This is a genomic window from Anabaena sp. CCY 9613 (genome assembly GCF_963920895.1).
Lineage (GTDB): Bacteria > Cyanobacteriota > Cyanobacteriia > Cyanobacteriales > Nostocaceae > Cyanocohniella.
Genome location: NZ_CAWUDE010000005.1, coordinates 172,114 through 228,357, shown reverse-complemented (window position 1 = coordinate 228,357; position 56,244 = coordinate 172,114). Strand labels below are relative to the sequence as shown.

Annotated in this window: 66 protein-coding genes, 1 tRNA gene and 1 pseudogene (1 of these 68 only partly in view); 50 read left to right on the top strand and 18 right to left on the bottom strand. The window is 41.0% G+C overall.

Annotation, left to right across the window (positions count from 1 at the left end):
• The first annotated feature begins 932 nt into the window (after positions 1-932).
• The 6 genes and pseudogenes from ACM0OT_RS08275 (at position 933) to ACM0OT_RS08250 (ending at position 7,028) form a co-directional block, all read left to right on the top strand.
• Positions 933-1,956: pseudogene (locus tag ACM0OT_RS08275) on the top strand (IS4 family transposase).
• 628 nt (positions 1,957-2,584) lie between these two features.
• Positions 2,585-3,349, top strand: coding sequence for a PEP-CTERM sorting domain-containing protein (locus ACM0OT_RS08270; RefSeq protein ID WP_414563893.1), 765 nt, complete (start codon positions 2,585-2,587; stop codon positions 3,347-3,349).
• An 812-nt stretch (positions 3,350-4,161) separates the two neighbouring features.
• Positions 4,162-4,431 carry a hypothetical protein gene (locus ACM0OT_RS08265; RefSeq protein ID WP_414563892.1) on the top strand — a complete coding sequence of 90 codons (270 nt, stop codon included), beginning with the start codon at positions 4,162-4,164 and terminating at the stop codon, positions 4,429-4,431.
• Positions 4,432-4,711: 280 nt separating this feature from the next.
• A complete protein-coding gene (locus ACM0OT_RS08260; protein WP_414563891.1) occupies positions 4,712-4,927 on the top strand; it encodes a hypothetical protein in 216 nt (71 codons plus the stop codon).
• A 125-nt stretch (positions 4,928-5,052) separates the two neighbouring features.
• A complete protein-coding gene (locus ACM0OT_RS08255) occupies positions 5,053-5,310 on the top strand; it encodes a hypothetical protein (protein ID WP_414563890.1) in 258 nt (85 codons plus the stop codon).
• 569 nt (positions 5,311-5,879) lie between these two features.
• On the top strand, positions 5,880-7,028 hold the full coding sequence (locus ACM0OT_RS08250; protein WP_414563889.1) for a DUF711 family protein: 1,149 nt from the start codon (positions 5,880-5,882) through the stop codon (positions 7,026-7,028).
• Between the two features lies 1 nt (position 7,029).
• Here ACM0OT_RS08250 and ACM0OT_RS08245 read toward each other — a convergent pair whose 3' ends face one another.
• Positions 7,030-7,701, bottom strand: a complete 672-nt coding sequence (locus tag ACM0OT_RS08245; protein ID WP_414563888.1) for a 2OG-Fe dioxygenase family protein — start codon at positions 7,699-7,701, stop codon at positions 7,030-7,032.
• A 220-nt stretch (positions 7,702-7,921) separates the two neighbouring features.
• Here ACM0OT_RS08245 and sfsA point away from each other — a divergent pair, with 220 nt between their 5' ends.
• Together sfsA and ACM0OT_RS08235 are read left to right on the top strand one after the other, a co-directional pair.
• The gene (gene sfsA / locus ACM0OT_RS08240) at positions 7,922-8,647 is read left to right on the top strand and encodes a DNA/RNA nuclease SfsA (protein WP_414563887.1); all 726 of its coding nucleotides are present in this window, start codon (positions 7,922-7,924) and stop codon (positions 8,645-8,647) included.
• Between the two features lie 34 nt (positions 8,648-8,681).
• The gene (locus tag ACM0OT_RS08235; protein ID WP_414563886.1) at positions 8,682-9,167 is read left to right on the top strand and encodes a gluconokinase; all 486 of its coding nucleotides are present in this window, start codon (positions 8,682-8,684) and stop codon (positions 9,165-9,167) included.
• 64 nt (positions 9,168-9,231) lie between these two features.
• Here the strand turns inward: ACM0OT_RS08235 and ACM0OT_RS08230 are convergent, their stop codons facing one another.
• Positions 9,232-10,203, bottom strand: a complete 972-nt coding sequence (locus ACM0OT_RS08230; RefSeq protein ID WP_414563885.1) for a carbohydrate kinase family protein — start codon at positions 10,201-10,203, stop codon at positions 9,232-9,234.
• Positions 10,204-10,547: 344 nt separating this feature from the next.
• Between ACM0OT_RS08230 and ACM0OT_RS08225 the strand changes: the two genes are divergently transcribed.
• On the top strand, positions 10,548-10,811 hold the full coding sequence (locus tag ACM0OT_RS08225; protein ID WP_414544967.1) for a helix-turn-helix domain-containing protein: 264 nt from the start codon (positions 10,548-10,550) through the stop codon (positions 10,809-10,811).
• 856 nt (positions 10,812-11,667) lie between these two features.
• On the opposite strand, the gene ACM0OT_RS08220 is transcribed toward ACM0OT_RS08225, so the two are convergent.
• Entirely contained in the window at positions 11,668-12,498 is an 831-nt protein-coding gene (locus tag ACM0OT_RS08220; protein WP_414563884.1) for a metallophosphoesterase, read from the bottom strand.
• Between the two features lie 87 nt (positions 12,499-12,585).
• Positions 12,586-13,416, bottom strand: a complete 831-nt coding sequence (locus ACM0OT_RS08215; RefSeq protein WP_414563883.1) for a metallophosphoesterase — start codon at positions 13,414-13,416, stop codon at positions 12,586-12,588.
• Positions 13,417-13,673: 257 nt separating this feature from the next.
• Between ACM0OT_RS08215 and ACM0OT_RS08210 the strand changes: the two genes are divergently transcribed.
• Entirely contained in the window at positions 13,674-14,855 is a 1,182-nt protein-coding gene (locus tag ACM0OT_RS08210; protein ID WP_414563882.1) for an AAA family ATPase, read from the top strand.
• Between the two features lie 18 nt (positions 14,856-14,873).
• On the opposite strand, the gene ACM0OT_RS08205 is transcribed toward ACM0OT_RS08210, so the two are convergent.
• Positions 14,874-16,067: an MFS transporter gene (locus ACM0OT_RS08205; RefSeq protein WP_414563881.1), complete on the bottom strand. Its 1,194-nt coding sequence runs from the start codon at positions 16,065-16,067 to the stop codon at positions 14,874-14,876.
• Positions 16,068-17,213: 1,146 nt separating this feature from the next.
• On the opposite strand from ACM0OT_RS08205, the gene ACM0OT_RS08200 reads away from it, so the two are divergent.
• Together ACM0OT_RS08200 and ACM0OT_RS08195 are read left to right on the top strand one after the other, a co-directional pair.
• Positions 17,214-17,579 carry a Mo-dependent nitrogenase C-terminal domain-containing protein gene (locus tag ACM0OT_RS08200; protein ID WP_414563880.1) on the top strand — a complete coding sequence of 122 codons (366 nt, stop codon included), beginning with the start codon at positions 17,214-17,216 and terminating at the stop codon, positions 17,577-17,579.
• 22 nt (positions 17,580-17,601) lie between these two features.
• Entirely contained in the window at positions 17,602-17,874 is a 273-nt protein-coding gene (locus ACM0OT_RS08195; protein ID WP_414563879.1) for a cupin domain-containing protein, read from the top strand.
• Between the two features lie 394 nt (positions 17,875-18,268).
• On the opposite strand, the gene ACM0OT_RS08190 is transcribed toward ACM0OT_RS08195, so the two are convergent.
• The 4 genes from ACM0OT_RS08190 to ntrB all read right to left on the bottom strand — a co-directional run bounded on the left by ACM0OT_RS08190 (position 18,269) and on the right by ntrB (position 21,632).
• Positions 18,269-18,339: transfer RNA gene (locus ACM0OT_RS08190), tRNA-Gly, on the bottom strand.
• Between the two features lie 318 nt (positions 18,340-18,657).
• The gene (locus ACM0OT_RS08185) at positions 18,658-19,956 is read right to left on the bottom strand and encodes a CmpA/NrtA family ABC transporter substrate-binding protein (RefSeq protein WP_414563878.1); all 1,299 of its coding nucleotides are present in this window, start codon (positions 19,954-19,956) and stop codon (positions 18,658-18,660) included.
• A 1-nt stretch (position 19,957) separates the two neighbouring features.
• The gene (locus tag ACM0OT_RS08180) at positions 19,958-20,752 is read right to left on the bottom strand and encodes an ABC transporter ATP-binding protein (protein ID WP_414563877.1); all 795 of its coding nucleotides are present in this window, start codon (positions 20,750-20,752) and stop codon (positions 19,958-19,960) included.
• A 58-nt stretch (positions 20,753-20,810) separates the two neighbouring features.
• Positions 20,811-21,632, bottom strand: coding sequence for a nitrate ABC transporter permease (gene ntrB, locus ACM0OT_RS08175; protein ID WP_414563876.1), 822 nt, complete (start codon positions 21,630-21,632; stop codon positions 20,811-20,813).
• 383 nt (positions 21,633-22,015) lie between these two features.
• On the opposite strand from ntrB, the gene ACM0OT_RS08170 reads away from it, so the two are divergent.
• Entirely contained in the window at positions 22,016-22,801 is a 786-nt protein-coding gene (locus tag ACM0OT_RS08170) for an AMIN domain-containing protein (RefSeq protein ID WP_414563875.1), read from the top strand.
• A 155-nt stretch (positions 22,802-22,956) separates the two neighbouring features.
• Here the strand turns inward: ACM0OT_RS08170 and ACM0OT_RS08165 are convergent, their stop codons facing one another.
• Positions 22,957-23,496, bottom strand: a complete 540-nt coding sequence (locus tag ACM0OT_RS08165; protein WP_414563874.1) for a DUF3172 domain-containing protein — start codon at positions 23,494-23,496, stop codon at positions 22,957-22,959.
• 155 nt (positions 23,497-23,651) lie between these two features.
• On the bottom strand, positions 23,652-24,140 hold the full coding sequence (locus tag ACM0OT_RS08160) for an NAD(P)H-quinone oxidoreductase subunit N (RefSeq protein WP_414563873.1): 489 nt from the start codon (positions 24,138-24,140) through the stop codon (positions 23,652-23,654).
• An 873-nt stretch (positions 24,141-25,013) separates the two neighbouring features.
• Between ACM0OT_RS08160 and rplC the strand changes: the two genes are divergently transcribed.
• The 31 genes from rplC to prfA all read left to right on the top strand — a co-directional run bounded on the left by rplC (position 25,014) and on the right by prfA (position 42,693).
• The gene (gene rplC / locus ACM0OT_RS08155; protein ID WP_414542462.1) at positions 25,014-25,649 is read left to right on the top strand and encodes a 50S ribosomal protein L3; all 636 of its coding nucleotides are present in this window, start codon (positions 25,014-25,016) and stop codon (positions 25,647-25,649) included.
• A 108-nt stretch (positions 25,650-25,757) separates the two neighbouring features.
• Positions 25,758-26,396, top strand: coding sequence for a 50S ribosomal protein L4 (gene rplD / locus ACM0OT_RS08150; protein ID WP_414563872.1), 639 nt, complete (start codon positions 25,758-25,760; stop codon positions 26,394-26,396).
• Complete coding sequence (locus ACM0OT_RS08145; protein WP_414563871.1) at positions 26,389-26,703, top strand: 50S ribosomal protein L23; 315 nt, start codon at positions 26,389-26,391, stop codon at positions 26,701-26,703. The genes rplD and ACM0OT_RS08145 overlap by 8 nt, the downstream gene beginning before the upstream one ends.
• 4 nt (positions 26,704-26,707) lie before the next feature.
• Positions 26,708-27,571, top strand: a complete 864-nt coding sequence (gene rplB / locus ACM0OT_RS08140; RefSeq protein ID WP_414563870.1) for a 50S ribosomal protein L2 — start codon at positions 26,708-26,710, stop codon at positions 27,569-27,571.
• A 113-nt stretch (positions 27,572-27,684) separates the two neighbouring features.
• Positions 27,685-27,963, top strand: a complete 279-nt coding sequence (gene rpsS, locus ACM0OT_RS08135) for a 30S ribosomal protein S19 (protein ID WP_200989454.1) — start codon at positions 27,685-27,687, stop codon at positions 27,961-27,963.
• A 50-nt stretch (positions 27,964-28,013) separates the two neighbouring features.
• Positions 28,014-28,373: a 50S ribosomal protein L22 gene (gene rplV, locus ACM0OT_RS08130; protein WP_414542466.1), complete on the top strand. Its 360-nt coding sequence runs from the start codon at positions 28,014-28,016 to the stop codon at positions 28,371-28,373.
• A gap of 51 nt (positions 28,374-28,424) precedes the next feature.
• Entirely contained in the window at positions 28,425-29,180 is a 756-nt protein-coding gene (rpsC, locus tag ACM0OT_RS08125; RefSeq protein WP_414563869.1) for a 30S ribosomal protein S3, read from the top strand.
• A 98-nt stretch (positions 29,181-29,278) separates the two neighbouring features.
• A complete protein-coding gene (gene rplP, locus ACM0OT_RS08120) occupies positions 29,279-29,704 on the top strand; it encodes a 50S ribosomal protein L16 (protein WP_414542468.1) in 426 nt (141 codons plus the stop codon).
• A gap of 3 nt (positions 29,705-29,707) precedes the next feature.
• A complete protein-coding gene (gene rpmC / locus ACM0OT_RS08115; RefSeq protein ID WP_414563868.1) occupies positions 29,708-29,935 on the top strand; it encodes a 50S ribosomal protein L29 in 228 nt (75 codons plus the stop codon).
• Positions 29,936-29,941: 6 nt separating this feature from the next.
• Positions 29,942-30,193, top strand: coding sequence for a 30S ribosomal protein S17 (gene rpsQ, locus ACM0OT_RS08110; RefSeq protein ID WP_414563867.1), 252 nt, complete (start codon positions 29,942-29,944; stop codon positions 30,191-30,193).
• Positions 30,194-30,234: 41 nt separating this feature from the next.
• On the top strand, positions 30,235-30,603 hold the full coding sequence (gene rplN / locus ACM0OT_RS08105) for a 50S ribosomal protein L14 (protein ID WP_414542471.1): 369 nt from the start codon (positions 30,235-30,237) through the stop codon (positions 30,601-30,603).
• Positions 30,603-30,956 carry a 50S ribosomal protein L24 gene (rplX, locus tag ACM0OT_RS08100; RefSeq protein WP_414563866.1) on the top strand — a complete coding sequence of 118 codons (354 nt, stop codon included), beginning with the start codon at positions 30,603-30,605 and terminating at the stop codon, positions 30,954-30,956. The genes rplN and rplX overlap by 1 nt, the downstream gene beginning before the upstream one ends.
• 97 nt (positions 30,957-31,053) lie before the next feature.
• On the top strand, positions 31,054-31,602 hold the full coding sequence (gene rplE, locus ACM0OT_RS08095) for a 50S ribosomal protein L5 (RefSeq protein WP_414563865.1): 549 nt from the start codon (positions 31,054-31,056) through the stop codon (positions 31,600-31,602).
• Positions 31,603-31,622: 20 nt separating this feature from the next.
• Positions 31,623-32,024, top strand: coding sequence for a 30S ribosomal protein S8 (gene rpsH, locus ACM0OT_RS08090; protein WP_414563864.1), 402 nt, complete (start codon positions 31,623-31,625; stop codon positions 32,022-32,024).
• Positions 32,025-32,090: 66 nt separating this feature from the next.
• Positions 32,091-32,639, top strand: coding sequence for a 50S ribosomal protein L6 (gene rplF / locus ACM0OT_RS08085; RefSeq protein WP_414542475.1), 549 nt, complete (start codon positions 32,091-32,093; stop codon positions 32,637-32,639).
• A 2-nt stretch (positions 32,640-32,641) separates the two neighbouring features.
• Entirely contained in the window at positions 32,642-33,004 is a 363-nt protein-coding gene (gene rplR / locus ACM0OT_RS08080) for a 50S ribosomal protein L18 (protein WP_414542476.1), read from the top strand.
• A 99-nt stretch (positions 33,005-33,103) separates the two neighbouring features.
• Positions 33,104-33,628: a 30S ribosomal protein S5 gene (gene rpsE / locus ACM0OT_RS08075; RefSeq protein ID WP_414542538.1), complete on the top strand. Its 525-nt coding sequence runs from the start codon at positions 33,104-33,106 to the stop codon at positions 33,626-33,628.
• A gap of 48 nt (positions 33,629-33,676) precedes the next feature.
• Positions 33,677-34,120, top strand: a complete 444-nt coding sequence (gene rplO / locus ACM0OT_RS08070; RefSeq protein WP_414542477.1) for a 50S ribosomal protein L15 — start codon at positions 33,677-33,679, stop codon at positions 34,118-34,120.
• 65 nt (positions 34,121-34,185) lie between these two features.
• A complete protein-coding gene (secY, locus tag ACM0OT_RS08065; protein WP_414542478.1) occupies positions 34,186-35,499 on the top strand; it encodes a preprotein translocase subunit SecY in 1,314 nt (437 codons plus the stop codon).
• Positions 35,500-35,504: 5 nt separating this feature from the next.
• Entirely contained in the window at positions 35,505-36,059 is a 555-nt protein-coding gene (locus ACM0OT_RS08060; RefSeq protein ID WP_414563963.1) for an adenylate kinase, read from the top strand.
• 231 nt (positions 36,060-36,290) lie between these two features.
• Positions 36,291-36,515, top strand: coding sequence for a translation initiation factor IF-1 (gene infA, locus ACM0OT_RS08055; protein ID WP_006276978.1), 225 nt, complete (start codon positions 36,291-36,293; stop codon positions 36,513-36,515).
• A 116-nt stretch (positions 36,516-36,631) separates the two neighbouring features.
• Positions 36,632-36,745 (top strand): 50S ribosomal protein L36, encoded by a 114-nt coding sequence (gene rpmJ / locus ACM0OT_RS08050; protein ID WP_010998333.1) that lies wholly within the window; start codon positions 36,632-36,634, stop codon positions 36,743-36,745.
• 117 nt (positions 36,746-36,862) lie between these two features.
• Positions 36,863-37,243: a 30S ribosomal protein S13 gene (rpsM, locus tag ACM0OT_RS08045; RefSeq protein WP_414542479.1), complete on the top strand. Its 381-nt coding sequence runs from the start codon at positions 36,863-36,865 to the stop codon at positions 37,241-37,243.
• A gap of 57 nt (positions 37,244-37,300) precedes the next feature.
• Positions 37,301-37,696 carry a 30S ribosomal protein S11 gene (gene rpsK, locus ACM0OT_RS08040; protein ID WP_414542480.1) on the top strand — a complete coding sequence of 132 codons (396 nt, stop codon included), beginning with the start codon at positions 37,301-37,303 and terminating at the stop codon, positions 37,694-37,696.
• Between the two features lie 268 nt (positions 37,697-37,964).
• A complete protein-coding gene (locus tag ACM0OT_RS08035; protein ID WP_414542481.1) occupies positions 37,965-38,912 on the top strand; it encodes a DNA-directed RNA polymerase subunit alpha in 948 nt (315 codons plus the stop codon).
• A gap of 32 nt (positions 38,913-38,944) precedes the next feature.
• Positions 38,945-39,295 carry a 50S ribosomal protein L17 gene (rplQ, locus tag ACM0OT_RS08030; RefSeq protein WP_414542482.1) on the top strand — a complete coding sequence of 117 codons (351 nt, stop codon included), beginning with the start codon at positions 38,945-38,947 and terminating at the stop codon, positions 39,293-39,295.
• A gap of 69 nt (positions 39,296-39,364) precedes the next feature.
• Complete coding sequence (gene truA / locus ACM0OT_RS08025; protein ID WP_414563863.1) at positions 39,365-40,267, top strand: tRNA pseudouridine(38-40) synthase TruA; 903 nt, start codon at positions 39,365-39,367, stop codon at positions 40,265-40,267.
• The gene (gene rplM / locus ACM0OT_RS08020; RefSeq protein WP_414563862.1) at positions 40,264-40,719 is read left to right on the top strand and encodes a 50S ribosomal protein L13; all 456 of its coding nucleotides are present in this window, start codon (positions 40,264-40,266) and stop codon (positions 40,717-40,719) included. Before truA ends, rplM begins: the two co-directional genes overlap by 4 nt.
• Positions 40,719-41,135: a 30S ribosomal protein S9 gene (rpsI, locus tag ACM0OT_RS08015; RefSeq protein ID WP_414542485.1), complete on the top strand. Its 417-nt coding sequence runs from the start codon at positions 40,719-40,721 to the stop codon at positions 41,133-41,135. The genes rplM and rpsI overlap by 1 nt, the downstream gene beginning before the upstream one ends.
• A gap of 118 nt (positions 41,136-41,253) precedes the next feature.
• Positions 41,254-41,496, top strand: coding sequence for a 50S ribosomal protein L31 (rpmE, locus tag ACM0OT_RS08010; protein ID WP_414563861.1), 243 nt, complete (start codon positions 41,254-41,256; stop codon positions 41,494-41,496).
• 99 nt (positions 41,497-41,595) lie between these two features.
• The gene (prfA, locus tag ACM0OT_RS08005; RefSeq protein ID WP_414563860.1) at positions 41,596-42,693 is read left to right on the top strand and encodes a peptide chain release factor 1; all 1,098 of its coding nucleotides are present in this window, start codon (positions 41,596-41,598) and stop codon (positions 42,691-42,693) included.
• A gap of 10 nt (positions 42,694-42,703) precedes the next feature.
• On the opposite strand, the gene ACM0OT_RS08000 is transcribed toward prfA, so the two are convergent.
• The gene (locus tag ACM0OT_RS08000) at positions 42,704-43,150 is read right to left on the bottom strand and encodes a hypothetical protein (protein WP_414563859.1); all 447 of its coding nucleotides are present in this window, start codon (positions 43,148-43,150) and stop codon (positions 42,704-42,706) included.
• A gap of 193 nt (positions 43,151-43,343) precedes the next feature.
• On the opposite strand from ACM0OT_RS08000, the gene ACM0OT_RS07995 reads away from it, so the two are divergent.
• The 6 genes from ACM0OT_RS07995 (at position 43,344) to ACM0OT_RS07970 (ending at position 48,912) form a co-directional block, all read left to right on the top strand.
• Positions 43,344-43,706, top strand: a complete 363-nt coding sequence (locus ACM0OT_RS07995; protein ID WP_414563858.1) for a helix-turn-helix domain-containing protein — start codon at positions 43,344-43,346, stop codon at positions 43,704-43,706.
• Positions 43,707-43,723: 17 nt separating this feature from the next.
• On the top strand, positions 43,724-44,182 hold the full coding sequence (locus tag ACM0OT_RS07990) for a DUF29 domain-containing protein (RefSeq protein WP_414563857.1): 459 nt from the start codon (positions 43,724-43,726) through the stop codon (positions 44,180-44,182).
• 155 nt (positions 44,183-44,337) lie between these two features.
• Complete coding sequence (locus ACM0OT_RS07985) at positions 44,338-46,032, top strand: ABC-F family ATP-binding cassette domain-containing protein (protein ID WP_414563962.1); 1,695 nt, start codon at positions 44,338-44,340, stop codon at positions 46,030-46,032.
• Positions 46,033-46,214: 182 nt separating this feature from the next.
• On the top strand, positions 46,215-47,813 hold the full coding sequence (gene gpmI, locus ACM0OT_RS07980; protein WP_414563856.1) for a 2,3-bisphosphoglycerate-independent phosphoglycerate mutase: 1,599 nt from the start codon (positions 46,215-46,217) through the stop codon (positions 47,811-47,813).
• An 88-nt stretch (positions 47,814-47,901) separates the two neighbouring features.
• Positions 47,902-48,132 carry a preprotein translocase subunit SecG gene (gene secG / locus ACM0OT_RS07975; protein ID WP_414563855.1) on the top strand — a complete coding sequence of 77 codons (231 nt, stop codon included), beginning with the start codon at positions 47,902-47,904 and terminating at the stop codon, positions 48,130-48,132.
• A 21-nt stretch (positions 48,133-48,153) separates the two neighbouring features.
• On the top strand, positions 48,154-48,912 hold the full coding sequence (locus ACM0OT_RS07970) for a peptidase (RefSeq protein ID WP_414563854.1): 759 nt from the start codon (positions 48,154-48,156) through the stop codon (positions 48,910-48,912).
• Between the two features lie 408 nt (positions 48,913-49,320).
• Here the strand turns inward: ACM0OT_RS07970 and ACM0OT_RS07965 are convergent, their stop codons facing one another.
• The 6 genes from ACM0OT_RS07965 to ACM0OT_RS07940 all read right to left on the bottom strand — a co-directional run.
• Positions 49,321-50,289 (bottom strand): orange carotenoid protein N-terminal domain-containing protein, encoded by a 969-nt coding sequence (locus ACM0OT_RS07965; protein WP_414563853.1) that lies wholly within the window; start codon positions 50,287-50,289, stop codon positions 49,321-49,323.
• Positions 50,290-50,692: 403 nt separating this feature from the next.
• Complete coding sequence (locus ACM0OT_RS07960; protein WP_414563852.1) at positions 50,693-51,841, bottom strand: glycosyltransferase family 4 protein; 1,149 nt, start codon at positions 51,839-51,841, stop codon at positions 50,693-50,695.
• Positions 51,842-52,313: 472 nt separating this feature from the next.
• Entirely contained in the window at positions 52,314-53,924 is a 1,611-nt protein-coding gene (locus tag ACM0OT_RS07955) for an MFS transporter (protein WP_414563961.1), read from the bottom strand.
• Positions 53,911-54,798 carry a DNA repair protein RecO gene (gene recO / locus ACM0OT_RS07950; RefSeq protein ID WP_414563851.1) on the bottom strand — a complete coding sequence of 296 codons (888 nt, stop codon included), beginning with the start codon at positions 54,796-54,798 and terminating at the stop codon, positions 53,911-53,913. Before recO ends, ACM0OT_RS07955 begins: the two co-directional genes overlap by 14 nt.
• A gap of 80 nt (positions 54,799-54,878) precedes the next feature.
• Positions 54,879-55,559, bottom strand: a complete 681-nt coding sequence (deoC, locus tag ACM0OT_RS07945; RefSeq protein ID WP_414563850.1) for a deoxyribose-phosphate aldolase — start codon at positions 55,557-55,559, stop codon at positions 54,879-54,881.
• Positions 55,560-55,759: 200 nt separating this feature from the next.
• Positions 55,760-56,244, bottom strand: the 3' portion of a protein-coding gene (locus tag ACM0OT_RS07940) for a DNA cytosine methyltransferase (RefSeq protein ID WP_414563849.1). It continues 634 nt past the right edge of the window; 485 of the gene's 1,119 nt are visible here — the last part of the coding sequence; the start codon falls outside the window, past its right edge; its stop codon occupies positions 55,760-55,762.

Genomic DNA, 56,244 nt, shown 5'->3' with positions numbered 1-56,244 from the left:
TTAAAAGAAATCTCCACAATCTAACTCCAGAGCAAGCTGAAACTATATTGGGAGGTATTTATCCCCCTGGAGTTGGCATAATGAATGTTACTGATAGTACTTATCTTTATTATTCTCCTCGACAAGATCAAAGATATTGGGCTATAGGTCTAAGTGCACATACAAGTAGTGAGAATAAATACAATACATTAGACTATTCAAGATCAACATACAATGGATTTATCTAAATAGCAAAAATTGCTATTTATTATAATAAAGTCTTTTACAATAGCTGCAAGTTAATTAAGAGTTTATATCCTATGAATATCAGTTGGTAATTAATACCTGTTTTCAAGTAAAGAATCAGAAGAATCCGTCAATTAAACCAATTTAAAGCTAAAATTATTGGCATTGGAGTAACTAATATCATGACTAAAATTGTAATTTACGCTTTACATTCTAATTCCATAAAAAGAGTTATCCACAATCTAACTACAGAGCAAGCTGAAACGGTAATGGGAGGTATTTATCCTCCTGGAATTGACATGATGAACATTACTGATAGTACTTATCTCTATTATTCTCCTCGACAAGATAGAAGATATTGGGCTATAGGCGCGTATTCAACTGCAACCAACGAAAATAAATACAATTCAATCGATTATTCAAGATCGATTTACAATAGATTTATCTAGTAGTTCTTGATAATTCAAGATGCTTGCGCCAAATTAAAATCATGATTAATAATACAATCATGAGGAGATTTATATCGTCTTTAAATGACGCTGTATACTGGCTTTTTATAATATAGTTTTGATACAAATATTGATTAGAAATTGTTATTCACATTTATAAAAATCTCAATTACTCGCTAAATGTTAAGAAAAAGCCGGTAAAAATAGCCCAAAATATGTTAGATTTTAGGCGGAGGATTAAAATATTTTAGTTTAACAGTGATTATAAATTCATTTCCCAAAATTGTCAAAGATATCCTGAAACGACTGCCAAAAAAAGATTATCCAGTATTGAACAGTCGTCTATTCTTTGAGTGCTGGCTATCTTATGTGATGGATAACAGCTTAACAAGTATGCGAGATTTATTTACAAGACTAAACAATACAGGATTTGAGGTATATATTTCTACTTTCTCCAAAGCGAATTTGCATCGAAGCCAAAAACCCTTTCAAGAAATTTACCAAAAATTAAATGAATTAGTACAGAATAAATCTCACAATAAATTACATAATAAATACGCAATTTGTCCAATCGATTCCACAATTATTACTCTCACCAGTAAGTTATTATGGATGCTAGGTCATCCAGAGCGTAAAACTTTTTAGTTCTCTAAATTTAGCTACTGGAAGTCCGGAAGATAACTTCATCAACTTTGGGCATGACCATGATTATAAATTTGGTTCACAAATGATGTCTAGTCTACCAACTAATGCTGTTGGCGTAATGGATAGAGGTTTTGCCGGATTAAAATTTATCCAAGAATTAGTTCAAGAAAATAAATACTTTGTTTTGCGGATAAAAAATAATTGGAAGTTAGAATTTCAGGAGCAACCTGGATTAATTAAAGTTGGTGCATCTGATGATGCTCAAGCTTATAGGGTGATTAATTTTTGTGATTTAGAAACGAAAACTGAGTTTCGATTAGTAACTAATTTACCAGCGTCAGGTGAGGCTGCCGTTAGTGACGATGAAATCAGGGATATTTATCGATTACGTTGGGGAGTTGAATTGTTGTGGAAGTTTTTAAAAATGCACTTAAAACTTGACAAGTTAATTATCAAAAATGTTAATGGTATCACCATACAAATTTACGTTAGCTTGATAGCTTATCTGATTTTACAGCTTGTATCTATTCCCGCACAATGGGGACATACGCTATTAGATAAATTCCGTTATTTACAATCTTGTATGTGTCAGAAAATCAGTTATGTTCATTGGTTTGAGGAGATAATGTTATGTTGACTATTTTAGGACTTTTAGAGTTAGTCTATCTAAGAATGTCGGGGATTGTAGTTGGCAGACTTCAGCATGATGGAATTTTACCGCTTAGTCATTGCAACCACCTAAAGCGCCGATTTGAGTGGGTCTCGGATGATAAAGAAAGTTAGTTGGGGTTTTTTATACAAACCCTCGAAAAGGGGATTAGGGATTCTAGGCATCACCGTGCCAAAAAAGGTTTTTTGTACGCTAAGAAAAATTATGAGCTACGACCGAGCAGAGTTGTTGCGCGGTCTTGGCTATCCAAATGCTTTCTACAACTGGCTTTGAGATGCAAAGTAAGAAACGTAATCATCAACGTTTCTTAAACCGAACTTCTAGTTGCTTCTCTATCTAATGAAATATTACCTCAGAAAGGCAGGGCAGAAACTATTGCTGTACAAGGATTACAGCCTTAGCGTACAATTTTTTCCGTTTTGGCACGGTGATGCCAGGCTCATTTAGATCACGAAATGATCTTTCTCCATCATGTCCGAAGAGCTATAGAACTCGCTATATAGCGAAATTGTTCTTTTTTGTAACATATGGCTTGAAAAATCGAGAATACCTTTAAAGTTAACCAAATATTCAACCAATGCAGAGAAAAAACCTAATGAAAAAAATGAAGCCAGGATGTCTGGCATTGGGCATGGCAATTTTGACTTGCATGATCTCTCCTGCCAAATCGAATGCGTCGACGTTATCAGTGGACTTTAGCGACAGCGACGCTGACGTGGCCGCTGGATATGCGGGGTTTGTGTTTTCAAACAACACAGTGCCAGGGACGCGCACGTATTTGTCAGGCACTACTGGTTACACCGGATTGATGGATACTGGCAGTGGCATTGGTGTGACGTTGTTAGATCCTAATAACCCATCGCGAGTGTTTCGGCTAGTTGATAGAGGAGGTGCTGATTTATTGTTACGCGACTTCGCGGGGCGTGATGGAGCGCTGAACCAAGCTCAGGATTTGAGTTTTAGCGGTCTGGTTTCTGGGGCTTATTCGCTCACGATACCGTTGAGCGATTTCGGCAATCAGGTTGGGGTGGCGGACGTGCAACTCAGCGTAAACGGTGGAGCTTCTTTTAGTAATATTTACGACAACTTAAATTATGGCTCGAATCTTGGTCGAACCGCTCAATTAAACTTTGATGCAGATGGAATTAATAACGTCATCGCGCGCTTTTTTGTAGGGGGCAATGAGTTCGGTGTTACTGGAGGAACTACCAATAATATAAATGTTAATCGTATTTTCACAATAAACGGATTCGACTTACAGGGACCGACCGTGACTCAAAGTGTTCCTGAGCCGAATAGTGTGGTGATGTTTGGACTGCTCGGTATGCTGCTGTTTAGCCGTCGCTATCACAAATCCTAATAAAACTTTGCTATACACCTTTACTTCTAGCTAGATTACGCGCTGATTTATCGCGCGGAGTGCCTCAATGAATACTTTATCCCTGTTTCTCAGGGACAAATCTGCTTTCCATATTATTATAAGTTTGTCAAATTCTTTGCAAAGCTTGGAAGTGGTGCTGTTTTTTTTATAAAAGCTTTACATAATGAGGCTTTTAAAAGTTAAGTAAGACGGCTTAAATAATTAAAGGTTTGTAGTGAGGACTTTAGTCCTCAAATAAGGGCTGTACTGCTTCGCAGAACCAGTAGGGTAGCCCTTATTACGAAATGAATTTTAATTATTTTACATTGCTTAATATAGTTTTATTGTTTCTCGCCTACTTACTTATGTGACAGCGAAATTCAGCTTCACTCATCTACTCAACTTAGCAAAAATATTTTATTTTGGAATATTTTGCGTCATATATTCGTTAAAGGAAATAAGCACAATTCACTATTAATTTCACAAATATACAAGAAATTTTGACTAACAGCCAATAATTTACTTGGATATCGACTTTGAAGTGATCTGTGACTGAAAACGATATACACACATTTTTACTATGAAAAACTGTTAAGATACCCACCGTCTAAATGTGAATAAAGTAGACGTATTTTCATTTGCTCAGTGTTGTTAAGACTACCAGACCTATTTTTTACAGGATAAAGGTCACATTCTACTATTTTCACTACTTTAGCTTGTTTGTTAACTCACCAGGAGTGAGGCTTTTATCAACGAATTGATAATGCAATAAATTAAAGGTCAATTCTACTTAGTTTAGAGAAACTAAAATTATGGCTAAAATAGCAATCTCTGTCCTAAATACTGATGTTATACATGTCTTTATCTACAATCTAAATCCAGAACAAGCTGAAACCATATTGGGAGGTGTTTATCCCTATAGTTTTTTCATGATGAACACTACTGATAGCCTTTATATTGGTGGTGCTGTACGAGCAGATCAAAGACTATATGCCGTAGGTGCATATTCAACCAATGTCAGCGATAATAAATATGATACAGTTGATTACTCAAGGTCAATCTACAATACCTTTATTTATTAGTTTTTGATAATTGTTGCCACTGTATTTTATATAGATACACTTTACTACTCTTACTTAAATTGGCAGAAATATCTTTTTTTGGAATATTGTGGCTTGAATATTCGTTAAAGAAACTAGGAAATTATCACTATTAAATTCGCCAATAAACAAAAAAACAAAAACTTACTATCAGTAAATCACTTAGTTGGATATTTACTGTCATGTGATTTGTGATTTGCGTACATTTTCTAAATCAAAAATTACGTCCTTACCTGAAAATTGTTGTAGTTAATTACATAACATGTTGCAAATTATCGATCTTGAAAATCAAGAATTATTCATCCCAGTTTCTTCCAAAGAATTTACTACCGTTAGTGGTGGTCAAGTTAGTAGTGCTCAAGTCGCATCCTATGCTTTCAGCGCGGCCGCACTAACCGCCGGAATTTTCGCTGGGTTACTCGCATTCGCAGTTAGCGCCCTGACATCAGAAGTAGAAAACTCAAATACTAGAAAATAAACAGTTTCCTTAAACAATGTACTAGGATATTTATCCTAATTTGTGACTGGAAACGTATATGTACTTTTTACTATAAAAAAGTGCTATCTCAATTTTGATGTTGTTACAGTTAATTACATAACATAATGCTGCAAATTATTGATATCGAAAATCAAGAATTATTCATCCCAGTTTCTTCTGAAGAATCTGCTACCTTAATAGGGGGTATTACCGGGGTTAATTTAGCGAATATTCAAGATGGTATTAACAATATTTCAAATAGAATCAGTTTGTTTTCTATAGATGGTAACAAACTATTTACGATTGATCTTTCAAGGTTAACTATTAATATGGTATATGTCTTACCTATAGGAGCGCCACAAGTTTTTCGTTGGACTAACTAATGAAATTTAAAACCTTTAACGAGGGAATAAATTGCCAATCGTTGAAACCAAAGTTTATTACCAAAATAAGTTTAGTTTGATCTAACTACTTTAATTTAATTTCTTTTGTTTTTATGACAAATATTCAAGTCAAATTTCTGCACAACCTGAATCCATCTGAATGTAATACTATAGTAGGAGGCTATGTATCTTTTAGGTTATTCAATATCGGTGGTGGTATCAACAGTATTGATAATGTCTACTACACAGGTGCTTATTCTTTTAATTACCACGATAATAAAATTTATACAATAGATTATTCAAGGTCTGTTTACAACTGGTTTAAATTTTAATTATGGAGAAGGGATAAATTGGGTAATTATGACTGTATTTCATGAATTTGAGCAGTTTTTATAGATTTATATTAAATTAACTGCTCCTAATTTTTTTTTAAATCGCTGAAGGGTAGTATCTAATACTACAGAAAAAATCATTCTAAACATGCAAGTATAATTTACTTTTGTTGTCATTCCTCAAATTCCGTTTCCTTTATTTCTCTGCGTCCTTGGCGTCTTGGCGGTTTAATAAAAATGAAAATTAGAACCATCACCACTGGAATATCACTTCCGTCCCCTAAAGCCACTGATAAAATTAAACAAGCCCACGAATTTAACCAGCAAGCAAAATCAATCTTTGAACAACAGGGATACGCAGTTCAAACCACCAGAATCACTACTAATTCTTGGGAAGAATATCTATCAGACTTTTCAAAAATTGAGATTATTAACAAAATTCAAAATTTAGAACAAATCTGTCAAAATTTAGATATTAATTTTTTCAATATCGGTCATGCCAGCACACCAGAAGCCATAGCCTTAATTCCTGATATTAACAAACATACATCAATTATTTACTGTTCCAGCCAAATTGGTAACCAACAAACAGGTATTAACTGGAAAAATGCTTGGGAATCAGCCAAAAGTATCCAACGTATTGCCCAAGAAACCGAAAATGGTTATGGTAACTTTCGTTATTGTGCATGGGCAAATTGTCAACCAGATATTCCCTTTTTCCCAACTTCATACCATTGCGGTGAAACATCCTTTGCCATTGGTTTAGAATTAGGTGAATTAGTCACTCAGGCATTTACCCAAACCGATAATATTCAGGATGCCGAACAAAAACTACAATCGATATTAGCAGTGGAACTAGAAATAATTGCCAAAATTGCCACAGAAATATCCTCAAAATTTATCATTAATTATCATGGTATTGACACATCTCTCGCACCATCTTTAGATAAAAAAAATAGTATTACCTTTGCTTATGAACAATTAATTAACGGTAAATTTGGACATCCAGGAACCTTAGCTATTTCTGGAATGTTAACGCGTGTATTAAAAAATGTGTCTGTAAAAACTTGCGGCTACTCTGGTTTAATGCTTCCAGTATGCGAAGATATTGGGTTAGCCACAAGAGCAAACGAAAAAACCTATAATCTGACTAATTTATTATTATATTCAGCAGTATGTGGCTGTGGACTAGATACAGTTCCCATTCCTGGCGATATTACAATTGACAAAATTGCTGGCATATTAATAGATTTAGCAACTTTAGCTATTAAACTTAATAAACCCTTATCAGCAAGATTATTTCCCATTCCTAATAAAAAAGCTGGGGAAATGACTACATTCAATTCCCCATATCTTGTAGATTGTCAAATTTTTGCAGTAGATTAACTTAATAATCAAGCAGTAAACTAGGAGAAGTCAGCACAAAAACATCTCTAATTCCCTGTCCCTCTACTTGTGGTTTTATGGGAGTAGTAAAATGAAAAAATTCATGGTCATTAACTAATAAAAGTTCTCCTGGATTTAAAACTTTACTAAACACAGGCTTTTCTTTTTTAGCAGTATATAAATGAGTTTCTCCGCCTTGAATATTTTCACGATTCACCGAGAAAATTCCAATAAAATCAGTACCATCTTGATGAATACCTTCAGGTGCAGGATTACCTAAATTCTGAGGAGAACAGATAGTTCTAATTTGATGAACTCCAATTTCAGCCTCAGGATGTAGTTTGCAAGAATCACTAAATGCTAAAACCAGATGTTTAAAACTCTCAAGTTCTATCAGTGCATCATCTAACTCAGAAAACTCTCGTTTAATCTCACCTAGTAGGGGATTGTAATCTTTACCTTGAAACAAGTAGCCATGAGGTAGTTTAATTAACTTATCCCCTGAAGCTATAAACCGAGATAATCTTCGCAAACGATAATTACCTTTGATGTAAGGATCAACAGGTAGATTATGAAAAAAAGACTTGAAATTTTCGGGATTTAAAGAATTAACCTTTCGTAGAGTAAACAAAAAGGCATATTCTAATTCCGTTGATTCCCATACTTGTTGCATAGGATTTACCTACTTCCAAATTTCAATTCTCGTCCAAGTATCTGGATGAGTGGCTTATATCACCGAGTATATGCGACCTTTTATTAAATTGTCGTCAAATTGACTACAGAAATTGACAAATTGTGATATGTGAGTTAGTCACCTTGAGAAAGATATTTGCAGATGGGAGCAAATGGGTGAACAATCAACGTATATTTACTCACAGTAAACAAATTTGATCATGACTGACTGGCTTTACCGCTACCCACCCTTATATTCGGGAATTCTTCTGAAGCGCTACAAGCGCTTTTTTGCTGATATTCAACTTGATTCTGGCGAAATAGTCACAGCACACTGTCCCAACACCGGCCCCATGACAGGCGTTTCCACTCTTGGGAGTGCAGTACAAGTTTCCAAAAGTGATAATCTCCAGCGCAAATTAGCTTACACCCTAGAATTAATTCAGGTACACGACAACGAACCAACCTGGGTAGGTATAAATACAGTTTTACCTAATAAAATAGTCAAACTAGCTTTAGCTAAATATCTCTTCCCCGAATTAGGAGACTATAGCCAAATTAAAGGCGAAGTTGTCTATGGACAAGATAAAAAAAGCCGTGTGGACTTTTACCTCACAGGTAGTACAGAACAACCGCCAATTTATCTAGAAGTCAAAAATACAACTTGGGCCCAAGGAACCTTAGCAGTATTCCCTGACACCGAAACCACAAGGGGACAAAAACACCTACGCGAACTCACCGCCCTGCTACCCCAAACACGGGCTGTCATGTTGTACTTCATTAACCGAGGTGATTGTACTGAGTTTGCCCCTGGTGATATTACAGACCCAGTATATGGTAAACTCTTAAGAAGTGCGATCGCCCGTGGTTTAGAAGTACTACCTTGCCGTTTTCATGTATCTCCAGAAGGCATACGCTACATAGGTTTAGCAAAACTCAAAATATAATCTACACTTTTTGCGTACCTCTGCGTTAAAAACAATGATAATTCTCATTATGGGTGTCTCCGGTTCCGGAAAAACCACCGTCGGGCAACTACTAGCCGATACATTAAAGTGGGAATTTAAAGACGCTGACGATTTTCACTCAGTAGATAACATCGAAAAAATGCGCCTGGGTATCCCCCTCAATGATACTGACAGAAAACCCTGGCTTAAAGACTTGCAAACTGCGATCGCCTTATGGTTAAAAGAAAATCAAAATGTAGTCTTAGCCTGTTCAGCCCTCAAAGCTAATTATCGCCAATACCTGCTACTACATAGCGAAAATATCCAGATAGTTTATCTCCAAGGTAGTTTAGACGTCCTGCAAAAAAGACTGTTAAAGCGCCAAAATCACTTTATGTCAGAAAAACTCCTCAACAGCCAATTAGATACCCTTGAGGAGCCTGATGATGCTATATGTGTAGATATTTCTCAACCACCCCAGTTAATCGTACAGAATATTAGAAAAGCTCTAGAAGTTTAATCCCCATTACCCCTAATCCCCAGAGGGGGCCCCGAGTTCCCCGCTCCCTACTCCCTTGCTAAACTTAATGTGCAGCCAAAAAAGCATCAATTTCCGCAGTCGTGGGTTGAGAAGCGATCGCACCTGGTTTAATAGTAGTCAGTGCCCCCACAGCATTAGCGTAAGCAACAACAGTTTTGGCTATTTCTGCATCCTGTAAGCCTTGAATCCCATGTTGACTTAGCTGATGGATAAATCCTGCTAAAAAGCTATCTCCAGCGCCAGTCGTATCTACAACCTCTATGGGATAAGAAGGTAAATTGCCTTCGTTTTCACCTAAACAATAAGCACAACCATGTTCCCCATCTGTCACCAGCACCCCATCAATAGAATCCATGCGGTAAGTAATAGCGCCAGGGTCTGTGGTATCAAATAGCCATTCAGCTTCTTCTTTGGAGAGTTTGAGAAAATCAACACGCTTCAATATCGCTTGGATTTTTTCACGAGCGATATTGGCATCTTGCCAAAATACAGGACGCCAGTTGACATCCAAAATAATCTTCAAGTCGTATTGTTCTGCTAATTCTAAGGCGCGATAAATTGCTTTTTCGCTTTCTGGATAGGCTAATTCCAAAGTACCCAAAACCAAAAAGTCTGCCTCTTGAAACAGTGAAGGGGGTAATTTATTAGCTTGCAAACGGGTATCGGCAAATTCTGATGTGTCATACTCACCAAATCCGGCAAAATTGCGATCGCCTGCCAGATCTCGCACCACATAAACTTGCCTTGTTGGTGCTGTAGGATGACGTTGCACCCCTGTTGTATCTACACCAACATCTTCTAATAGCTTGACTAATGTATTTCCTGGTTCATCTTCACCAACGGCTCCGATAAAACCTGAGGATGTTCCCAACTTTACCAAAGCACAGGCTACGTTAGCTGGCGCACCCCCTGGGTAGGGAGTCCAGGACTTCACTTCTTTTAGCTTTAGTCCCAATTGATCAGCTAAACAATCGAACAAAATTTCACCAAGGCATAAAACACGGGGATTACTCATTTCATTTCAGAATCTGATATTTTCGCTTTCGAGTTAGTAATTCTAGTATAAAATCTACAACAATCTTGACTTATCTGTCGCCAGTCTTAAATAGAAAAAACTGGCACTTTTTGCTACTATCGTCAGACACATCTCTAGTTAATATATAGTAATTAAACGTAATTTATTAAATTTTAAGTAGCAAAAAATACTAATTCTTGTATGTATTATCCAGAGCAGTGCAAATATAAAGAAAATATAGTCAATCGTATTACTGTTATTACTGGAAACCCGCTCAACAAAAGAATCTTCTAGAATTAAAAAGAGCGATTAAGTACATATACCAACGGAGGATAGAAAAAGTCATGGCTGGTGGCGAGTCTCAGACCCCTGTTAGTCTGTCAGACAGAGAACTGCAAATTATCGACTTAGTGGCCACTGGCTTAACTAACCAAGAGATTGCAGTCAAACTGGAAATTAGTAAACGAACAGTTGATAACCATATCAGCAATATTCTCACGAAAACCCAAACGGAAAACCGAGTAGCTCTTGTCCGCTGGGCTTTGCAGTGGGGTAAAGTCTGCTTGAATGACGTCAATTGCTGTCTTCTACCAAACCAAACCGATTAGACAATTGGTTGTCGATAGCGTGTAGCAAACAATATCGATAACGTCTAGTAACACGATTAGTTTTACTCGTTGCTCTTCTAATCACGCCTTTATTTTCATGTGAATCTTTAGCGTAAGTTTTCATTGGCGTCTAAATCAAGCAAAACAGATTATCAACTGTTGGTTATCGTGCAAGGCTGCTCTTTGCCTCTAGTACAGTTAACATGACTGTACTAGGGGTTCAATCAAAATACTTCACTTCAAGGGATTAATGGTACTTCAAAAACAGGCGAAAACATTACAAATGAAGGCTCTGCTCAATAAAACTTTGTGATCACTGACCCATTTGATACACTCAGCAACTCTTTGTGTAAGTATCAAGTGGGTTGATGATGAAGAAAAACGCTTGAATTGTTGCAATACATTAACGGTATTCAAGTTTGGTAAATATACTTTCCACTTGCATAGGCGAATGCTACATTAAGGGCAAGGTACGAAAAGGTTAAAAGTTACTTACTTTAACCCAACACCTAAAGATTAGAGCCTGTACCTCCCGCTCTAGTATGCTCGCAATCATGATTCATTTTTAGCATCCTCTGAAGTTGTTTCACCTTGAGTTTATTGATTATTTGGAGGTTTTTGAACTTACAGCGAGAAATACATGTCTATTGGAATCAAGGATGCTTTATTTTGACACCAAAGATTGCGAATATTGTCCACCTTAGTTGAGTTATTTTCCTCTGTTTTCTCAATTTTCTCGAACGATTGCATGTTTAATAAGCCGCCATTAAGTTACTGATACTTTCCCATCGTGACTTGTGGCGGTTTATAATTGGTATTTAAAGCAAATTTGCACGAAATAACTAATAACTATTAATTAACTAATTAAAGTAATTACAGTAACTTCAGGGGGGCAAAATAAGCGCCCTGGACGATAAGTTCCTAAACCACGATTCACATATAACTGATTATGGGAAACTTGATGAAATCCTTTTGCCCACTCCCAATATCGCACTACTTTAGAACAATCTCCCAGTAAAAAGGGTACCCAACGCCGCAGTTTTTTGGGAAGTTGTTTGAGGAGCTTTTTATAATAAAGAACTACAGGGCCAATTCCTGGTATCACAATATGACCTCCGTGGGTATGTCCAGATAGTTGCAAATCTACTCGCCATTTTTCCAATATTTTGGCAGTATCTGGGTTATGAGATAGAACAATGCGGGGTGTATCAGAATAGAGTTGGTTCATTACGGGTGCGGGGTTGAATTCCCGTGACCAATAATCAGCTAATCCTACTATTGGTAACTCTTGTCCTAGAGGATGGGCGATTTCATTCCACAGGACGTGAACGCCAATGCTAGTTAAAGCAGACGTAACTTCGGCTTGTGAGTGGTTGTAATGTATATCATGGTTACCAAGTACGGCATAAATGCCACAACGACTTTGTAAATGTTTAAGTCGCAATGCTAGTTGGTGAATGGGTGTGGGATCATCAGTGACATAATCGCCGGTTAAGACAATTAAATCAGGTTCCGCTTCATTAGTCGCTGCGATCGCCTGTGCTAATAATTCTTCAGACAGCCGCAACCCATCGTAATGAAAATCTGACAATTGCACTAGTTTTGTCCCTTGCAAAGATTGTGGCAGATCCGCAATCTTAACCGTTAATTCATCTATACTTAAACGTCCCGTAAACAACCAATGCATAGTGCAACAGAGACTCCTCATACCAGCGTTTACAGCTTACCAAAAATCAAAATACATCTTGAGTCAAAACCAAAATTTCCGGCTAATTTATTCACCTTGGAGGGTAATTAGTGTAACTTCAGGTGGACAAAATAAGCGTCCGGGTAGATAAGTTCCCAACCCCCGATTGACATATAATTGATTATTTCCTACTTTATGTAGCCCCTGTGCCCATTCCCAATGGCAAATTACAAAAGATTTTCTTCGCAGACAGGGAAAGCGACGGCGCACTTTTGTAGGAATATTTTGCATAATTTTTTGATGACAAAGTAGCATCGGACCGAATCCGGGAAATACAATTTGACCCCCGTGAGTATGACCAGATAATTGTAAATCTATCCGCCATGCTTGCAAAAACTCCGCAGTATCAGGGTTGTGAGATAAAACTATTCGGGGTGTGTCAGGGTCGAGTTGATTCATCACTGATGCAGGATGATATTCTCGTGAGTAACGATCTGCTAGTCCTACCAATGGTAATTCTTTTCCCCAAGGATAAGCAATTTCATTCCACAGGACATGAACCCCGATGCTAGTTAGGGAATTGGTAATTTCGCTTCTTGAGTGTCTGTAATAGAGATCATGATTACCCAGAACCGCATAAATACCAGCCTGACTGTGTAGCTGTTTGAGTCGTAACGCTAGGGTGTGAATCGGTTCTGGATCTGTAGTTACATAATCACCAGTCAATAAAACTAAATCTGGGTTGAATTTATTGCTAGCTGCGATCGCCTTTGCTAACATTGCTTCCGACAGTCGTAAACCATCATAGTGAAAGTCCGACATTTGCACCAATTTCTTACCTTGTAATGATGCAGGCAAACCCGCAATCTTAACCGTTAATTGCTCTATACTCAACGGCCCAGATAACAACGAATGCATAACGTGTTTAGTAAACTCCGATATAGAGCTTATAGCTTAACGAAAAATCATTCTCATAACTGTTGCCAGCTAATGAAATTATTGAAAAATTCATGAACTGATATTTTTATTTTTGCCTCAAGCAACTGGAAGTCGAGGCTACATAGGCAAAAAACCTTTATCTTACGTTAGTCCGTGTAAGCGGACTTGGTTTTTGTTATAGAGTATACTTATTCCAATCAAATCTTCACCTTAAATCAAAACAGCAAAAATTTTTTATGCCATCATCTTTAGAGCCACAATTCATCCAAGACTTTACCCACTTTGAGCAGCATGTAGCAAAACTTATTCATAAAGCTGGTTGGACAGTAGAAACGGCTAAAGTTAACCAGCCTGGGTATGATTTAGTGGTTACAAAAGGAGATATAGTTGTTGCTGTTCAGGTGAAATGGTTAAGAAGTAATGTAGCAGCACCGCAACTTTTAAAATTTGCTGATTTTTTGGATTCCAACGAAGGCAGAAAATTTGATTTTGGTTGGTTTATAACCACAAAAGGCTTTAGTGGACCAGCACTAGCATTAATTAAATCCTGGAATAAAGATACTAAAGTGCGCTGCGGAATTGCCCTTGAAAATAAGCTAGTCAGTGTTGTTGGTGATGGAATTAATTATGAAGAGAATCGAACCAATAATAAAATTCCCACACTAGATAATAAAGAGAATAAAACAAATAAAGTTTATTTTGGTATATTTACCTGCAAAGGTGGAGTAGGTAAAACAACAGTTGCGGCCCATTTAGCAGGTGCATTAGCCCTGCAAGGTTTTAATGTAGCACTTGTTGATTTAGATCCAGAAGAAAATTTGCAAAAGTTATTAGGTGAAGGTGTTTTTGTTCCTAACCCTCAAGGTGTGGGTACTAATATACAAATATTTAATCAAGAGAGTTGGGATGAAGATGCAGCCCGTGATTGTCAAATAGTGATTTGTGATTGCTCACCAGCACTAGAACGTAATCCCAAAGAGATAATTGAGAGATTAGATTATTGCATTATCCCCACAACCTTAAATCCACTAGGAATTAATAAGCACGGAAAAGTTATTTTACAAACTGTGGATAAAATACGTAAAATTAATAAAGAAGCTCATCTGTTTGTTCTAGTCAATAACTTTAAAGATCCTGGAAATAAGCGTTTAAAACTTTTGATAAATGTTTATAACAATGCTTATCAAGAAGTCAGAAAAAGTGATAATAAATTTCATTGCATAGACCCCACAGAAGTGTGTATTCGGTCTAGTGACTTACTTTATTACTGGGGTATACATATTCTAGAAAATCCAGAAAGTCCCGCCAGTAGATTAGCCTTTGATCTAATTGGTGGAAGATGCCACCCACGTGAAGATTTTATCAGTTTAGCTGATTATATTGAAAGAGAAGCTGGTATAGGAATTTTGAGGAGATAGATACAGAAAAGAAAAAGCTTAATTGAAAGGAGTCTTTTTACTCAAAAAAATACATATAAATACTATTAAAAAAGCCACTTCAGCTAACAAAAATGCGCCTACCGAGGATATGCCAATTTGCTTCATTAACAAAGAAACCATCGCAGTACCGCCAGCGCTACCACCAAAATATAGTCCAGTGCCCAAACCTGCCTGGAGTGGATGTATTTTACTCAATACTAAAGGAATTATAGTAATTAAAACTATACTCAAACTGACACCGAAAGCCAGTATCAATCCCACAACTATAATATTGTGATCATTTAACAAAGTTAGCCCCATCAAGCCTGTCATTGTGCCCACACCCAGCAACATAGACTTATTTGCACCCAGTTCCGCCGTCCATTCGCTCACAGGAATAGAAGCGATCGCAGACACCAAAAGTATTTCGGCAGTAATAAAGTCTACTTTCAGTCCCGGTAGTTGAGTTTGCAATTCTTGGGGAAATATCGATAGTAGTAGATTCACTTCAAAGCCTGTAGCCAAACCAATGACAAAAATCAAAATTAACAACATCGTGGGAGTTTTAGCAGATAGATCTTGATTTAAAGTCAAGACATTAAAAGATTGCTGGGGAGTGAACAACCGCAACATGTATGCACCCAAAATTAAGGCGATCGCTCCCACCAGAAAAGTAATCGAAGCCCCCATACTATAAAGTAACGTATCCCACATCACACCAATGGCCCCCACTAATCCCAACACAAACACCAGAATGGCATTAGCTTGGGGTAATTCCGTCAGCGGTGCGAATTGGGTTAAAAGTGCGATCGCCGGGCCACGAAAAATAATTGTGGCGATTACCCAAGCCGTCATCAACACTGGGAAGAGCCAACGTATACCCACAGGTAGATTTCTTTCCACTAATAACGAGACAGTGACAAAAATCAAACCTGCTAACACCACCCCCATACTAATCATGGGTAAGCGGCTGCCTAAACGCTGTTGGAGGCGATCGGAAAATCTGCCAATTAAAGGTTCAATAATTGCTACTAGTAAGCCTTGCACGATTCCCAGCCAACCCGCTAGTTCAACAAAATCTAGTTCCTGTAAAATTATCGGCTGATAAAAACCGTATGCCATCCAACTGAGGATAATTGCTGCCAATAAAGCGGCTAATCCCCAAACTTGTCGCCATAAGATTTCAGGACGAGTATTGAAAGAGTTCACCATGATTTGCCTTACTCTCTTTTATCGGTGAAGTTATTGTATGACAAATACTAAGGGTCAAATCGCATTAAAAATTGCATAATTTTTAAATTTAGCCAACAGTACTTTGTAGACAATAAAACAACATAAATAAAATTATACTAATGAAGTATGAGTATGATTTCTGTTGGTATTATTCAAAACATCGAAACCTTGATTAATACTACAAAATGCTGGTTTTATAATATTCTGGCATTTAAGGGTATGAACTGGAAATAGCTCATATTTAGTCGCCTCAATTTAAGTAAGCGATCGCCACTACAGTAAATTGCAATTTCCTGGCAATTACGACCTATTTTATATGGTAGTTAATAAACTGCATATGCAAATTAGATATTTATTCCTTATGGCAGATTACATCTGATCAACTGTTCATAATCAACTAATTTTATATATAAGTCTGGTCAGCAAAACTCAGAAAATTATCAAAAAACAATATCCCATCAATCGTAGGCAAAGTGGACAAAAAGATATCCTAAAATCAGTCTTTTAGTTTAATTTTGACTTTTAAATCTGTTTTTGGCAAAAAAGACTGATTTTATTTAAATTTTCCAGTATAATGCTTTCCTTTAACTCGTATTCAGTCTCTAGGGCAATCAAATTAGCTATAACTTATCAAACGATCTGATGTAACTGATTAAATAATATTCAGGTCAAATTATGTAACATATATAACTTTTTATTTTATACACAATGCCCTAGAATGGGATTTTAATTAGTCCCGAAATCGATACAAAGCTATCTATAGCTGGAACATACTGTATTTTTGTTCGTAAAAATACACTCCTTTATACTGTGTATTTTTAAGACTATCAATTTACATCTCATATACGGGATCGCTATCTTGAATACTAACAATCAATAAGTTAATGGAATACTATTTTTATATTTTCTTTGTTATTTTGTATTTAACGGGACAATTATTTTGTATTGAGTGAGTTTTAATATTAAATAAGCGGACTATTTACCAGCAATTTCTATGCAAATTACTCACTTAGTGCTTGCCTTTTTTGCATTTCTAAGCACAATACAAATTCCCAACATAGATTGCATGGTAATACTCAAGATTTGCGAAAGTTGATTAATACAAGGTAAGCCTTGCTTAGAACTATGCTCAAAACAGATAAACAGCATATTATTCTACCTGCTTTTGTTAAAACTTTAGAAGTAGGAAATAACCATTCAATAGGCAGTAAAAGTCAATTAGTTAAACCTAGATTTGATTTTTTGCAACCCTTACGAAACAGCCTCGACAAAATCGAAATTCCAAATCGTAAGTTCGCTCACTTTATTGCTAAATTAATTCCGGCTCAGTGTCCCTTCGAGCGAGAGGTAATACTATTTGGTCGCAAAATAGCTCACATTCCACCCATGTGTAAGCTCAATCCACTTTACGATCAATTTGTCGGCTTGCGTTTTCGCGCTTTGTGTTATTTAGTAGATCAGTGTGGAGAGGATATTCAATCCTACTGCTAAACATCAACTGAGAAAACACGGCATGGAAATTACAATTGAGCATCAACCCAGTCAAGAACGTCTCAGCCAGTTAGGTGTTTTGAAATGGGATATTTGGCAAAAAGAAATCTCCAAATTCCCCTGGACGTATGATACTCAAGAAATCTGTTATTTTTTGCTAGGTAATGTCATTGTTACACCCGATGGTGGACAACCAGTGAAAATGGGTAAAGGTGATTTAGTAACTTTTCCCGCTGGACTGTCTTGTACATGGGAGATTACAAGCGACGTCAAAAAACATTATTGCTTTGGTTAGTTATTTCAGATCTTGCACCTGGAAATGTAAAATGTTAAAACCATAACTAGGTGCAAGAGGAATCATCTGTTAGAGGTAAAAACCAAAATCAATAGCGTTGTCTTGCTCAAACAATGTTGGGTAATAGAGCATACTTTTGGTTAGCTCATGCATGGGGTGTCTGCGGTTGCTCAGAGACTATAAGTTAATTTGAGTTCGATGGAACTAAAAAATCGCAGGAGGTAGTCCAGGAAAATTTTTTGGGTAAACTTCACTCGAAGGTTTTTTAGGCAAATAGGTATAAGCAACTCAAGCAGCTTTCAAGGCCTACTATAGCTTGCGTGGCATAGTTATAGACGTATGTATAAAAACTAAAAACCCTATAAAGGTTACTCTACAGGGATTTCAACGATTAAGCGGGCGGCGGGAATCGAACCCGCATTAATAGCTTGGAAGGCTATAGTTTTACCACTAAACTACGCCCGCAAAACAGTAACTATATTTAATTACTAAATCAAGCCATACACACATCTTACACAATTTGGTGCAATTGCTTTTTTTAAAAGCCTTTTTTGTATGGACTTTTACAAGTATAGCAAATAAAGTATCGGGACTACAACCCCTACTGAAAAATCTTTTAGGAGAGACACGACAATTGAGTCCGGCAAGGATAGACTGGGGTGGAAATTTAGAATTATGCACAAATTTGTGGTGATAGCTCTTGTTTGAAAGAGCTTTGCTTATGGTTTGGCGTCTCAAAGAGAGGAGGACTAAAGTCCTCACTACGAACCTTTAAAAACTCATTCATCTCATCTTGGGTGCATTCAAATAAGCTTGGGGATTTTCTGGGTCAAATTCTAAGCCATTAAAAAATTTTTCTACACCACGGGATGTACTGGCTGGGATAGCGGCTTCTCGACCAATGAATTTAGCCGCTTCTCGCCATAAATCTTCACGGTTAACCGCATCAATTAAGGGTTTTGTTTCAAAATCAGGGGAACGATTACCCCAACGCATATCTTCAATTAAAAACCATAAATCGTGACTTTTGAAAGGGTAGGAAGCATTTTCCCGCCAGTACTTGATGGCATGAGGGCTGTTTTTCACTACACGCCCATTGCCGTAATCTATTGTGCCTAACAAGCGATCGCTAATCAAATCATTTTTTACACCTATCCATTGCCGTTGTGACATGATCTCAAACAGTTCTGCTTTATTTTCTGGGTGATCACACCAAATTTGCGCCTCCATCACAGCCGCCAGAAGTGCCTTCGCTGCCTTAGGGTATTTATCCACCCATTCAGCCCGCACTGTCAAGGCTTTTTCCGGGTGATTATTCCACAATTCCCCACTTGTAACAGTTGAATAACCCAGCCCTTGTTTAATTAATCGGTGATGCCAAGGATCAACCACACAAAAAGCTTCCATACTTCCACTCCGCATACTTGCAACCATCTGGGGTGGAGGAACCACAATTACTGATGTATCTCTGTCAGGATCGATACCACCATAAGCTAACCACCAGCGCATAAAAAAATCGCCTGTCACCCTGCGATAGGGAACTGCACAACGTACAGTTTCTCCGGCTAGTGTTTTTTGAGCATAAATTGATTTTAAAGGCGAACTATCAAGACCTAAATTTAAATTTTTATAGGTATTAGCAACAGATATTCCCTGTCCATTTACATTCAGTCTTGCCAAGATGTACATGGGGATTTTTCGCCCATAGCTAATTTCTCCTGTAGCCATGAGATAAGTCATGGGAAACAATAAATGACCACCATCTAAACCATCATTAGTAGCACCTAACATCAATTTGTCACGCATAACAGCCCAGGAAGGCTGCTTGACAACGCGAACATCAGCCATCCCATATTTAGCAAAAAATCCCTTAACTTTGGCAATAATCACAGGACAACAACTCGTTACGGGAATAAAGCCTAAGGTTGCGGTGGTGACTTCAGGTGTATCGACGTGACTCGCATAAATACTGTGATGCATCTGGGTAGTAGCGATACCAGAAGTCAAGCTACTGGTACAGCTATGAGTTAAAGCAGCTGCACTAGCAGCGGCTATGAATTTTCGTCGATGAAATTTTGCCATGTCAGATTTTTACATGTTTAGCTTGTTCTTGGTTTTGTAAGAACTGCATTAGTTCATGGCGCAACAAATGATATTCTGAACAATTCTTGATTTCTAGAGAACGCGGGTGTTTAAAAGGTACATCTAAAATTTGACCAACGGTTGCAGCCGGGCCATTTTTCAACATGACAATCTGATCAGAAAGTAACAACGCTTCATCTACATCATGCGTCACCATCATTGTTGTGATATGATGTGCTTCACAAATTCGCATCAACTCTACTTGTAAAGAACCGCGCGTTAATGCATCTAATGCCCCGAATGGCTCATCTAATAGCAGTAATTTGGGCTGAATTGCTAAAGCCCTCGCCAATGCAACTCGCTGTTTCATTCCTCCAGAAAGTTGCCCTGGTTTCTTAGATGCAGCATCTTTTAATCCCACCATTTCTAGGTGAGAGGCAATAATTTGCTGGCGTTCATGTTTCGATTTATGAGGCATTGCTTTATTGACAAATAACGCCACATTGTCCCAAGCAGTCAGCCAAGGTAAGAGAGAATAGTTCTGAAACACCACCATGCGATCGCGGGCAGGTTTTTTAACCAATTGACCATCAACTAAGACCCGTCCTCTCGTGGGTTTTTCTAAACCGGCGACTATATTTAGTAAGGTAGATTTGCCACAACCAGAATGTCCAATAAGAGAGACAAATTTTGCTTTTTTAATGTCTAAATTAATTTCTTTAAGAACTATATTATACGTTCCATTATCGAGCCTAAACTCTTTTTCTATACCCTTGATTTCCACAAAAATAGACACAGTATGTCCTTTATGTTTGACGTATATATTTCCCGCAGATTGTTTATTTAAAGCAAAATTATTCTTGAGGAGTTATTTTGGTAGAAACATAAGCCATAATTTTATCTAAAACTAAACCAACTCCACCGAGATAAGCAATTGCCAAGATGATTTCATGGATATTAGCATTATTGTAAGCATCAACAATAAAAAAGCCAATTCCATCATCAGAAAGTAGCATTTCGGCTGCTACAACAGCTAGCCAAGATAAACCAATAGCAATTCTTAGCCCTGTAAATATGTAAGGCAGAGTTGCAGGTAATAAAATTTGCCAAAAATTTTCAAATATTGATAAACCTAATATTTTGGAGACATTGATATAATCTTTTGGTATAAGCTGTACACCCAAAGCAGTATTAAGAATTATTGGCCAAATAGCAGTAATAAAAATCACAAAAATAGCTGAAGGATTTGGTTTGAGGAATACTGCTTGCGCCATAGGGAGCCAAGCTAATGGAGCTACAGGACGCAGTAATTGAATAATAGGGTCAATCGCTTTTCTACAAAAACTGTTTAGACTAATAAGAAAACCAATAGGAATTCCTAATATTGCTGCCAAAAAATAGCCTATAACGACTCTTTTTAAACTAGCTAAAATTAACCAGAAAAAACCTTTATTATGTCCTCCATGATTAAAAAATGGATTTTTAATTAAATCCCAAGTGTTGATCACAACTTCGAGGGGAGAAGGTAATAAGGTATTAGGACTTAAACTTAATAAATGCCAGATACTTAATAAAAATAATATCCCAGCAATAGATGGAAGAGAATCTCTTATTCCCTGGGATATTTCTTCAAGAATTTGTTTAGATAAATTGTGCTTTTTTAGCTTTATTTTCATTGACAATTAACCTTAGCTCAAGCATATATTTATAAATAATGAACAAAGGTGTATTTAACATCAAAAATGACATCTGCAAAATTAATTTCAACTGAAACTATGCAGATGATAAATTTAGTATATTTTGAGAAACACTATAATAACTATAGCCAGGGATTTTTAGATGTCAAGATAAATTTTTACATAACTTGCTATACCACCCTTGTTAAGAGGCAATTTCTGTAAATTTCTGTACTATATCCTAAATATTTCATAATATATCCTATCCTATAACCTTAATTTTTTTTGTTAATATATCCCTGGAATATAGTAGAGATTACTAAAAATTCAGTAATCATTTATTTTTCCAAGAAAAACTATTACCTAATGACCTATTAGTAATAATGTACAAAAAACTAGCAATTAGGCAATCTTTGCAATGGAGTCAACGTCTGCTTGGCTTGTATGCATTCATTGCCCTGCAAACAGGCATTAGTACTGCTGCACCAGTGGCAAGACTAAATAATTGGCGCTTTAACCCAGAGGTTGTGCGATTAGAAATTACCCTCTCAGCAGGTACAACTCCCCAATACTTCTATCTCCCCGAACCACCTCGTTTAGTTGTGGATTTGCCAGATACCAAGTTAGGGTATGTGCCTACAACACAAAATTATGTGGGAGCAATTCAAAGAATTCGTGTAGCCCAATTAAATGAGACTGTAACTCGTATTGTGTTGGATTTGGCAGCCGGTAACTTTATAGATACCAACAAAGTACAACTGCAACCAGTTTCCCAACAAAACCCCACGCGCTGGGTGTTACGTCCTACGATTACTAAATATATTCCCCCTACACAACCGGAAAATTTTCAGTCCTTACCCTATAATTTAACCCCAAATCTGGGCTACCCTACCAGTAACTATCTCCAGTTACCCAGTACCTTATCTCCAATAAACAATAATTCTCAGCAACCTTTTGTCACTGTACCGCCCCTGATTCCCAACAACTCTTCTCAAGTACCCGGTTCTATTCTACCTCCAGCCACTTTCCCTAATCAACCCAATAATTTTAATAACATTCCTCCTGGAACGATTCCTGATTTTCCCATTCCCACAACCCCCAACTCTCTACTCGATGAACCTCGTGTAGATGTAATTGAGTTTGGTCAACCCCTTCCCAAACCCAACTAATGCAAATGCGCGCATCTTCAGCCTAACCCTAACTTTTTTGGGGAATGGGGAAAATTTTTTCTCCCTTACATTTATAAATGCAACTTAGTATCCATTGTCAGCCTAGATTACTAAGTAAAAACACTAACCTTTAGCCTCTAACCTCTAGTTTCTCACTAAAATCTATCTGTTTCTTGGGGTTGTGAAACCGCACCTGGTTGAGACGTGAAGAAGTTTTGCGCTGCTTCATTTTGATAAATACATCTAATATCAGGTTTTTCGCTTTCCAAATTACCTGTAAAGCCAAAAGTGTTCAGGCGATTTTTACATTCTCTTACCTGACTAGATGAGACAAGTTTGCGTTGCTCTAAAATTGCCCAGTTATTTTGGCGGAGAACGCACCCAGGACGCATACTTGGTTGAGCAACATAGACATTAAAGGGGTTGAGAGTTACGAACAGTCTAGCATCCATCACCATTGCACTAGCTCCATTCTGGACGCAAATTTCAGGGTTTGGGGCTTTAGTATCAATGAATTCACGAGAAGCCACATTTGATGGAGTTAAAGTAGTTGTGGAGCTAAAAGCAATGCCAATGCCAATTCCTAAAACCAGCACCCCAGCCAAAATAGCGATGGTAGAGATGTTAAATAAAGAAGATTGGATAGCAGGAGGCTGAGAATTAGTAGCCGATCTACCAGTAGATTTACGTCTCATTTTCGCTTGATCACCTTCACGCTTGGGAAAGTTGGGAGTAGTCTACATTAGTCTCCCTTTTACAGTATGCCGATTCTTAGCTGTAATTGTCTGTAAAATGGGCGATCGCACCTTGAGTAAGTTTTAGCAGTGGCGATCGCCCAAATGTTCACTGATTACACAGCCCGATAACTAGCAGAGTACGTATCTTTAAGAGGTTGCCAACGGAAAGCGCGATCGCCTCCCCTCTCAACAACTATCTTCACTCGTGGTTCTAAGCTGGGCAAAGTTGCTAAGTACTCAACTTCCTGATCAGAAAGAATATGCCCTTCAATGATCCACAACACCAAACCCTTCGACTTTGGTGGCAGCTGCTCTAGGTTGTAGTTGACAATTGGAGGTAAATAATACACATACCCTACCGCTGCACCACTACCTGTACTTTTTTTCCCCAAATGAGGTGGTCTGACTCCATGAACTCCTGTGAGATAGGCAGCTACGTCGCCCAGTCCCCTAGCAGTAATATGAAGATTAACATAGCCAGCTGCACGCAGTCGGCGCCGATATCGACCTTCAAAACCCCCTTCTAGGGGTACATAAACTCCAAGAGAGCCAAATTTTTCCAGATCGCGAATTAAACCGTTGCCAGTGGTAATTAGTGCCATAAAGTTTTCGTCCTAGCCCACTTAGATATCTCTATTATTCACCTGAACCCACATTAGGTTAAAGTATCGCCGACAGAAAGCCCATTTTTCTTGAAAGTACCGTGCTAACAATACTAGCCCCTCTTAAAAATTTATCGACAAAACCAGGTATATGATTTATGATGTTAGATTGTGACCTATTGAGCAACTTAGCCAGCCATTTCTCATGCTATTTTTAGATAGCATATTAACCAAAGCCAGTAAATCAATTTTTCATAAAATTGATTTGGCTCAAAGTTATCAGAGACTGGTAAACTGGAAAAGCCTTAAGGTTAAATAAAGAGTTGATGGCTCAATCACCAAAGCCAACAAACAACTCCGACTGAATTCACTCCGGTAGCCTTGAAAAATCAGGGAAAATCTTAGACTATAGTTTAAGGTAATTGTGTTGAGTGTCAAAAACTGAAGGAGCCATGTTGGTTTCAGCCTCAGTTAAAGGATACTGAGTGGCTAGAAGTCACTTAAGTCCCACAAAAGCACGGCAGTAGCATGAGGTTGGAGAACCCACCTACAGTACTGCCTCCGGAAAGTGCCTAAGCAATAGCTTGGACGAAAGCATTGCTGCACAAAGCGCAAAGCTCTAAAGCATTGCCCTAATTCCAGAGGTTATTTCTTACCAAAGGGAAGACTCTTTTGGCTGTTTTGGTGACCAAGTGAATGAAAGTAAACGGATTCACCAAACTGTAAGGACACAGCTTTTTGTGTATCGGCAAAAGTGGAACAGCGTCAGCTGCTCCCAAATTAAAGGTTCGTTCAACCTTAATCAGCACCTATCAAGGTGTTTTCAAGAGTCCAATGACAAAGCCAGCAAGTATATAAGGAGAACCAGTAACTGTGTCTGTAGGTATTCTCGGCACCAAGCTGGGCATGACCCAAGTCTTTGACGAAGAAGGAGTATCCATTCCTGTCACCATCGTTCAAGCAGGTCCATGCACTGTTACCCAAATTAAAACGAAGCAGACCGACGGTTACGCCGCCATCCAAGTTGGTTATGGTGACGTTAAACCTAAGGCGCTCAATAGACCTCTGCTGGGACACTTAGCCAAATCATCTGCTCCAGCATTACGACATCTGAATGAGTATCACACAGAGAATCCTAGCGACTATGCTCTAGGACAAGAAATTAAGGCAGATATTTTTAGTGCAGGTCAAATTGTAGATGTAGTAGGTACCAGTATCGGTAGAGGTTTTGCGGGTAACCAAAAGCGCAACAACTTTGGTCGTGGGCCTATGTCACATGGTTCTAAAAACCACAGAGCGCCCGGTTCTATCGGTGCTGGTACAACCCCAGGACGCGTCTATCCAGGCAAACGGATGGCAGGACGTTTAGGTGGGAAGCGCGTGACAATTCGCAAATTGACTGTAGTGCGAGTAGACCCAGAACGCAACTTATTGCTAATTAAAGGAGCCATTCCTGGTAAACCAGGGTCCTTAGTCAATATTCTGCCTGCAAAGCGAGTTGGGAAGTAGTCATTAGTCATGTAAGTCATTAACTAAACATAAATGACAACCAACAACAGAAATCAAGACAAATGACAACCAACAACTAGTAAAGGATAAAAGACAAAGGACAAAAAAATGGTTGAAAGTGTAGTTAAAAATTGGCAAGGAGAGCAAGTTGGTGAGACAACTTTCGAGTTGAAAGTTGCCAAAGAATCAACAGCATCTCACATTGTGCATCGAGCCTTAGTAAGACAAATGACCAATGCTCGTCAAGGAACCGCTAGCACAAAAACTCGTGCTGAAGTTAGAGGCGGTGGACGTAAACCTTGGCGGCAAAAAGGTACTGGACGCGCTCGTGCAGGCTCTATTCGTTCACCCCTATGGCGTGGTGGTGGTGTGATCTTTGGGCCAAAACCCAGAGACTTCAACTTGAAATTAAACCGCAAAGAACGGCGTTTAGCATTGCGAACTGCCCTGGTTAGTCGCGCCGACGATTTGATTATCGTAGAAGAATTTAACAACGAACTATCCCGCCCTAAAACCAAAGAATTAGTGGCAGCACTAAGTCGTTGGGGAGCAACACCAGAAATTAAGTCACTGTTAATTTTGCCGGCAATTGTAGATACAGATAACGTTTATTTGTCAGCCCGCAATATTGAAAACTTAAAAATCATTGCAGCCGACCAGCTAAATGTCTATGATTTGCTGCACGCTGACAAGATTGTCATCACGGCATCAGCCCTAGAAAAGATCAAGGAGGTCTACAGTGCCTAAGTTTGACCCCCGCAACCTTGCCGACTTAGTGCGTCGCCCAATAGTCACCGAGAAGGCGACCATCCTCATGGAGCAAAACAAATATACTTTTGAAGTAGCTCCCAAGGCCAGCAAGCCACAAATTAAGGCGGCACTTGAAGACTTGTTTCAAGTCAAAATTGTCAAAATTAATACCATGATGCCACCGCGCAAACAGCGTCGTGTCGGCAAATTTATTGGTTACAAGCCCCAATATAAGCGAGCTATCATCACTGTAGCCCCTGGGGATGTAGACAAAATTAGACAAGTTCTATTCCCAGAGGTATAAAAATATGGGTACTCGTTCTTATCGCCCTTATACCCCCAGTACGCGTCAAGTTACCATCTCTGACTTTGCCGAAATTACCAAGTCAAAGCCAGAAAAGTCGTTAACAGTATACGTACACCGTCCCAAAGGTCGTAACAACCAAGGTCGGATTACTAGCCGTCGTCGGGGTGGCGGGCACAAACAACTTTACCGGATCATTGATTTTAAACGTGATAAGCGTAACATTCCAGCCCAAGTCACAGCAGTTGAATATGATCCTAATCGCAACGCTCGCATAGCTCTGTTGTTATATGAAGACGGCGAAAAGCGTTACATTCTTCATCCCAATGGGTTGAAAGTTGGCACAACCATAATTGCAGGGGCTGACGCTCCTTTTGAAGATGGTAATGCTTTACCGCTCTCCAACATTCCTTTGGGTACTGCTGTTCACAACGTAGAACTCACACCTGATAAGGGTGGACAAATAGTTCGTGCTGCTGGTGCTAGTGCCCAGGTTGTAGCCAAAGAAGGTAAGTATGTAACACTCAAGTTACCTTCGGGAGAAGTCCGGATGATTCGCCGGGAATGCTACGCCACCATTGGACAAGTCGGAAACACTGACGCCAGAAACTTGAGTGCAGGTAAAGCTGGTAGAAATCGTTGGAAAGGTCGCCGTCCCAAGGTTAGGGGTAGTGTGATGAACCCTGTGGATCACCCACACGGCGGTGGTGAAGGTAGAGCGCCTATTGGTAGACCAGGGCCTGTAACACCTTGGGGTAAACCTACCTTGGGTGCCAAGACACGCAAACCCAAAAAAGCTAGTAGCAAATTGATTGTGCGTCGTCGCCGTAAATCTTCTAAACGCGGACGTGGTGGTCGTCAGTCATAGAATTTTAGATTTTCAATTTGGGATTTTAAATTAGGTTTACTGATAAAATCCCAAATTTGTCAGCCTAATTGATCAAAATCCGAAATTATTCATCCACAATCCAAAATCGAACTATGGGTCGTTCTCTAAAAAAAGGTCCTTTCGTGGCCGATCACTTGCTCAGTAAAATCGAAAAACTGAACGCGAAAAACGAAAAACAAGTTATTAAAACTTGGTCAAGAGCATCAACAATCTTGCCCTTGATGATAGGTCATACCATAGCTGTGCATAACGGGCGCCAACACGTTCCCGTATTTGTTAACGAGCAAATGGTAGGGCATAAGTTGGGAGAATTTGCCCCCACACGTACCTACAGAGGTCATGGCAAAAGTGACAAAAAAGCAGGGAGATAGTTATTAGTTATTAGTCTTTAGCTAATGACTAATGACTCAAGGAGAAAATTATGGCAACTGATACTACTGAAGTAAAGGCGATCGCTCGTTTTATACGCATTTCTCCCTACAAAGTGCGTCGTGTCCTCGACCAAATCCGGGGACGTTCCTACCGGGAAGCACTAATTGTCCTGGAATTCATGCCTTATAGAGCCTGTGATCCAATATTGAAACTGCTGAGAAGCGCCGCTGCTAACGCCGAGCATAACGCTGGTTTAGACCGGGCAACCCTGGTCATTACTCAAGCTTATGCTGATCAAGGCCCAGTCCTAAAACGGTTTCAGCCAAGGGCGCAAGGCCGAGCTTACCAAATTCGCAAACCCACGTGTCACATCACTTTAGCCGTAGCGGCTGGTGCAGATGCTGAATAATTACCAGGCAAAAAAATTGCGTAAAGATCAGAAATTTTAGAGGAAGCATTTGTGGGACAGAAGATTCATCCAGTTGGTTTTCGTCTGGGGATTACACAAGAGCATCAATCCCGTTGGTTTGCCATTCCCGAACGTTATCCAGAACTTCTCCAAGAAGACTACAAACTCCGTCAGTACATAGAAAAAAAGTTAGGTAGACTGGCGCAAAACAACGCTGGTATTTCCGAAGTGCGAATTGAGCGCAAAGCCGACCAAATCGACTTAGAAGTACGCACAGCTAGACCTGGTGTAGTTGTAGGTCGCGGTGGACAAGGCATTGAATCACTGCGTAACGGACTACAAGAACTTTTGGGTAGCAATCGGCAAATCCGCATTAACGTTGTTGAAGTTCAAAAAGTTGATGCTGATGCCTACTTGATTGGTGAATACATTGCTCAACAATTAGAACGTCGTGTTTCGTTTCGGCGCGTAGTAAGGCAAGCCATTCAGCGCGCTCAACGTGCTGGTGTCCAAGGCATTAAAATTCAAGTCAGTGGTCGCCTCAACGGGGCAGAAATTGCCCGGACAGAGTGGACTCGCGAAGGTAGAGTACCTTTACATACCTTACGCGCTGACATTGATTACGCTTACTGCACAGCCAAAACAATTTACGGGATTCTAGGAATCAAAGTATGGGTGTTCAAGGGAGAAATTATCCCTGGACAAGAGGAAACTCCCTCGGCACCGAATACACGCGATCGCGAACCTCGTCGCCGTCAACAACAGCGCCGTCGTCAGCAATTTGAAGACCGATCTAATGAAGGATAGAGGCGCTTAGGCTAGAGGCTAGAGGCTAGAAAAATACTAGACCCCAGTCTTTAATCCCTAATTCCTCATCCCTAATCCCTAATCCCTAGTACCTAGTCATGTTAAGTCCTAGAAGAACTAAATTCCGCAAACAACAACGCGGACGAATGGAAGGTCTAGCCCACCGTGGCTGTAACATTAATTTTGGTGATTTTGCTCTTCAAGCTCAAGAACCAGCCTGGATTACCTCTCGGCAAATTGAAGCCTCCCGGCGCGCAATGACCCGTTATATCCGTCGGGGTGGTAAAATCTGGATTCGGATTTTCCCCGATAAACCTGTAACCATGCGTCCAGCTGAAACCCGGATGGGTTCTGGTAAAGGTTCGCCAGAGTTTTGGGTAGCCGTAGTTAAGCCAGGACGCATTATGTTTGAAATCGCTGGCGTTTCTGAAGAAATCGCCCGTGAAGCTATGCGGCTAGCTTCCAATAAGCTGCCGATTAAAACCAAGTTTATTGTGCGTCCTCAACCACAGGAGCAGGAGTAGGTTATGCCTCTTCCCAAAATTTCAGAAGCTAGAGAATTAAGTGACGATAAACTGGCTGAGGAAATTATCACTGTCAAAAAACAACTATTTCAGTTGCGCTTACAAAAAGCTACAAGACAATTAGATAAACCTCACCAATTCCGCCACGCCCGACATCGCCTAGCCCAATTGCTGACTGTAGAATCAGAACGCAAACGGGCAACAAGTCAACCGACTACAGAAGAGCAATAGGAGATTATGGCAATCAAAGAACGAGTCGGCTTGGTCGTGAGTGACAAAATGCAAAAAACGGTGGTAGTCGCTGTGGAAAACCGCGCTCCTCATCCCAAGTACGGCAAAATTGTAGTTCAAACCCGACGCTACAAAGCTCACGATGAAGACAGTAAATGCAAAGTGGGCGATCGCGTGCGGATTCAAGAAACTAGACCTTTGAGTAAAACCAAGCGCTGGCAAGTCAAAGAAATCTTGAACACCAAAGCGACAACTTAATAGTTGTATAACAACTAACAACTCCAAAAGGGAGACCAATTGTGATTCAACCCCAGACTTTCCTTAATGTCGCAGATAATAGCGGTGCCAAAAAACTCATGTGCATCCGTGTATTAGGTGCTGGCAATAGACGTTATGGTTTTATCGGCGACAAAATTATTGCTGTTGTCAAAGATGCCATTCCCAACATGGCTGTGAAAAAATCCGATGTCGTCGAGGCAGTAATTGTCCGCACCCGTCACAACATCCGCCGGGATAGTGGTATGACCATTCGCTTTGACGATAACGCAGCTGTGATCATCAACAAAGATGGTAATCCCAGAGGTACACGGGTTTTTGGCCCAGTTGCCCGGGAATTACGCGATAAAAACTTCACCAAAATTGTTTCTCTGGCTCCGGAGGTGCTGTAATGGCAAACCGCAAGGAAAAGCCTAAAGTATTCTACAAAATGCATGTCAAAACTGGTGATACCGTGCAAGTGATTGCTGGCAAAGACAAAGGTAAAGTTGGCGAAGTGGTCAAAGCACTCCCCCAACTCAGTAAAGTCATTGTCAAAGGCGTCAACATTAAGACTAAACACATGAAACCCCAACAAGAAGGGGAATCAGGCCGGATTGTCACCCAGGAAGCTCCTATTCATAGCTCCAATGTGATGCTCTACTCCACCAAGCAAAACGTCACCAGTCGTGTTTGCTATACCTTCACCGCAGAAGGTAAAAAGGTGAGAAAACTGAAAAAAACGGGCGAAGTTCTCGATAGCTAAGAATTTACCCAACTTGAGATTTTAGATTTAAAATTTTTCATCTAAAATCCCCCATATCATCTTCCCTGACCAAGACCAGGGATAAGGACAAACAACTATGGCGACAACAAGACTCAAAACCTTATACCAAGAGACAATTGTCCCCAAACTGACGAGTCAGTTTGAATACACTAATGTTCATCAAGTACCGAAGTTAGTCAAAATTACTATTAACCGAGGTTTGGGGGAAGCGGCTCAAAATGCTAAGGCGCTAGAAGCGTCTTTAAATGAAATTGCGCTGATTACTGGTCAAAAACCAGTTGTGACGCGAGCGAAAAAGGCGATCGCCGGCTTTAAAATTCGGCAGGGTATGCCTGTTGGCATCATGGTGACCCTCAGAAGCGAGCGGATGTACGCTTTTCTCGACCGACTGGTTAGCTTATCATTACCCAGAATTAGAGACTTTCGGGGCATTAGTCCTAAAAGTTTTGACGGTCGCGGAAACTATACTCTGGGTGTGAGAGAACAGCTAATTTTTCCAGAAGTCGAGTACGACAGTATCGACCAAATCCGTGGTCTGGATATTTCTATCATCACTACAGCGAAAACCGACGAAGAAGGCCGCGCCTTACTTAAAGAAATGGGAATGCCTTTTCGCGATCAATAAGTTCATCTAAAGAGGGAACGATGGCGGCTAACGACACAGTTGCAGATATGCTGACGCGCATCCGCAATGCCAACCTGGCAAGGCATCAAACTACAAACGTGCCAGCCACAAAAATGACTCGTAGTATTGCAAAAGTACTACAAGAGGAAGGCTTTATTGCTGAATTTTCCGAAGCAGAAGCAGGGGTAAAACGTAACCTAGTTATTTCCCTGAAATACAAAGGTAAGAATCGTCAACCCCTAATTACTGCCTTGAAGCGAGTGAGTAAACCTGGTTTGCGCGTTTACTCCAACAGAAAAGAATTACCAAGGGTACTAGGTGGTATCGGCATTGCCATTATTTCTACATCCAGTGGCATCATGACTGACCGTGAAGCACGGCGTCAGAGCTTGGGTGGTGAAGTGCTTTGCTATGTTTGGTAGTCATTTAGTCATTTGTCATCATTAACTGACAAAAGACAAAGGACAAATAACAAAGGACAAAAGGTCATGTCTCGTATTGGTAAACGTCCAATTACAATTCCTGCCAAAGTGCAAGTGACAATTGATGGCACAAAGGTAGTAGTGAAAGGCCCTAAAGGTGAACTTTCTCGTGATCTACCTGCCAATGTCATTGTCTCCCAAGAAGGAGAAATCCTACAGGTAACCCGTCGGGATGAAACCCGTGTTTCTAGACAAATGCACGGTTTAAGCCGCACCTTGGTCGCCAATATGGTCGAGGGAGTTTCTCAAGGCTTTCAACGTCGTTTGGAAATCCAAGGCGTGGGTTACCGGGCACAAGTTCAAGGGCGAAATCTAGTTTTGAACATGGGTTTCAGCCACCAAGTGCAAATTGTTCCCCCAGAAGGCGTGCAATTTGCCGTTGAGAATAACACTAACGTCATCGTTACTGGCTACGACAAAGAAATAGTAGGCAACACAGCAGCCAAAATTCGTGCCGTGCGTCCACCAGAACCCTACAAAGGTAAAGGTATTCGCTATGCCGGTGAAGTGGTCAGACGCAAAGCTGGTAAGACTGGTAAGAGTGGTAAGAAGTAAACATGAAACTTACTCGTAGAGAATCAAAACAACGTCGCCATCGACGCGTTCGTGGTAAAGTTATCGGCTCTACAGAACGTCCCCGTTTAGCCGTATTTCGTTCCAATGAACATATTTATGCTCAGGTAATTGATGATACACAGCATCACACCTTAGTAGCAGCCTCAACTGTAGAACCAGATTTGAAAACTAATTTATCTACAGGTGCTACTTGTGAAGCATCAGCGCAAGTTGGCAAATTGATCGCAGTGCGATTGCTAGAGAAAGGAATCACCAAAGTAGTCTTTGATCGCGGTGGTAACTTATATCATGGTCGTGTCAAAGCCTTAGCTGATGCAGCACGCGAAGCTGGTTTAGATTTCTAAAGTCATTAGTCATTAGTCATTGGTCATTAGTCATTGGCTAAAGACAAAAGACAAATGACAAAAGACAAAAGACAACTGACTAATAGAGAGCATTTGATTATGGCAACTGGTCGTCGTAAAGCGAACCGCACAAAGAAAGAAGAAACTAACTGGCAAGAGCGTGTCATCCAAATCCGCCGGGTGAGTAAGGTCGTCAAGGGAGGTAAAAAACTTAGCTTCCGAGCGATCGTCGTCGTCGGCAATGAACGCGGCCAAGTTGGTGTAGGAGTAGGTAAAGCCTCAGATGTTATTGGCGCTGTGAAAAAAGGTGTAGCCGATGGCAAAAAACATCTGATTGATATCCCCATGACCAAATCCAACTCCATTCCCCATCCTATTGATGGTGTCGGTGGTGGTGCTAAGGTAATGATGCGCCCAGCTGCACCTGGTACTGGGGTAATTGCCGGTGGTGCTGTACGGACTGTTTTGGAATTGGCAGGGGTTCGTAACATCTTAGCCAAGCAACTCGGCTCCAATAACCCACTTAACAACGCTAGAGCCGCAGTGAATGCTTTATCTACACTACGTACTCTTTCTGAAGTAGCTGAAGATCGGGGTATTCCCATTGAAAAACTCTACATCTAGTAGAGTCGCCCTATCAGAGCTTTTGTGTAAACAAATACTAATTACATCATGAGACTCAACGATGTTAAGCCCCAAAAAGGCTCCAAAAAACGCCGCCGCCGTGTAGCTAGGGGTATCTCCGCTGGTCAAGGTGCTAGCGCTGGTTTAGGTATGAGAGGTCAAAAATCTCGTTCTGGTAGTGGTACTAGACCGGGTTTTGAAGGTGGTCAGCAACCACTATACCGTCGTGTACCTAAGCTTAAGGGCTTTCCGGTTGTGAATCGGAAAATTTACACTACGATTAATGTAGATAAGCTAGCCTCTCTTCCTGCCAATACAGAAGTAACTTTGGATTCCTTGAAAAAGGCAGGTATCCTTACTGCTTCTAAAGGCCCATTGAAAATTTTGGGCAACGGGGAATTGAATGTATCGCTCAAGGTACAAGCGGCAGCTTTTACAGGACAAGCTCGGAGCAAAATTGAGGCAGCTGGTGGCAGTTGCGAAGTCTTATAGTGAGAACGAAACCGCACTTTGCAAACTAGCTGCCAATGCCTGGTTCACAGTAAAGGTAGCATTCTATGATCAGTCGAGAAAAAGCCCCAACGGCTCAAGAAACTTTTATGCAGATGGCACAAGCAGCCGGACTGAGAGGTAGGCTGCTTGTCACCGTCGGTATTTTAATTTTGGTTCGCTTAGGCATCTTTTTGCCAGTACCAGGACTTGATAGAGCAAGGTTTGCCGAAGCAATATCGGGTAATAATGCCGTCTTCGGTTTGTTGGATATATTCTCTGGGCGCGGACTTTCCACTTTGGGAATTTTTGCTTTAGGGATTTTGCCCTTTATTAATGCGTCCATTATTATCCAATTGCTAACTGCGGCAATTCCATCTTTAGAAAATTTACAAAAAAATGAAGGCGAAGCGGGAAGGCGAAAAATTTCGCAAATTACCCGCTACGTCACTGTGGTTTGGGCAACTATTCAAAGTGTGGCTTTCTCGGCATTCTTCCTGCAACAATTTGCTTTAAATCCAGGTTTAATATTTGTAGCTGAAACAGCGATCGCTCTCACTGCTGGTTCCATGTTTGTCATGTGGGCATCAGAACTAATTACAGAGCGGGGAATCGGCAATGGAGCATCATTGCTGATTTTTGTCAACATTGTCGCTTCATTACCAAAAGCCTTGGGCGATACCATTGACTTGGTGCAAGTGGGTGGCAGAGAAATCGTTGGCCGCGTCATTGTCTTAGTCTTGGTCTTCTTGGCAACAATTGTGGGTATTGTTTTTGTTCAAGAAGGCATCCGTCGGATCCCGATTATTTCCGCGCGTCGCCAAGTAGGTCGTCGAGTATTGGCAGAGCAACGCAGTTATTTACCCCTGCGGCTCAATTCCGGTGGTGTCATGCCGATTATTTTTGCAGCTGCCATTCTGAGTCTGCCACTGTTAATCGCTAACTTTACCCGCAATCCGGAAATAGCAAATATAGTCAACACTTATCTTAGTCCTGGAGGATCTGGGGCTTGGGTTTATGCTCTGGTCTACTTAGTTTCCATCATTTTCTTTAGTTACTTCTATTCTTCATTGATTGTCAACCCAGTTGATGTGGCGCAGAACCTGAAGAAAATGGGATCTAGCATTCCGGGGATTCGTCCAGGAAAGGCGACAAGCGAGTACCTGGAGCGCGTCATTAATCGACTAACATTTTTGGGCGCGATCTTTTTGGGCTTTGTGGCTATTATCCCCACTGCCGTGGAAAGTGCTTTAGGTGTACCAACATTTAGAGGCTTGGGTGCTACTTCTTTACTAATTTTAGTAGGTGTGGCTATCGATACAGCAAAACAAGTCCAAACTTACGTTATCTCTCAGCGCTATGAAGGAATGGTGAAACAATAGTGACAGTGACGCGATTAATCTTCTTGGGCCCACCTGGAGCTGGTAAAGGAACTCAAGCTCAAACCTTAGCTGCACATTTAAATATTCCCCATATTTCTACAGGGGAAATATTAAGACAAGCAATGCAAGAGCAAACTCCTTTGGGAATTAAAGCTCAAAGTTATGTAAATAGCGGCGATTTAGTCCCCGACCAGTTAGTTCAGGATTTAGTGCAGGAGCGATTGCATCAACCAGATGTTAAATTTGGCTGGATTCTCGATGGTTTTCCCCGTAAAGTTACTCAAGCCGCTTTTTTAGAAAAATTGCTGGCAGAACTTCATCAGAGTAACGAAAGGGTCGTTAACTTGGATGCTCCAGACAATGTTGTAGTAGCACGTTTACTAGCTAGAGGACGAAAAGATGATACCGAAGAGGTAATTCGTCATCGTCTAGAAGTTTACCGGGCTGACACTGCACCTTTAATTGATTATTACGGCGATCGCCAAAAACTTTTGACGATTAACGGTGATCAATCCCAAGAAGAAGTCACTGATGAACTGCAAAAAATCATAGCTGACTAGGTAGAGCAATGGGAGTAGACAATTTATAACTTACTACTCCCAACTTTGGGGTAATGCCTCCGGCACGCCAAGACCGTACTGATTCACTACTCCCCCTCATAGCAAAATGCAAGTCAATTTTAGCTAAGATATATTAATAAATTGTTGATATATTTCTTAATTTGTGTTCTTTTGCAGATGAAGTGCTGCAACTGACTAAATAGGAGATTGTTGAGTTGAGGAAAAAACAAATTGTCTAAGCAAGATTTGATTGAAATGGAAGGCACTGTCACAGAGTCCTTGCCCAATGCGATGTTTCGCGTTGACTTGGACAATGGATTCAATGTCTTAGCACACATTTCTGGTAAGATTCGCCGTAATTACATCAAGATTTTACCTGGCGATCGCGTCAAGGTAGAGTTAACTCCTTACGACCTGACAAAAGGCAGAATTACTTATAGACTGCGGAAGAAATAGTCATATGTAGAGAATATTACCATAAAACCATCTTTTTGGGGTCTACCCAATTAATTAACTGAATTATTTTCCCTAAAAATGCTATAATTTACTATTTGGAGTCAACTAGAAAAGGCATGAAAGTCCGAGCCTCAGTCAAAAAAATTTGTGAAAAGTGTAACGTGATCCGCCGTCGCGGTCGCGTGATGGTGATTTGCGTCAATCCCAAACACAAACAACGTCAAGGATAGCACTCTGGCACATTTGAGAGTGAGGTGCAATACAGAGTGATTACCATCAAACGCTGCAAAGGCGATTAATCACACTTTTCTAACAGCAACTGCGATAACAATAGGGAGAAATTCATTGTGGCACGTATTTCCGGAGTAGACCTTCCACGCGATAAGCGTGTAGAAATTGGTCTGACTTATATCTACGGAATTGGGTTAACAAGGTCGCTGGAAATTTTAGCAGCTACAGGTGTCAACCCAGATACCCGCGTTAAAGATTTAAGTGATGCTGACGTAGCAGCGCTGCGCGGCGAAATAGAAAGCAACTACCAAGTTGAAGGTGATTTACGGCGCTTAGAAGCCATGAACATCAAACGCTTGGTTGACATTGGTTGCTACCGAGGTCGTCGTCACCGCATGGGCTTACCAGTCAGAGGTCAAAGAACCCGTACTAATGCTAGAACCCGTCGTGGTAGAAGGCAGACAGTGGCTGGTAAGAAGAAGGCTCCAGGCAAATAAACTTTCAATGCTTGCTCTTCTGGCAGGCAAGTTTAACCTTAAATTCACTAAACAAATATGGCGAGACAACCAACTAAAAAAGGCGGGAGCAAAAAGCAGAAGCGGAACGTCCCCAACGGCATGGCCTACATTCAGTCTACTTTCAACAATAGCATTGTCACCATTACCGATCAAAATGGTGATGTGATTTCCTGGGCTAGTGCAGGTTCTAGCGGTTTTAAGGGAGCCAAAAAGGGAACTCCCTTTGCTGCACAAACCGCTGCTGAAAGTGCAGCCCGGCGGGCCATGGATCAAGGAATGCGCCAAATTGAGGTCATGGTAAGTGGCCCTGGAGCAGGTAGAGAAACCGCTATTCGCGCCCTCCAAGGAGCAGGACTGGAAATTACATTGATTCGGGATATTACCCCGATTCCTCACAATGGTTGCCGTCCACCGAAGCGCCGCCGAGTCTAGATGCAACCTGTTAAGTGTTTGGTCTACAAACTGTTTCTGATAACTTGAGCGACTAGAAGCAAGTCAGCTCTTCCTGTCGGGAGGGCTGGTAAACTTCAGAGCAACCAAATTAAATAAATGATATTTGCTCCTAAATAGCGATATCAAACCATCCTGCCATTAAATCCTGGCAGTTTAATCTACCTAGAGAAACCTAGGGAAACAAAAGTAAATTCGGGAGGCAATTGATTTGCCTGCTAGCAGCACCTTAAAAAAGGGAGGCTAATCCGTGGCGCAGTTTCAAATTGAATGTGTAGAGTCTAATACTGAGGAAAGTCGGAGCCATTACAGTAAATTTGTTCTCGAACCTCTAGAGCGTGGTCAAGGAACAACAGTGGGCAACGCGCTGCGGCGGGTTTTACTGTCGAATCTAGAAGGAACAGCAGTTACAGCAGTCAGAATTGCCGGCGTCTCCCACGAGTTCGCTACAGTTCCCGGCGTGCGAGAAGATGTGCTAGAAATCCTCATGAAAATGAAGGAAGTCATCCTCAGAAGCTATTCTTCTCAAGCCCAGATTGGCAGATTACTTGTGAATGGGCCAGCAACGGTCACCGTGGCACACTTTGATTTACCCAGTGAAGTCGAAGTAATAGATCCCACCCAGTATGTAGCAACCCTCGCCGAGGGAGGCAAGCTGGAAATGGAATTTCGGATTGAGAAAGGCAAAGGCTATCGCACCGTAGAGCGGGGAAGAGAGGAAGCTACTTCTTTAGACTTCCTGCAAATCGACTCCGTGTTTATGCCAGTGCGGAAAGTCAATTACAGTGTCGAAGAAGCCCGTGGAGATGGCTCAATTACCAAAGACCGACTACTGTTAGAAGTCTGGACAAATGGTAGTATCTCCCCCCAAGAAGCACTATCGTCAGCCGCTGGTATTTTAGTAGAGCTATTTAATCCATTAAAAGATATCTCACTAGAACCAACAGATACCGGTGCTGATATCCCAGACGACCCCACTGCCCAAATTCCCATTGAAGAGTTGCAACTTTCTGTGCGGGCTTACAACTGTCTCAAACGCGCACAAGTTAACTCTGTAGCTGACTTGTTGGATTTTACCCAAGAAGACTTGTTAGAAATTAAAAACTTTGGTCAAAAGTCAGCAGAAGAGGTAGTTGAAGCTTTACAGCGCCGCTTAGGTATTACTTTGCCCCAAGAACGAGGCTCTAAACACCCATAGGCCAATTTTTACTAAATTCATAGTGCATTATTATGCGTCACCGTTGTCGAGTAAAAAAACTCAGTAAACCAGCTGACCAGCGCCGTGCCCTGTTACGCGCGCTCACCACCGAAGTTATCCGTCATGGCCGGATTACTACTACTTTAATCAGAGCTAAAGTAGTGCGGAGTGAAGTGGATAAAATGATTACTTTAGCCAAAAATGGTTCCTTATCAGCACGTCGGGAAGCTTTAGGCTATATCTACGACAAGCAACTGGTTCATGCTTTATTTGAGCAAGCACCTAACCGATATGGCAATCGCCAAGGTGGTTATACCCGCATTCTACATACCGTCCCTCGTCGCGGAGATAATGCGGAAATGGCCATAATTGAACTGGTATAGTCATAATTTTAGATTTGGGATTTTAAATTTTGGATTAAATCTGAAATTGGAAATCTAAAATCGAGTTGTATGTTAGAAAGCCACCAGCCGACCCAAACCCATCGAGTAGCCCTAGTAATTCAATACTTGGGCACTCATTTTCATGGCTGGCAACGGCAAAAGCAACATCGTACAGTTCAAGAAGAAATAGAAACAGCCATCGCCACGGTGCTTGGTTATCATGTGACGTTACATGGTGCCGGGCGAACCGATTCTGGAGTCCATGCTGCTGCTCAAGTAGCCCATTTTGAAGCCACAGGTTTGATACCACCTCACAAGTGGGCAGCAATCCTTAACAGCTATCTGCCTCAAGATATACTAATAAAGGCTTCGGCTAGTGTCGATCACCATTGGCACGCACGTTTTAGTGCAGCTTATCGACGGTATCGCTACACCATATACACTGAAGATCGACCGAACTTGTTCGTTAGACCCTTTAGTTGGCATTATTATTATGCACCCCTGGATGAATGCTTAATCCAAGCTGCCCTAACACCCTTGATGGGGAGGCATCATTTGGCTGCATTTCACCGTGCAGGGTCAAAGCGATCGCATTCTTGGGTAGAGGTGCAAGCGGCAGAATGTCATCGCAGTGGGCCGTTTCTTCATATTGAAATTCAGGCAAATGGATTTTTATATGGCATGGTACGCCTGTTAGTAGGAATGCTGGTACAAGTAGGCTCTGGCCAGCGTTCACTTGCCAGCTTCACCGAACTCTGGAAAGAACAACGTCGGGAAGAAGTCAAACACGCTGCCCCCCCTCAGGGTTTGTGTTTATTAAGAGTTGGCTATCCAGACTTTCCCTTTCCCCTAGAGATTTGGTATGAAACCCTGCCAAAGTTGGTTTTTCCGCCGATTATTCCCAGGGAATATCCCCAACTAGATACCGTTGATCTCATTTCCACACCAGCAAGTAAAACAAAACCCCAATGAGTAAAACATACCTTCCTCCTCAAGCATCCCTTGAGCGTGAGTGGTACGTAGTAGATGCCACAGATAAACGCCTCGGCCGCCTCGCAACTGAAATCGCTATGATTCTCAGAGGCAAAAAGAAAGCCGAATACACTCCTCACATGGATACAGGTGACTTTGTCATCGTTGTCAATGCTGAAAAAGTAGCAGTCACAGGCAAAAAACGCAGTCAAAAACTTTACCGTCGCCATTCCGGCCGTCCTGGCGGGATGAAAACAGAAACCTTTGCCAAACTGCAACAACGCCTACCAGAAAGGATAGTAGAACACGCCGTCAAAGGAATGCTACCGAAAAATAGTCTCGGTAAGCAGTTGTTCACCAAATTAAAAGTCTACGCTGGGCCTACACATCCCCACGACGCACAAAAACCCAAAGAACTCAACATTAATACAATTCCTGGAGCAGAAAATTAATGGTAGTAGCCGAAGCAAATAGCGGTCGCGCCGTGTACTGGGGTACAGGCCGCCGTAAATCCGCCGTAGCACGGGTCAGATTGGTTCCCGGTGAAGGTAAGTTGACGGTCAACGGTAAGGATGGAGAATTGTACTTTCAATTCAACGCCAACTACCTAGGAGTCATTAGAAACCCTCTAGAAACTCTAGGATTGGAAAACGAATACGACATTTTGGTGAAAGCTGAAGGCGGCGGTTTAACCGGACAAGCTGATTCTATTCGTTTAGGAGTTGCTCGCGCCTTGTGTCAACTAGACCCTGAAAACCGTCCACCTTTGAAAATCGAGGGCTACCTAACTCGTGATCCTCGTGCCAAAGAACGGAAAAAATATGGTTTGCACAAAGCCCGGAAAGCTCCTCAGTACTCCAAGCGTTAAGGATTGGGCATTGGGGATATTGGGTATTGGGTATAGAAAAAATTCTTCCCTAGCCCCCAGTCCCTAGTCCCTCTTCACACCTAAAAGTTATAATTGATATAGATTCACGACAAAAAACATGGCTAAATCTGATATTCATCCCCAGTGGTATCCAGACGCTAAAGTTTACTGTAACGGTCAAGTTGTTATGACTGTTGGCTCTACCAAGCCGGAATTGCACGTAGACGTATGGTCTGGAAATCATCCCTTTTATACTGGTACTCAGAAGCTGATTGACACTGAAGGTCGAGTTGAACGCTTCTTGCGTAAATACGGTATGAGCAGTACTCAAGCTACAGACGAAACCCAAGAAAATAAGTAGCGGCTTGGCTCTGCTGTTAACGACGACCCTGCAACTGCTGGGTCGATTGTCATTTTTTGGCGAGCCAATTTGTTATTTTAAGGAGCGATCGCATTCGTCATGGCTGAATCATACTTACTAGATAAACTTACATCGGTTGAACAAACCTTTAATGAATTAACCCGTCGGCTGGCTGATCCTGATACTGCTAGCAATCCTGATGAGTATCAAAAAATCGCCAAGTCGCGTTCATCTTTGGAAGAGGTAGTAAATACTTACGAAACCTGGAAAACGGCTACTGAAGAATTAGTAGGAGCGCGTCAGGTACTCAAAGAGTCCAACGGTGACCCAGAGTTGCAAGAAATGGCAGCTTTGGAAGTAAAAGAATTAGAAGAAAAATTAGAATACCTAGAAACTCGGTTGAAGGTTTTACTCTTACCTCGCGACCCCAATGATGATAAAAACATCATGTTGGAAATTCGTGCTGGTACTGGTGGTGATGAAGCGAGTATTTGGGCTGGCGATTTACTGCGGATGTACTCCCGCTATGCTGAACTCCAGAATTGGAAAGTAAAACTAGTGAGCGAGTCACTAGGTGAAATGGGCGGCTTTAAAGAAGTAATCCTCGAAATTCAGGGTGATAGCGTTTACAGCCAGCTAAAGTTTGAAGCGGGAGTGCATCGCGTGCAGCGTGTACCTGCAACTGAAGCGGGGGGAAGGGTTCACACTTCTACGGCCACAGTAGCGATTATGCCAGAAGTGGATGATGTAGAAATTCACATTGATCCCAAAGATATTGAAATGAGTACAGCACGTTCTGGTGGTGCTGGTGGACAAAACGTCAACAAAGTGGAAACCGCTGCTGACTTGTTCCACAAACCCACAGGTATCCGCATTTTTTGTACAGAAGAACGTAGCCAGTTGCAAAACAAAGAACGGGCGATGCAAATCCTCCGGGCTAAACTGTACGAAATGAAGTTAAGTGAACAACAAGACGCTGTAACTTCCATGAGGCGATCGCAAGTTGGTACAGGGTCGAGATCAGAAAAAATTCGCACCTACAATTATAAAGATAATCGCGTGACCGACCACCGTCTAGGACAGAATTATTCTCTTAACCCTGTCTTAGAAGGTGATTTAGAAACGGTTATTCAATCTTGTATCTCTCAAGACCAGCAAGAACGTCTGGCAGAGTTAGCTAATTCTACTAATAACTAACTTGTTGCTGTTAAACTTCGTGGAAAACCGCTTGTGGCTCTGTATTTTTTAGCACATATAAGCGGTTTTCTAATGCTGCCTGTAATACATCTTGTATTTCACTAGGATAATGGTAATACAGAAATTCATACTTGATAAGGTAATTTAACCTCTTCCATTCCTTCAAAGTTTGGCAGCAGTAAATTAATTTTTCTACTTCCCTTTGCCAACGCGCAAAAATTCGATAGCTGAAAAAGCTGCTGCACACATTACCCTTTGTATCCCAATAAGAAATACATACTTGATGCTTGAGGTGGTGGATTTTTTTAACTTGCTTCACGTCATAGCCTTTAACTTTTAAAGCTTCTTTGACTTCTGCGTCGGAAATGTTCCACTGTTCTGGTTTAATCTTATTAGTGGCGATGAGGTTGCGACCTTGGCGGCGATACTGATTAACTTTACGTGACTTGCGGAACATGATGCACTCTTGAATTGATTGGCAGCAACACTGAAATGTTAAGTTGCGTAGTTATTCTAAAGTTTAAATTAAAATTGCTACCTTGCAACAATCATTTTAAATTATCAGTCACAATAAATCTTGTCAAGATAAAAGTTAAATTATCAGTTTTGCTGATTAAACTTGTAAATACAGTTGGCTAGCTATATAAGCAGTGAACATCGAAAGCAGAGAAAAACTTGTAGAAATCATCAAACTAGCTCGTGGTTCCATGAGTCAACGAGCATTTGGCAAGCTTTTAGGAGTTTCTGCTACTGCTGTTCAGTTGTGGGAAAAGGGTGTAAATGTGCCAGATACTGAATATTTGGCGAAAATCGCAGCGAGAGCGGGCTATACACTAGAAGAGTTACTCACCTGCTTGGATGGCAAACCAATACAAGAAACTTCAGACTTAAATTTGATTTTGAGACAAATTAAATATATGCCTCTGAGTCAAGTGGCTCAGATTGTTCAAGCTGCGGCCGAGAGATTGGCATCTGTGGCGGAAACATCTGGGGATGAGGCAAAGGCGAGTTAATTTGCAACTACTTAGATATGGACGAACCTTGTTTGTATGACCAAGACTTCTACGGCTGGACACAGCAGCAGGCGAAAGCTTTGGAGCAGAGGCGAGTCTTAGAATTAGACTGGCAGCATTTGCAAGAGGAAATTCAAGCATTGGGGCGACAGGAGTATCGGGAATTAGTTAGTCGTCTGAGTGTATTAATCGGTCATCTGTTGAAGTGGGAGTATCAACCCGAACAACGCTCTCGCAGTTGGTTTTTAACTATTCGTGAACAGCGTCGTGCTATCCATCGGCATCTACGACAGAATCCTAGTTTAAAGTCTCGAATAGCAGAAGCCTTATTAGATGGCTTTGAAGCGGGAATAGATTTAGCACTACGAGAAACTAACTTACCATTAAGAACTTTTCCAGAGCATTGCCCTTATTTATTTGATGATGTAATGGCAGACAATTTCCTTTGCGATACTCGCCAGGATTGGGAAGGATAATAGTGTAGAGGATGTCAGACAGACTAAACAACAGCAGCTTACTAGTGAATAGAAAGCGTGCAAAAAAGCATAATCTTGAGTTAATTTTTGTTAATATTGGAGACGGTGTTAGTACTCCGTCCTTCACAACCCATCCCCTACCTGAGAGAAACTTGATGCTGCGACTAGAACATATCAGTAAAATTTATCCCACAGGCGAGGTTCTCAAAGATATCAACTGGGAAGTCAAACCAGGCGATCGCATTGGCTTAGTCGGTGTTAATGGTGCGGGAAAATCTACCCAGCTAAAAATTATCACTGGGGAAATTGAACCTACCGCCGGTGAAATCATTCGTCCTGCTAGTTTGCACATAGCCTACCTCAACCAAGAGTTTGAAGTAGATCCCAGCCGCACAGTGAGAGAAGAATTTTGGCATGTATTCTCAGAAGCTAATCAAGTACAGATATCTCTAGCGCAAGTACAGCGCGACATGGAAACGGCGACACCAGAAGAACTAGATAAACTGATTGATAAGTTAGATCGCTTGCAGCGTCAGTTTGAAGCCTTGGATGGTTACGGCTTAGACGCACGTATCGGCAAAATCTTACCAGAAATGGGCTTTGATGCCGAAGATGGCGATCGCCTGGTGAGTGCTTTCTCTGGTGGTTGGCAAATGCGGATGAGTTTGGGTAAAATTCTGTTGCAAAAACCCGACTTGTTGCTACTGGACGAACCGACAAACCACTTGGATTTAGAAACCATTGAGTGGCTAGAAAATTACCTCAAAGGCTTGAATACACCAATGGTGATTGTCTCCCATGACCGGGAGTTTCTGGATCGTCTCTGCACGCAAATTGTGGAAACTGAACGTGGTGTTTCTACTACTTACTTAGGTAACTATTCAGCATATCTACAACAAAAAGCTGAAAATCAACTAGCACAACTCAGCGCCTACGAACGCCAGCAGAAAGAATTAGATAAACAGCAAACATTTGTTGACCGATTCCGCGCCAGTGCGACTCGCAGTACCCAGGCGAAAAGCCGGGAAAAACAACTAGAAAAAGTTGAGCGCATTGAAGCCCCCATAGCAGGGATGAAGACTCTGCACTTCCGCTTTCCTCCTGCACCCCGCAGCGGTCGAGAAGTAGTAGAGATTAAAGATTTAACTCATATCTACGATGATAAAATCTTATTCTTGGGAACAAGTCTCTTAATTGAACGAGGCGATCGCATTGCTTTTCTTGGCCCCAATGGTGCGGGTAAATCTACGCTTTTACGCGTAATCATGGGTATGGAACCACCCACAGAAGGCAGCGTCCAATTAGGGGATCACAATGTCATTCCTGGCTACTTTGAGCAAAATCAAGCCGAAGCTTTGGACTTAAAGAAAACAGTCATGGAAACTATTCATGATGAAGTTCCTGACTGGACAAATGAAGAAGTCCGCAGGCTTTTAGGACGGTTTTTGTTCACAGGGGATACAGTATTTAAGCCAGTAGGCGCATTAAGTGGAGGAGAAAAAGCTCGTTTAGCATTGGCGAAAATGCTATTACGTCCAGCAAATCTCCTGATTTTAGATGAGCCGACAAACCATTTAGATATTCCAGCCAAAGAAATGTTGGAAGAATCTTTACAGAACTATGATGGCACGGCGATTGTAGTTTCTCACGACCGTTATTTTATCTCTCAAGTAGCCAACAAAATCGTAGAAATCCGCGATGGTGAATTTCGCGTCTACTTAGGAGACTATCATTACTACCTGGATAAAATTGCCGAAGAAAAAGAACAAGCTAAGTTAGCTGCAATAGCCGCCGAAAAAGCTGCGAAAAAAGCTGCTAAAGCTGCCAAGTCTTCAGGAAAAGGCAAATGATAGAACTGCTCAGTAGTGGCCTTAAAAGGTCACTACTAAACTAATGGCTGATTGAGACAAGACAAGAATACACATAACAGTTATTAACATAGAAGATTAAGTTAATCAGCAGAAATTCACTTGCACTGGTGATTAGCAGTGGTATCATTCGGGTATTACAAAAAGTAAAGGGCAATTTCACTATGACCAAAGCACCTGTTGCTCCTGTGGTGCTAGTCATTTTAGACGGGTGGGGCTACTGCGAGGAGAAGCGAGGCAATGCTATTATGGCTGCTAAAACTCCAATCGTGGAAAGCTTATGGACAGCTTACCCGCACACCCTCATTAGCACATCAGGAAAAGCCGTAGGGTTGCCAGAAGGTCAAATGGGTAACTCGGAAGTTGGTCATTTGAACATTGGCGCTGGGCGAGTGGTACCCCAAGAATTGGTACGCATCTCGGATGCAGTCGAAGATGGTTCTATCCTCAGTAACCCAGCACTTGTCAAAATTTGTCAGGAAGTTCGCTCTGGTAATGGCAAGTTGCATTTAGTTGGGCTTTGTTCTGAAGGCGGGGTACACTCCCATCTCACCCATCTATTTGGACTACTGGACTTAGCCAAAGAACAACGAATTTCCGAAGTTTGTATTCACGCGATCACCGATGGTCGTGATACTGCCCCAACTGAGGGTGTAAAAGCCATCAAGCTGTTGCAGGATCGCATAGACAAAACAGGCGTTGGGCGTATAGTTACACTAAGCGGTCGTTATTACGCAATGGATCGCGATCAACGTTGGGATCGGGTCAAAAAAGCCTATGATGTCATGACCACAGATAATGCGATTGATAGCCGCAATGCGGTGGAAGTCTTAGAAGCATCTTACGCCGAAAACGTGAAAGATGAGTTTGTCAATCCAGTCCGCATTGCCCCTGGCTCTATAGAACCAGGGGACGGAGTGATATTCTTTAACTTCCGCCCTGATCGCTCTAGACAATTGACTCATGCTTTTATGAGTCCCGAATTTACAGGCTTTGCCAGAGAACAGATTCAGCCACTTTCCTTTGCTACTTTTACTCAGTACGATTCAGAACTACCTGTAAATGTAGCCTTTGAGCCGCAGAATCTGAGTAATATTTTAGGTGAAGTGATTGCTAATAATGGTTTGCAGCAGTTTCGTACCGCTGAAACCGAAAAATACGCCCACGTCACCTATTTCTTTAATGGGGGACTAGAGGAACCTTTTGTTGGGGAAGACAGAGAACTTGTTAGTAGTCCGATGGTGGCGACTTACGACAAAGCCCCGGCGATGTCAGCAGAAGCAGTTACAGATGTGGCGATCGCCGCTGTTAAAAAAGGCATCTATTCCCTCATAGTGATTAACTATGCTAACCCAGACATGGTAGGGCATACTGGTCAAATAGAAGCCACAATTACAGGTATTGAAACAGTCGATCGCTGTTTAGGTCGCCTACTCACCAGTATTAGCAAAGCCGGAGGTACAGCACTGATTACTGCCGACCACGGTAATGCAGAGTATATGCTAGATGAAGAAGGTAATCCCTGGACAGCTCACACGACTAATCCAGTTCCCTTCATCTTAGTGGAAGGAGAAAAAATCACTATCCCTGGACATGGTACCAATGTCGAACTACGAAGCGATGGCAGACTAGCCGATATTGCTCCCACCATTCTAGAGATTTTGCAGCTACCCCAACCGTCAGAAATGACCGGGCGATCGCTGTTGGAACCAGCAGGATATGACGTGCAACGCAATCGGACTCCGGTGCAAGCTGGGATGTAAAAAAAGTTGGGAGTAAAGAGTGTTCTCACTTTTAACTCCTGACTTCTCATTGTGTGTTGGAAAACTTGTTATAAATGAGATTGTTACCATGACAGCTACTAATATTGTTCAAGGCATTTGGGCGCTTTCCGCCATCGGTTTAATTATTTTGGTACTGCTACACAGCCCTAAAGGTGATGGTATTGGTGCCATTGGTGGACAAGCCCAGTTATTTAGCAGCACCAAGAGTGCAGAAGACACCTTAAACCGAGTTACATGGGCGCTGACAGTGATTTTTATGGGATTAACCGTAGTTCTCAGTGCTGGTTGGCTACCTTAGTCAAAATAGGGAAATAGGAACATGGGCAACAAAACTCAATACCCAAAACCTAAGACCCCCAAAAATTTAATAACACAACGATTTATAGCAGTTCTTGCCTTAATTATTGGCATAGGACTGCTAATTATTTTTACTGATTTTCCATCTCATGCTGTAATACAAAACACACAAATAGCAACCCATCCCCTCCCGCCCAAACTGGTGCAATGGCAAGATCACACCAACAGTGGTGACTACTTTTCCCAAGTAGAAAAAACACAAGTGGGTTATTTAGTCTGGTCAAAATTTCCCGTGCAAATTTACGTGGAACCACCCCCAGTTGTTAGTAATATCCAGGCTCAAGTATGGGTTAATAGTGTTTTACAGACTGTGCAAGAGTGGAGTATTTATTTGCCTTTGGTGGTAGTTGAACAGCCAGATATAGCTGATATTACGATTCTGCGAAAAGCGCCGCCGCTGCAATTTTCCCGTGGTGAGATTCCTCGTGCGCGTTCTGCTCAAGCTACTTATGAGTTATACACAAGCCAGAATATTTTGTCTCATCGCTTCACCATTCTCTTAAGTCCCAGCCAAACAGGTGTGTATCTGCAAGCAGCAGCCCGCCACGAACTCGGTCATGCTTTAGGAATTTGGGGTCATAGTTCGTCACCTACAGATGCTTTATACTTTTCCCAAGTTTCTCACCCGCCGCCTATTTCTCCTAGAGACATCAATACTCTCAAGCGGGTTTATGAACAGCCGACTAATTTGGGATGGTCTTTAAAAAAGTATGGTAACTAGCTAGGCGATCGCTTAAGAGTGGGCATAGGCCACCCTCATGTTTGAGAATATCTTTTGGTGCGAGGGGAATTTCCTAAAATGAGATCTTTCTCCCTCAATATCACACTTGAAGACTTTGAATCAGATTAGTATGCTTGCTGTTGTCCATGTTTAACAATCATTCACTGATCCAAACCTCTACTTTAAGAGTTAAGGTATATCCGCCATAAGTTCTAGTTATACGGGTAAAATATGATTTTTGACGATAAATTAGACAAATTTTCTACGAAATGCCTGTCAGTAAAAATTAATCTCAATATTCATAATTGCAATTTTTCTTAACTTTCAGCAGGGATATAGTACAATGTTTTGCTATCCCATTTGCAAGTTGTTAGTAGACTGTGGGGTGGGCAGGGCCCACCTTAATTACTAAACGCGACGCAGATTTAGTAGTTCTTCAGGAGAAGCCAGCATATCAATCGCTACGAAGAAAATTTTACCTTGGGGATTAATTAAGAACCGCCAAGCAATGTTCATACCTACAGTCACACCGAACCAAGGAGTTTGGACAACACCTGTAATTTTAAGTTGCTTAGAGCCATCGGGCTGATCCTCACAGATACCCTGTTTGGGCATCATGTTCAGTCCTTGTGCTTCTGAACGCATGTATTTAGTGATTGCTTCATGACCCACAATTGGTTTCTGGAATGGTGGTTGCAGAGCGCCATCGGGAGTAAATAAACTGATAGCTTTATCAAAATCGTCTGCATTCATGGCTTCAATGTAACCCAGTACAGCAGGTTCTGTAATGCCATCAATCTTGACTGAGGAAATAGATGGAGCAGTACGTTGGAATTCTGGTTCTGCAACGGCTTTGGGATAGCTGCTGGGGCCAAGCTCAGAAGTATCGAATCCCATGTTGACTACAGTGTTACGCAGCACTGTAATTTGCTGACCTGGGTCCAGTTTTTTGGTTGCTTCTAATACAACTTTCACACCAGGAGACATCTGATAACCACTAGGAATGGGAGCAACCACACCCTGCTTCATCAACTCTCCTAACTCGTACCAAAAAGCTAATTTGGTATTTACACTGAAAAATCCATAAGAACGGCTGATGGGAGCATCGGCGCGTCTAGCAAGGTCTCGCATGACTTCGGTTTGCTCTTCGGGAGACATTTGCTTAATTTGGGTGAGCAAACTTTCTGCTAGTTGCAAACGTGCAGCACCAGGAGCAGCAGGAGTAATTGTCTTTCCCATTTCTGTGTAGGCGTACCAAAGATAAGCTAATTGGTCATCAACACCAAGTTGATCAAATAAAGCTATGGTCGCAGGAATCGGGCTAGGAACTTGAGTGTTAGAGAAAATATTTTGAGCGGACTCGATAGTCAAAGCCATAATTCTGAATTTCCCAAATATTTGTTTACTAATTAGCTGCTTTCAAAATTCTTACAAAGAACCTGAAAACTGAGACTTCATTCATCCAAAACCTTTAGTGCCAACAGGCACACCAAAGCAACTCAAAGCTGTTTGTGAAGATGAGTTTTTTTCACATTCAACTCAGTTTAGGAGCTACCTGATTTGTACTTTCAACACTACAGGTTTAGATTTTATGTAAAGGAGTGTAACAATAAACCTTAACTTTTGTAAAGTTATTTTACAAAATCATGACATATTTGGCTACATCCAACCTGCCACACACTATCGTGATCAATATTTTTAAAACATTAGGGTGGGTAACAGCCCTAGCCAATCCTATTTAATACATCAGCTAACTTAATCAATACTAATTGGCTTGTGTTTAGGCTCTGCGACTAAGCGGGACGGGCCACCCTGCTAAAACTTCGCGGTATAATTCTTCTAGTAGAGTAATATTTTTGCTGAGGGTATAGCGTTCTAAAACACGCTGTCTGGCTTTTTGCCCCAGCAGAGTTGTTAATTCGGCATGGTCTTGAAACAGTGGTAAAAGGGTTCTTAATTGCGATCGCACTGTCTTAGTATTGAGGACTATACCTGCTCCTCCCTCTAATACTTCGCCATCTGCTCCTACATCTGTGGCTAAACAAGCTATTCCAGATGACATTGCTTCTAATAAAGATAGAGATAAACCCTCTACCAATGAAGGTAAAATAAATACATCTGCACCCCGTAAAATTTCGATGCGGCGGCTCTCATCGGCAATAAATCCCAACCAGAAAATACCAGATTCTGAGCCATAAAATGTTTCCAAGGAAGACTTTAAAACACCATCCCCCACAATCAGTAATTTACTACTAGCCCTCATTTGTGACTGCTTCCAAGCACGCAGGAGAGGTTCGACATTCTTTTCTGATGCTATGCGACCTTGATAAACAAACAAACGTTCGGCTTGAAATTCTGCTTTGATTGTGGAATGTCCCGGGGAATACTTATCCGTATCGACTCCATTGGGAATTACAGCTATTTTTTCTTCGCGCACACCCATACGTGCTAATAATTCCCGCTGAATTTGGGAAAAGACAATTACGCGATCATAGTTACTCAAAAAAGGTGCATATAGTTGATAAGCTAAAAGCTGTGTCCCGGATATAAATTTTGCCCCCTTACCCGCAAAAGGTGTGTGAAAAGTGGCAATTAATGGCAGATTTAATTGTTCACAAATTTCTGGAAGCACAAAATCTAAGGGAGATAAAGTTAGGGAAGCATGAACTATATCTGGCTTGATTTCCCTGAGAGACTCAGTTAATAGCTTAGTCGCTTTAAAAGTGGGAATTGTATAAACCTGGGATTTATAAATGAAGGGTAAAGATACTTCTTGGAAATTTGGCCAATTGTCAGGTGCAGATTCTTCTTGAGCAAAGTGGAGAAAACTGACTTGGTGTCCCCGGTCTAGCAAAGCATTTGTAATTTCTCTACTGTAGGTGACATTGCCACAAAAGGGTGATTTCTTTCCAATCCAGGCTATACGCATTCTTTATTAGCTATCAGAAAAGCGGGTTTGATATATCAGTTTTGTATTGCTTAGTGACGTAATCTTTTCTCTTGTTTGTTTGGCATAAAAGTTTGCCATTTATTGGTTAATTAACCAATGTTTTTCATTATTAAGTTAAGCGCATTTTATAAATTTGCCTTATAGTTAATGCTTATGAAATTCTTAAAAAATATAGTTTAATAACAAATTAGCCTTGCTCATATCAAATCGATACTTAGCAAGTCTAGGCTATGTTTTCACTGAGTTCAGTCTAGCACGAAAGCCAAAAATTTTATTAAACTCTTCAGACTCCTATTTGATTGTTGTCGGCTTAGTCTGCCCTATGGGCGGAGAAACTTCGTCATGCATATCCCTTTTGTGTGTTTTATATTTGTGTTTCCTACCTCTATGAGTGAATTACTATAGTGATATTTAAAAGTTGGAGAATCATAGTTCCTGGAAGTCTGAAAAACTACTGTTGGTAGTTATACCAAGTTAATATACCTCCGAAAAAAACAATCATAGCTAACGCCACAAAAACTGCTTGTAGTCCAATAAAGGTTTCGGCTAAACCAGCTAATGCCAAGGGTAAAGAAAGGGCAATATTAATGACATTATTTTGCAATCCAAAAACTTTACCACGCATTTCTGGTGGTGTTTCTGTTTGGATAGCTGTCTGCATGGGAATACCGATTAGCGCCCCAAACATACCTAGCAGAGCCACTAACATCAGAACTATCCATAGCTGTGTTGTGAATACAGATAAACCAGTTAAAGATCCTGCCATGCCGAAACAACCCCAGAGACTCAGTTTGCTATAAGAGAAGCTCTGTCCAAATTGTCCCAGAATAGTGGCACCCGTAGCAATTCCCACACCACCAGCTGCTAGTAAAAAGCCAAACTGTGATGCTTTTAGGTTAGGAATTATTTCTGCCATCCGTACAGCTAAAACAGTTAAGGCGGCGAAGACAGAAAATAAAATAGTCAGTTGGAGTAAAGCATTACGGACACGATGATTGGCTTTGAGGTAAGAAAAACCATCGCACAAGTCTGAGAATACATGGGGGAATTCTTTATCGGGAGCATGGGGTTTTTCCTTAGTCGCTAAGAGTAATAAAATGAAACCAGCGATCGCATAACTACCACCGACTAAAAGTTCCTTTCCTAAACCACCACTACCACCGACTTGCAGCCACAGCGTATCGGCCATTGCTAATAGTGGTTCCCCAATGGCGAATCCCACAATCACCGATGCCATCATCGTTGTCGTATACAGAGAATTAGCCGAAAGTAAATGCTGTTCTTCCACCACCAAGGGAATTGCTGTTTGTTCTGCTGGAGCAAAAAACTGTGTCAGTGTGGAAACCAAAAAAGTCACACCCAAAATAATGACAAAGCCCACAGGTAATATACCGATGGGTTGCCAATCATGAGTTAACCACAACAAGAAGGGAATTGACAAAACCAAAATGCCGCGCCAAGCGTTAGTGGCTACGAGTACAGTCTTTTTTGACCAACGATCTACAAACACACCAGCCACTGAACCAAACAGTACGGCGGGAATAGTAAAGGCCATCATTAAAGCTGATACCCAACCGCTAATGCTTTGATTAGTCCCTTGAAACTGAGAATTAATCAAGGCAATCATCAGTACTAAATATACTTTATCTGCCAGTTGACAAAAAACTTGTCCACCCCAAAGAGCCAGGAAATTAGGATTTTTGAGTACAGGTAAAAACCCCTGATCTACGACTTTCACTCTTGCTGTTTCACTACCATAACTAGAGCCATTTAAGTTTGCTGGTTCTTTTTCTGGGGTAGTGGTAATTGGTAAAGTTTGTTTGTGGCCATTTGTTTTATCATTAGTTAAGTGATTTTCAGTTTGAGGACTTTCTGATGACCAATTTCCATCATTTTCAGTAAATTCTTGCGGTTGCTTTTCTTCGCTATTAATATGATTTTTTGTAGATTTAGGAACAGCACTCAAGTGATTCTTGAATGTGGGTTCTGATGCCCTCTTCTGTTTTTTAGCGTGGCTGGGGGATAAAGGTAGGATTTTTCTATCCAAGTCAGACGGTTGCATCATGTTTAGTAGCAAAATAAGAATCGATCAAACTAGCAGAGCGAATAGGGCGACCTAAATGATATTGAGCATATTGGCGCAAAATTTGCTCGACAGATAACCAGCCATCATTGCTGGCGGCATCTACTTGCATTATCTCTGGTTGTGACAGCTGTTGGAGCATAGATAGTTCTGTAGCATCCAAGCGACAAGAAATTACGGGGATGTCTTGTTGATGAACAACTGTGCGGTAGCCTGGTTGGGGATGATGATCTGATGAAATGAGGTTGGGCTTTTGCTGATCTGTTCGCAAACTTTCCCAAGCCTGTAAGCAGACTGTACCACCAGCCGACACACTAAATCCTACCCGCCAGTTGGGGTCTGTAAAGTCTGGCGTTAAAGAGTTCTCAGTCAGACAACAGACTTGGACTTGGGGTGTTAGTCCGGCTAAAGCTAAAAAATGAAACACTCCGTGAGCTAATTGAGCATAAATACTTGATGTATCAGTTTGGGGCAATGCTTCCAACCGATGAAGATGTTCATTAAGTAACTCATAAAGTTCTTCTTGGGGTTGTTCACTCAAAGCCTGACACAGCACTATTTCTGCTAAATATTGCCCAGCGGCCAACTTCCCTAAATCTTTAGCTAGACCGGGATAAGTTTTTAAAGTTTGTGCTTGAGTAATTTTATCGAGCGATCGCCCTTTGGCAATCAGTAGCTCATTCACTACAAACATCCCACTCCTACCACCTAGGCTTGAGTTTTGCTTGCGGGCCCCCGGTGCAACAGCTCTAATTAAACCGAACTCTCGTGTCAAAATTGTGACTATCCTGTCCGATTCTCCTAGTACCTGGGCTTTAAGATTAATTCCAGTTGCTTTATAGGTTCTACTCATTTAGTTATTAGTCGTTAGTCATTGGTCATTGGTTATTAGGTAAGGAAAAATAATCCATGACAAAGGACAAAAACGAATGACTATTCACCTTTTTCCAGATTATCGCGCTGGCGGATCAAATCGATACTCCGAGAGGTACCTAATCTAGACGCACCAGCTAAAATTAGCTCTACGGCTTGATTGTAGGTGCGAATTCCCCCCGAGGCTTTAATTCCTACCCTGTCCTTTGCAACTTCTTTTAATAGCCGCACATCCGCTACAGTGGCGCCGCCATTCCAACCTGTACTGGTTTTTAAGAATACCGCCCCTGCTTCCATAGATATTTCCGCAGCGAGTTTCTTCTCCGCATCTGTCAGCAGGTTAGTTTCCAAAATTACCTTGACTGTTTTTCCTGTTTCTTCACAAATTTCGGCAATCTCGCGGTGAACTGCATCAGTTTTGCCAGCTTTTAACCAACCTAAGTTGATCACCACATCCAACTCAGTAGCTCCGTTTTCCACAGCTTCTTGAGCCTCATACAGCTTAACTGCTGAAGTTGTGGCCCCAATAGGAAAGCCGATGACAGTGCAAACTTCGGGCTTCTTGCCATGAAGGAGTTCTGCTGCTTGCTTCACATAACAGGGGTGAAGACAAACCGCCGCAAAATTAAATCTGTCTACTTGTTTACACCATTCTTCAACCTGCTCTGGAGTAGCCGTTGGTATCAGCAGGGAGTGATCTATAAATGGCGCAATATCAATATTTGAATAGTCTGCTGCCATCTTGTCTTGGGTCAGTGATGGATTATTAAACTTTATAAAAAATTAAGACATTTCTTATATATATATTAAAACACATTTATTACGCATTTAGCTGGAAAACAATACCGATAGCCTCAGATCCCCAAATTGTTCAAATCGGGGATCTTTGAGGATTGCTATAGTTATGGCTGAATAATTATGAGTATTTTAAATAGAGACTATTACTGCCTATTTGCAAAGAAATTTAAAATACTTTGAGCTAATGCCTTTGATGCCAAATATGGGACACCATTACCAATAGTTTTAAACATATTAGTCAGTGACATATCCTCTGGAAGGACGAAATTTGCAGGTAAAGATTGGATAGCTAAGGCTTCTGCTACAGAAATTCGCCGGACTTTATATGGATGTAAATGTACTTCATTATTACCATAGCAAGCAGTTGGCGAATAACGCCATCTATGCAGACGTTTGAATGATTTTTTAGTATCATCTCCTTCATCAACAACAGCAAATTTGGCAATGCCTGCTCTTGGTTTAAAATAATGTTGAGCATGAGGATGATTCAACACGTTATTTTTGATAAACCAGTATTCAACTGTTAATTCTTGAGGTATATCCTCAGGGCAAGGTAGTAGGGAATTTGCTTTAAACGGTTCGCTTTTACACCAAGGGTAAGCAAAAACTTTTTCTTGAGGATATAAAA

Bases quoted from the DNA above. Each gene is read 5' to 3' on its own strand.
- ntrB (WP_414563876.1), bottom strand. From the start codon at position 21,632: ATGAAAATAAAGCTAAAAAAGCACAATTTATCTAAACAAATTCTTGAA.
- rpsS (WP_200989454.1), top strand. From the start codon at position 27,685: ATGGGTCGTTCTCTAAAAAAAGGTCCTTTCGTGGCCGATCACTTGCTC.
- truA (WP_414563863.1), top strand. From the start codon at position 39,365: ATGTTAGAAAGCCACCAGCCGACCCAAACCCATCGAGTAGCCCTAGTA.
- rpmC (WP_414563868.1), top strand. From the start codon at position 29,708: ATGCCTCTTCCCAAAATTTCAGAAGCTAGAGAATTAAGTGACGATAAA.
- ACM0OT_RS08200 (WP_414563880.1), top strand. From the start codon at position 17,214: ATGCTCAAAACAGATAAACAGCATATTATTCTACCTGCTTTTGTTAAA.
- rpsH (WP_414563864.1), top strand. From the start codon at position 31,623: ATGGCGGCTAACGACACAGTTGCAGATATGCTGACGCGCATCCGCAAT.
- ACM0OT_RS08255 (WP_414563890.1), top strand. From the start codon at position 5,053: ATGCTGCAAATTATTGATATCGAAAATCAAGAATTATTCATCCCAGTT.
- rplX (WP_414563866.1), top strand. From the start codon at position 30,603: ATGGCAAACCGCAAGGAAAAGCCTAAAGTATTCTACAAAATGCATGTC.
- rpsE (WP_414542538.1), top strand. From the start codon at position 33,104: ATGGCAACTGGTCGTCGTAAAGCGAACCGCACAAAGAAAGAAGAAACT.
- rplM (WP_414563862.1), top strand. From the start codon at position 40,264: ATGAGTAAAACATACCTTCCTCCTCAAGCATCCCTTGAGCGTGAGTGG.
- prfA (WP_414563860.1), top strand. From the start codon at position 41,596: ATGGCTGAATCATACTTACTAGATAAACTTACATCGGTTGAACAAACC.
- rpsI (WP_414542485.1), top strand. From the start codon at position 40,719: ATGGTAGTAGCCGAAGCAAATAGCGGTCGCGCCGTGTACTGGGGTACA.
- rpsQ (WP_414563867.1), top strand. From the start codon at position 29,942: ATGGCAATCAAAGAACGAGTCGGCTTGGTCGTGAGTGACAAAATGCAA.
- ACM0OT_RS07990 (WP_414563857.1), top strand. From the start codon at position 43,724: ATGGACGAACCTTGTTTGTATGACCAAGACTTCTACGGCTGGACACAG.
- ACM0OT_RS08225 (WP_414544967.1), top strand. From the start codon at position 10,548: ATGGCTGGTGGCGAGTCTCAGACCCCTGTTAGTCTGTCAGACAGAGAA.
- ACM0OT_RS08220 (WP_414563884.1), bottom strand. From the start codon at position 12,498: ATGCATTGGTTGTTTACGGGACGTTTAAGTATAGATGAATTAACGGTT.
- ACM0OT_RS08195 (WP_414563879.1), top strand. From the start codon at position 17,602: ATGGAAATTACAATTGAGCATCAACCCAGTCAAGAACGTCTCAGCCAG.
- ACM0OT_RS07970 (WP_414563854.1), top strand. From the start codon at position 48,154: ATGGGCAACAAAACTCAATACCCAAAACCTAAGACCCCCAAAAATTTA.
- ACM0OT_RS08230 (WP_414563885.1), bottom strand. From the start codon at position 10,203: ATGAGTAATCCCCGTGTTTTATGCCTTGGTGAAATTTTGTTCGATTGT.
- rplB (WP_414563870.1), top strand. From the start codon at position 26,708: ATGGGTACTCGTTCTTATCGCCCTTATACCCCCAGTACGCGTCAAGTT.
- rpmE (WP_414563861.1), top strand. From the start codon at position 41,254: ATGGCTAAATCTGATATTCATCCCCAGTGGTATCCAGACGCTAAAGTT.
- ACM0OT_RS07960 (WP_414563852.1), bottom strand. From the start codon at position 51,841: ATGCGTATAGCCTGGATTGGAAAGAAATCACCCTTTTGTGGCAATGTC.
- recO (WP_414563851.1), bottom strand. From the start codon at position 54,798: ATGAGTAGAACCTATAAAGCAACTGGAATTAATCTTAAAGCCCAGGTA.
- rpsK (WP_414542480.1), top strand. From the start codon at position 37,301: ATGGCGAGACAACCAACTAAAAAAGGCGGGAGCAAAAAGCAGAAGCGG.
- gpmI (WP_414563856.1), top strand. From the start codon at position 46,215: ATGACCAAAGCACCTGTTGCTCCTGTGGTGCTAGTCATTTTAGACGGG.
- ACM0OT_RS08170 (WP_414563875.1), top strand. From the start codon at position 22,016: ATGTACAAAAAACTAGCAATTAGGCAATCTTTGCAATGGAGTCAACGT.
- deoC (WP_414563850.1), bottom strand. From the start codon at position 55,559: ATGGCAGCAGACTATTCAAATATTGATATTGCGCCATTTATAGATCAC.
- ACM0OT_RS07985 (WP_414563962.1), top strand. From the start codon at position 44,338: ATGCTGCGACTAGAACATATCAGTAAAATTTATCCCACAGGCGAGGTT.
- rplD (WP_414563872.1), top strand. From the start codon at position 25,758: ATGGTTGAAAGTGTAGTTAAAAATTGGCAAGGAGAGCAAGTTGGTGAG.
- ACM0OT_RS08160 (WP_414563873.1), bottom strand. From the start codon at position 24,140: ATGGCACTAATTACCACTGGCAACGGTTTAATTCGCGATCTGGAAAAA.
- ACM0OT_RS08000 (WP_414563859.1), bottom strand. From the start codon at position 43,150: ATGTTCCGCAAGTCACGTAAAGTTAATCAGTATCGCCGCCAAGGTCGC.
- ACM0OT_RS08245 (WP_414563888.1), bottom strand. From the start codon at position 7,701: ATGCAACAAGTATGGGAATCAACGGAATTAGAATATGCCTTTTTGTTT.
- ACM0OT_RS07955 (WP_414563961.1), bottom strand. From the start codon at position 53,924: ATGCAACCGTCTGACTTGGATAGAAAAATCCTACCTTTATCCCCCAGC.
- ACM0OT_RS08265 (WP_414563892.1), top strand. From the start codon at position 4,162: ATGGCTAAAATAGCAATCTCTGTCCTAAATACTGATGTTATACATGTC.
- rplP (WP_414542468.1), top strand. From the start codon at position 29,279: ATGTTAAGTCCTAGAAGAACTAAATTCCGCAAACAACAACGCGGACGA.
- ACM0OT_RS08270 (WP_414563893.1), top strand. From the start codon at position 2,585: ATGAAAAAAATGAAGCCAGGATGTCTGGCATTGGGCATGGCAATTTTG.
- rplQ (WP_414542482.1), top strand. From the start codon at position 38,945: ATGCGTCACCGTTGTCGAGTAAAAAAACTCAGTAAACCAGCTGACCAG.
- sfsA (WP_414563887.1), top strand. From the start codon at position 7,922: ATGACTGACTGGCTTTACCGCTACCCACCCTTATATTCGGGAATTCTT.
- ACM0OT_RS08215 (WP_414563883.1), bottom strand. From the start codon at position 13,416: ATGCATTCGTTGTTATCTGGGCCGTTGAGTATAGAGCAATTAACGGTT.
- rplE (WP_414563865.1), top strand. From the start codon at position 31,054: ATGGCGACAACAAGACTCAAAACCTTATACCAAGAGACAATTGTCCCC.
- ACM0OT_RS08260 (WP_414563891.1), top strand. From the start codon at position 4,712: ATGTTGCAAATTATCGATCTTGAAAATCAAGAATTATTCATCCCAGTT.
- rplV (WP_414542466.1), top strand. From the start codon at position 28,014: ATGGCAACTGATACTACTGAAGTAAAGGCGATCGCTCGTTTTATACGC.
- ACM0OT_RS08185 (WP_414563878.1), bottom strand. From the start codon at position 19,956: ATGGCAAAATTTCATCGACGAAAATTCATAGCCGCTGCTAGTGCAGCT.
- ACM0OT_RS08235 (WP_414563886.1), top strand. From the start codon at position 8,682: ATGATAATTCTCATTATGGGTGTCTCCGGTTCCGGAAAAACCACCGTC.
- ACM0OT_RS08250 (WP_414563889.1), top strand. From the start codon at position 5,880: ATGAAAATTAGAACCATCACCACTGGAATATCACTTCCGTCCCCTAAA.
- rplR (WP_414542476.1), top strand. From the start codon at position 32,642: ATGAAACTTACTCGTAGAGAATCAAAACAACGTCGCCATCGACGCGTT.
- ACM0OT_RS07965 (WP_414563853.1), bottom strand. From the start codon at position 50,289: ATGGCTTTGACTATCGAGTCCGCTCAAAATATTTTCTCTAACACTCAA.
- secG (WP_414563855.1), top strand. From the start codon at position 47,902: ATGACAGCTACTAATATTGTTCAAGGCATTTGGGCGCTTTCCGCCATC.
- ACM0OT_RS08165 (WP_414563874.1), bottom strand. From the start codon at position 23,496: ATGAGACGTAAATCTACTGGTAGATCGGCTACTAATTCTCAGCCTCCT.
- ACM0OT_RS08205 (WP_414563881.1), bottom strand. From the start codon at position 16,067: ATGGTGAACTCTTTCAATACTCGTCCTGAAATCTTATGGCGACAAGTT.
- rpmJ (WP_010998333.1), top strand. From the start codon at position 36,632: ATGAAAGTCCGAGCCTCAGTCAAAAAAATTTGTGAAAAGTGTAACGTG.
- rplF (WP_414542475.1), top strand. From the start codon at position 32,091: ATGTCTCGTATTGGTAAACGTCCAATTACAATTCCTGCCAAAGTGCAA.
- rplO (WP_414542477.1), top strand. From the start codon at position 33,677: ATGAGACTCAACGATGTTAAGCCCCAAAAAGGCTCCAAAAAACGCCGC.
- ACM0OT_RS08210 (WP_414563882.1), top strand. From the start codon at position 13,674: ATGCCATCATCTTTAGAGCCACAATTCATCCAAGACTTTACCCACTTT.
- secY (WP_414542478.1), top strand. From the start codon at position 34,186: ATGATCAGTCGAGAAAAAGCCCCAACGGCTCAAGAAACTTTTATGCAG.